General features: G+C 55.3%; 63 protein-coding genes (2 of these 63 only partly in view). 35 read left to right on the top strand and 28 right to left on the bottom strand.

The genetic code is table 11. The features are described 5' to 3' along the window. The 8 genes from KGP26_RS25310 to KGP26_RS25275 all read right to left on the bottom strand — a co-directional run. Positions 1-870: the 5' portion of an NAD(P)/FAD-dependent oxidoreductase gene (locus KGP26_RS25310; protein WP_223664726.1), read on the bottom strand. Its footprint begins 390 nt before the window's first position; the window shows 870 of its 1,260 coding nt (coding positions 1-870); the start codon lies at positions 868-870; its stop codon lies beyond the left edge, outside the window. Beyond that, positions 867-1,586, bottom strand: coding sequence for an SDR family NAD(P)-dependent oxidoreductase (locus KGP26_RS25305; RefSeq protein WP_179248543.1), 720 nt, complete (start codon positions 1,584-1,586; stop codon positions 867-869). Before KGP26_RS25305 ends, KGP26_RS25310 begins: the two co-directional genes overlap by 4 nt. After that, positions 1,583-2,017 carry a nuclear transport factor 2 family protein gene (locus tag KGP26_RS25300; protein ID WP_166733495.1) on the bottom strand — a complete coding sequence of 145 codons (435 nt, stop codon included), beginning with the start codon at positions 2,015-2,017 and terminating at the stop codon, positions 1,583-1,585. The genes KGP26_RS25305 and KGP26_RS25300 overlap by 4 nt, the downstream gene beginning before the upstream one ends. Before the next feature lie 168 nt (positions 2,018-2,185). Further along, complete coding sequence (gene uraH, locus KGP26_RS25295) at positions 2,186-2,596, bottom strand: hydroxyisourate hydrolase (RefSeq protein WP_223665692.1); 411 nt, start codon at positions 2,594-2,596, stop codon at positions 2,186-2,188. A gap of 97 nt (positions 2,597-2,693) precedes the next feature. Then, a complete protein-coding gene (locus KGP26_RS25290; RefSeq protein ID WP_021806984.1) occupies positions 2,694-3,422 on the bottom strand; it encodes a MerR family transcriptional regulator in 729 nt (242 codons plus the stop codon). Positions 3,423-3,524: 102 nt separating this feature from the next. Continuing rightward, positions 3,525-4,469, bottom strand: a complete 945-nt coding sequence (locus KGP26_RS25285; RefSeq protein ID WP_223664725.1) for a nucleoside hydrolase — start codon at positions 4,467-4,469, stop codon at positions 3,525-3,527. A 132-nt stretch (positions 4,470-4,601) separates the two neighbouring features. Next, positions 4,602-5,945: an APC family permease gene (locus tag KGP26_RS25280; protein WP_021806982.1), complete on the bottom strand. Its 1,344-nt coding sequence runs from the start codon at positions 5,943-5,945 to the stop codon at positions 4,602-4,604. A gap of 10 nt (positions 5,946-5,955) precedes the next feature. Further along, the gene (locus KGP26_RS25275) at positions 5,956-6,858 is read right to left on the bottom strand and encodes an acetamidase/formamidase family protein (RefSeq protein ID WP_223664724.1); all 903 of its coding nucleotides are present in this window, start codon (positions 6,856-6,858) and stop codon (positions 5,956-5,958) included. A 13-nt stretch (positions 6,859-6,871) separates the two neighbouring features. On the opposite strand from KGP26_RS25275, the gene KGP26_RS25270 reads away from it, so the two are divergent. Then, complete coding sequence (locus KGP26_RS25270) at positions 6,872-7,162, top strand: hypothetical protein (protein ID WP_152525735.1); 291 nt, start codon at positions 6,872-6,874, stop codon at positions 7,160-7,162. A gap of 104 nt (positions 7,163-7,266) precedes the next feature. On the opposite strand, the gene aaeR is transcribed toward KGP26_RS25270, so the two are convergent. Next, positions 7,267-8,178, bottom strand: coding sequence for an HTH-type transcriptional activator AaeR (aaeR, locus tag KGP26_RS25265; protein ID WP_024483740.1), 912 nt, complete (start codon positions 8,176-8,178; stop codon positions 7,267-7,269). A 327-nt stretch (positions 8,179-8,505) separates the two neighbouring features. Between aaeR and aaeX the strand changes: the two genes are divergently transcribed. From aaeX to KGP26_RS25240, 5 genes are all read left to right on the top strand, one after another. Next, positions 8,506-8,709, top strand: coding sequence for a p-hydroxybenzoic acid efflux pump operon protein AaeX (gene aaeX, locus KGP26_RS25260; protein WP_021180732.1), 204 nt, complete (start codon positions 8,506-8,508; stop codon positions 8,707-8,709). 7 nt (positions 8,710-8,716) lie between these two features. Beyond that, entirely contained in the window at positions 8,717-9,652 is a 936-nt protein-coding gene (gene aaeA, locus KGP26_RS25255) for a p-hydroxybenzoic acid efflux pump subunit AaeA (RefSeq protein WP_021806979.1), read from the top strand. After that, positions 9,652-11,628 carry a p-hydroxybenzoic acid efflux pump subunit AaeB gene (gene aaeB, locus KGP26_RS25250; protein WP_021806978.1) on the top strand — a complete coding sequence of 659 codons (1,977 nt, stop codon included), beginning with the start codon at positions 9,652-9,654 and terminating at the stop codon, positions 11,626-11,628. The genes aaeA and aaeB overlap by 1 nt, the downstream gene beginning before the upstream one ends. Positions 11,629-11,834: 206 nt before the next feature. Then, on the top strand, positions 11,835-12,284 hold the full coding sequence (locus KGP26_RS25245) for a ribonuclease (RefSeq protein WP_021806977.1): 450 nt from the start codon (positions 11,835-11,837) through the stop codon (positions 12,282-12,284). Between the two features lie 4 nt (positions 12,285-12,288). Beyond that, positions 12,289-12,588 carry a barstar family protein gene (locus KGP26_RS25240; protein ID WP_021806976.1) on the top strand — a complete coding sequence of 100 codons (300 nt, stop codon included), beginning with the start codon at positions 12,289-12,291 and terminating at the stop codon, positions 12,586-12,588. A gap of 33 nt (positions 12,589-12,621) precedes the next feature. On the opposite strand, the gene yjgA is transcribed toward KGP26_RS25240, so the two are convergent. Next, positions 12,622-13,170: a ribosome biogenesis factor YjgA gene (gene yjgA, locus KGP26_RS25235; RefSeq protein ID WP_021180727.1), complete on the bottom strand. Its 549-nt coding sequence runs from the start codon at positions 13,168-13,170 to the stop codon at positions 12,622-12,624. Between the two features lie 201 nt (positions 13,171-13,371). Here yjgA and pmbA point away from each other — a divergent pair, with 201 nt between their 5' ends. After that, entirely contained in the window at positions 13,372-14,712 is a 1,341-nt protein-coding gene (gene pmbA / locus KGP26_RS25230) for a metalloprotease PmbA (RefSeq protein ID WP_021806975.1), read from the top strand. A gap of 154 nt (positions 14,713-14,866) precedes the next feature. Then, positions 14,867-15,253, top strand: coding sequence for a cytochrome b562 (cybC, locus tag KGP26_RS25225; protein WP_021806974.1), 387 nt, complete (start codon positions 14,867-14,869; stop codon positions 15,251-15,253). Positions 15,254-15,319: 66 nt separating this feature from the next. Here cybC and rnk read toward each other — a convergent pair whose 3' ends face one another. Next, positions 15,320-15,730 carry a nucleoside diphosphate kinase regulator gene (gene rnk, locus KGP26_RS25220; RefSeq protein WP_021180723.1) on the bottom strand — a complete coding sequence of 137 codons (411 nt, stop codon included), beginning with the start codon at positions 15,728-15,730 and terminating at the stop codon, positions 15,320-15,322. Positions 15,731-16,196: 466 nt separating this feature from the next. Here rnk and KGP26_RS25215 point away from each other — a divergent pair, with 466 nt between their 5' ends. The 11 genes from KGP26_RS25215 (at position 16,197) to KGP26_RS25165 (ending at position 26,625) form a co-directional block, all read left to right on the top strand. Continuing rightward, the gene (locus KGP26_RS25215; protein WP_370572534.1) at positions 16,197-16,499 is read left to right on the top strand and encodes a glycine dehydrogenase; all 303 of its coding nucleotides are present in this window, start codon (positions 16,197-16,199) and stop codon (positions 16,497-16,499) included. Positions 16,500-16,536: 37 nt separating this feature from the next. Then, a complete protein-coding gene (locus KGP26_RS25210; protein ID WP_021180720.1) occupies positions 16,537-16,902 on the top strand; it encodes a glycine-rich SFCGS family protein in 366 nt (121 codons plus the stop codon). Beyond that, entirely contained in the window at positions 16,902-17,198 is a 297-nt protein-coding gene (locus KGP26_RS25205) for a DUF4312 family protein (RefSeq protein ID WP_021180719.1), read from the top strand. Before KGP26_RS25210 ends, KGP26_RS25205 begins: the two co-directional genes overlap by 1 nt. Before the next feature lie 86 nt (positions 17,199-17,284). After that, a complete protein-coding gene (locus KGP26_RS25200; protein WP_021180718.1) occupies positions 17,285-18,061 on the top strand; it encodes a DUF4311 domain-containing protein in 777 nt (258 codons plus the stop codon). Between the two features lie 11 nt (positions 18,062-18,072). After that, positions 18,073-18,723, top strand: coding sequence for a DUF4310 family protein (locus tag KGP26_RS25195; protein WP_037376237.1), 651 nt, complete (start codon positions 18,073-18,075; stop codon positions 18,721-18,723). A gap of 54 nt (positions 18,724-18,777) precedes the next feature. Continuing rightward, positions 18,778-19,917, top strand: a complete 1,140-nt coding sequence (locus KGP26_RS25190; protein WP_223664723.1) for an amidohydrolase/deacetylase family metallohydrolase — start codon at positions 18,778-18,780, stop codon at positions 19,915-19,917. Continuing rightward, the gene (locus KGP26_RS25185; protein ID WP_223664722.1) at positions 19,901-21,019 is read left to right on the top strand and encodes a DgaE family pyridoxal phosphate-dependent ammonia lyase; all 1,119 of its coding nucleotides are present in this window, start codon (positions 19,901-19,903) and stop codon (positions 21,017-21,019) included. Before KGP26_RS25190 ends, KGP26_RS25185 begins: the two co-directional genes overlap by 17 nt. Next, positions 21,016-21,756, top strand: a complete 741-nt coding sequence (locus tag KGP26_RS25180; RefSeq protein WP_071681494.1) for a KDGP aldolase family protein — start codon at positions 21,016-21,018, stop codon at positions 21,754-21,756. The genes KGP26_RS25185 and KGP26_RS25180 overlap by 4 nt, the downstream gene beginning before the upstream one ends. A gap of 637 nt (positions 21,757-22,393) precedes the next feature. Then, a complete protein-coding gene (locus KGP26_RS25175) occupies positions 22,394-23,329 on the top strand; it encodes an IS110 family transposase (protein ID WP_059199132.1) in 936 nt (311 codons plus the stop codon). A 99-nt stretch (positions 23,330-23,428) separates the two neighbouring features. Further along, the gene (locus KGP26_RS25170; protein ID WP_223664721.1) at positions 23,429-24,658 is read left to right on the top strand and encodes a lactonase family protein; all 1,230 of its coding nucleotides are present in this window, start codon (positions 23,429-23,431) and stop codon (positions 24,656-24,658) included. 50 nt (positions 24,659-24,708) lie between these two features. Continuing rightward, on the top strand, positions 24,709-26,625 hold the full coding sequence (locus tag KGP26_RS25165; RefSeq protein WP_021806967.1) for a transcription antiterminator: 1,917 nt from the start codon (positions 24,709-24,711) through the stop codon (positions 26,623-26,625). A 168-nt stretch (positions 26,626-26,793) separates the two neighbouring features. Here KGP26_RS25165 and KGP26_RS25160 read toward each other — a convergent pair whose 3' ends face one another. Beyond that, positions 26,794-27,921, bottom strand: a complete 1,128-nt coding sequence (locus KGP26_RS25160) for an iron-containing alcohol dehydrogenase (RefSeq protein ID WP_223664720.1) — start codon at positions 27,919-27,921, stop codon at positions 26,794-26,796. A 286-nt stretch (positions 27,922-28,207) separates the two neighbouring features. Between KGP26_RS25160 and KGP26_RS25155 the strand changes: the two genes are divergently transcribed. The 4 genes from KGP26_RS25155 to KGP26_RS25140 all read left to right on the top strand — a co-directional run bounded on the left by KGP26_RS25155 (position 28,208) and on the right by KGP26_RS25140 (position 32,286). Further along, complete coding sequence (locus tag KGP26_RS25155; RefSeq protein WP_021806965.1) at positions 28,208-28,975, top strand: response regulator transcription factor; 768 nt, start codon at positions 28,208-28,210, stop codon at positions 28,973-28,975. Between the two features lie 99 nt (positions 28,976-29,074). After that, positions 29,075-30,376 carry an FAD-binding oxidoreductase gene (locus KGP26_RS25150; protein ID WP_021806964.1) on the top strand — a complete coding sequence of 434 codons (1,302 nt, stop codon included), beginning with the start codon at positions 29,075-29,077 and terminating at the stop codon, positions 30,374-30,376. A gap of 30 nt (positions 30,377-30,406) precedes the next feature. Next, positions 30,407-30,772 (top strand): cupin domain-containing protein, encoded by a 366-nt coding sequence (locus KGP26_RS25145; protein ID WP_218520244.1) that lies wholly within the window; start codon positions 30,407-30,409, stop codon positions 30,770-30,772. Positions 30,773-30,792: 20 nt separating this feature from the next. Further along, positions 30,793-32,286 (top strand): aldehyde dehydrogenase family protein, encoded by a 1,494-nt coding sequence (locus KGP26_RS25140; RefSeq protein ID WP_223665691.1) that lies wholly within the window; start codon positions 30,793-30,795, stop codon positions 32,284-32,286. Between the two features lie 40 nt (positions 32,287-32,326). Here the strand turns inward: KGP26_RS25140 and npr are convergent, their stop codons facing one another. From npr to KGP26_RS25085, 11 genes are all read right to left on the bottom strand, one after another. Continuing rightward, a complete protein-coding gene (gene npr / locus KGP26_RS25135) occupies positions 32,327-32,599 on the bottom strand; it encodes a PTS phosphocarrier protein NPr (protein ID WP_021180705.1) in 273 nt (90 codons plus the stop codon). Beyond that, on the bottom strand, positions 32,596-33,453 hold the full coding sequence (gene rapZ / locus KGP26_RS25130; protein ID WP_021180704.1) for an RNase adapter RapZ: 858 nt from the start codon (positions 33,451-33,453) through the stop codon (positions 32,596-32,598). The genes npr and rapZ overlap by 4 nt, the downstream gene beginning before the upstream one ends. A gap of 129 nt (positions 33,454-33,582) precedes the next feature. Then, positions 33,583-34,044, bottom strand: coding sequence for a PTS IIA-like nitrogen regulatory protein PtsN (gene ptsN, locus KGP26_RS25125; RefSeq protein WP_024483720.1), 462 nt, complete (start codon positions 34,042-34,044; stop codon positions 33,583-33,585). Positions 34,045-34,262: 218 nt separating this feature from the next. Next, entirely contained in the window at positions 34,263-34,550 is a 288-nt protein-coding gene (gene hpf, locus KGP26_RS25120) for a ribosome hibernation promoting factor (protein WP_021180702.1), read from the bottom strand. A 23-nt stretch (positions 34,551-34,573) separates the two neighbouring features. After that, positions 34,574-36,010 carry an RNA polymerase factor sigma-54 gene (gene rpoN / locus KGP26_RS25115; protein ID WP_021180701.1) on the bottom strand — a complete coding sequence of 479 codons (1,437 nt, stop codon included), beginning with the start codon at positions 36,008-36,010 and terminating at the stop codon, positions 34,574-34,576. Between the two features lie 50 nt (positions 36,011-36,060). Next, on the bottom strand, positions 36,061-36,786 hold the full coding sequence (gene lptB, locus KGP26_RS25110) for an LPS export ABC transporter ATP-binding protein (RefSeq protein ID WP_021806959.1): 726 nt from the start codon (positions 36,784-36,786) through the stop codon (positions 36,061-36,063). Between the two features lie 6 nt (positions 36,787-36,792). Continuing rightward, the gene (gene lptA, locus KGP26_RS25105; protein WP_021180699.1) at positions 36,793-37,332 is read right to left on the bottom strand and encodes a lipopolysaccharide ABC transporter substrate-binding protein LptA; all 540 of its coding nucleotides are present in this window, start codon (positions 37,330-37,332) and stop codon (positions 36,793-36,795) included. Beyond that, a complete protein-coding gene (gene lptC, locus KGP26_RS25100) occupies positions 37,301-37,879 on the bottom strand; it encodes an LPS export ABC transporter periplasmic protein LptC (protein ID WP_021806958.1) in 579 nt (192 codons plus the stop codon). Before lptC ends, lptA begins: the two co-directional genes overlap by 32 nt. After that, positions 37,876-38,430 carry a 3-deoxy-manno-octulosonate-8-phosphatase KdsC gene (gene kdsC, locus KGP26_RS25095; protein ID WP_021180697.1) on the bottom strand — a complete coding sequence of 185 codons (555 nt, stop codon included), beginning with the start codon at positions 38,428-38,430 and terminating at the stop codon, positions 37,876-37,878. The genes lptC and kdsC overlap by 4 nt, the downstream gene beginning before the upstream one ends. Before the next feature lie 17 nt (positions 38,431-38,447). Next, positions 38,448-39,434, bottom strand: coding sequence for an arabinose-5-phosphate isomerase KdsD (kdsD, locus tag KGP26_RS25090; RefSeq protein WP_218520246.1), 987 nt, complete (start codon positions 39,432-39,434; stop codon positions 38,448-38,450). A 15-nt stretch (positions 39,435-39,449) separates the two neighbouring features. Further along, complete coding sequence (locus tag KGP26_RS25085) at positions 39,450-40,427, bottom strand: calcium/sodium antiporter (protein ID WP_021806956.1); 978 nt, start codon at positions 40,425-40,427, stop codon at positions 39,450-39,452. Positions 40,428-40,806: 379 nt separating this feature from the next. On the opposite strand from KGP26_RS25085, the gene mlaF reads away from it, so the two are divergent. From mlaF to murA, 7 genes are all read left to right on the top strand, one after another. Beyond that, complete coding sequence (gene mlaF, locus KGP26_RS25080; protein ID WP_021180694.1) at positions 40,807-41,622, top strand: phospholipid ABC transporter ATP-binding protein MlaF; 816 nt, start codon at positions 40,807-40,809, stop codon at positions 41,620-41,622. A 4-nt stretch (positions 41,623-41,626) separates the two neighbouring features. Further along, the gene (gene mlaE / locus KGP26_RS25075; protein ID WP_021806955.1) at positions 41,627-42,409 is read left to right on the top strand and encodes a lipid asymmetry maintenance ABC transporter permease subunit MlaE; all 783 of its coding nucleotides are present in this window, start codon (positions 41,627-41,629) and stop codon (positions 42,407-42,409) included. Positions 42,410-42,413: 4 nt separating this feature from the next. Next, the gene (gene mlaD / locus KGP26_RS25070) at positions 42,414-42,965 is read left to right on the top strand and encodes an outer membrane lipid asymmetry maintenance protein MlaD (protein ID WP_094983185.1); all 552 of its coding nucleotides are present in this window, start codon (positions 42,414-42,416) and stop codon (positions 42,963-42,965) included. Between the two features lie 14 nt (positions 42,966-42,979). Beyond that, positions 42,980-43,609 (top strand): phospholipid-binding protein MlaC, encoded by a 630-nt coding sequence (gene mlaC, locus KGP26_RS25065; RefSeq protein WP_021806953.1) that lies wholly within the window; start codon positions 42,980-42,982, stop codon positions 43,607-43,609. Further along, positions 43,609-43,911 carry a lipid asymmetry maintenance protein MlaB gene (gene mlaB / locus KGP26_RS25060; protein ID WP_094983184.1) on the top strand — a complete coding sequence of 101 codons (303 nt, stop codon included), beginning with the start codon at positions 43,609-43,611 and terminating at the stop codon, positions 43,909-43,911. Before mlaC ends, mlaB begins: the two co-directional genes overlap by 1 nt. A gap of 155 nt (positions 43,912-44,066) precedes the next feature. Beyond that, positions 44,067-44,321 carry a BolA family iron metabolism protein IbaG gene (ibaG, locus tag KGP26_RS25055; protein WP_021180689.1) on the top strand — a complete coding sequence of 85 codons (255 nt, stop codon included), beginning with the start codon at positions 44,067-44,069 and terminating at the stop codon, positions 44,319-44,321. 53 nt (positions 44,322-44,374) lie between these two features. Further along, entirely contained in the window at positions 44,375-45,634 is a 1,260-nt protein-coding gene (murA, locus tag KGP26_RS25050) for a UDP-N-acetylglucosamine 1-carboxyvinyltransferase (RefSeq protein ID WP_021180688.1), read from the top strand. Between the two features lie 57 nt (positions 45,635-45,691). Here the strand turns inward: murA and degS are convergent, their stop codons facing one another. The 3 genes from degS to zapG all read right to left on the bottom strand — a co-directional run bounded on the left by degS (position 45,692) and on the right by zapG (position 48,811). Further along, the gene (degS, locus tag KGP26_RS25045) at positions 45,692-46,750 is read right to left on the bottom strand and encodes an outer membrane-stress sensor serine endopeptidase DegS (protein ID WP_065684740.1); all 1,059 of its coding nucleotides are present in this window, start codon (positions 46,748-46,750) and stop codon (positions 45,692-45,694) included. An 89-nt stretch (positions 46,751-46,839) separates the two neighbouring features. Further along, positions 46,840-48,213, bottom strand: a complete 1,374-nt coding sequence (gene degQ / locus KGP26_RS25040) for a serine endoprotease DegQ (protein ID WP_059198979.1) — start codon at positions 48,211-48,213, stop codon at positions 46,840-46,842. Positions 48,214-48,412: 199 nt separating this feature from the next. Continuing rightward, entirely contained in the window at positions 48,413-48,811 is a 399-nt protein-coding gene (gene zapG / locus KGP26_RS25035; RefSeq protein ID WP_021180680.1) for a Z-ring associated protein ZapG, read from the bottom strand. A gap of 230 nt (positions 48,812-49,041) precedes the next feature. Between zapG and zapE the strand changes: the two genes are divergently transcribed. From zapE to sspB, 5 genes are all read left to right on the top strand, one after another. Next, positions 49,042-50,172, top strand: coding sequence for a cell division protein ZapE (zapE, locus tag KGP26_RS25030; RefSeq protein WP_021180679.1), 1,131 nt, complete (start codon positions 49,042-49,044; stop codon positions 50,170-50,172). 296 nt (positions 50,173-50,468) lie between these two features. Then, positions 50,469-50,897: a 50S ribosomal protein L13 gene (gene rplM / locus KGP26_RS25025; protein ID WP_021180678.1), complete on the top strand. Its 429-nt coding sequence runs from the start codon at positions 50,469-50,471 to the stop codon at positions 50,895-50,897. 15 nt (positions 50,898-50,912) lie between these two features. Beyond that, positions 50,913-51,305, top strand: coding sequence for a 30S ribosomal protein S9 (gene rpsI / locus KGP26_RS25020; RefSeq protein WP_021180677.1), 393 nt, complete (start codon positions 50,913-50,915; stop codon positions 51,303-51,305). A gap of 388 nt (positions 51,306-51,693) precedes the next feature. After that, positions 51,694-52,335, top strand: coding sequence for a stringent starvation protein SspA (sspA, locus tag KGP26_RS25015; protein WP_021180676.1), 642 nt, complete (start codon positions 51,694-51,696; stop codon positions 52,333-52,335). Between the two features lie 5 nt (positions 52,336-52,340). Next, positions 52,341-52,844 (top strand): ClpXP protease specificity-enhancing factor, encoded by a 504-nt coding sequence (sspB, locus tag KGP26_RS25010; protein ID WP_037376229.1) that lies wholly within the window; start codon positions 52,341-52,343, stop codon positions 52,842-52,844. A gap of 135 nt (positions 52,845-52,979) precedes the next feature. Here the strand turns inward: sspB and KGP26_RS25005 are convergent, their stop codons facing one another. Continuing rightward, positions 52,980-54,398 (bottom strand): glutamate synthase small subunit, encoded by a 1,419-nt coding sequence (locus KGP26_RS25005; RefSeq protein WP_021806948.1) that lies wholly within the window; start codon positions 54,396-54,398, stop codon positions 52,980-52,982. An 11-nt stretch (positions 54,399-54,409) separates the two neighbouring features. Further along, positions 54,410-55,501 carry the 3' end of a glutamate synthase large subunit gene (gene gltB / locus KGP26_RS25000; RefSeq protein WP_021806947.1) on the bottom strand. Its footprint extends 3,369 nt past the window's final position, so only the last 1,092 of its 4,461 coding nucleotides appear in the window; its start codon lies off the right edge, out of view; the stop codon is at positions 54,410-54,412.

Below are 55,501 nucleotides of genomic sequence, written 5' to 3'. Positions count from 1 at the left end.
CTCGTTATGCTGCCAGCCAATATCGCCCAGAACCTCGCTTTCTGCAGGAGTAGGATGAGCAAGCATCGCCAGCGCCTGTGAGGAATGGCAGGCGAAGATCACCTGGTCGAACGAGTGATTCGACTGCGCAAGCTGGATTTCAACGCCGCCGTTGTGGCGGATGACCTGCTGCACCGGAGCGTTGAGGTGCAGGGTCAGGCGGTCCCCCAACTGGGCCAAAATGGCGCGGACGTACTCGCGAGAACCGCCGGGCACCACATACCACTGCGGACGGTGGGTAACGTCCAGCAGGCCGTGATGCTCAAAGAAGCGCAAAAACAGCGGAAGCGGGAAGCGGCGCATCTCCTGCAGTGACGAGGACCAGATGGCGGCCCCCATCGGCAGGATATAATGACGCGCGAAAAACGCGCTGAAGCCGTGCTGTTCGAGAAAAGTCTCCAGCGTGGCGTTTTCGTTAACGTCGCCTGCCAACGCCTCTTTTGCCAGGCGGTTGAAGCGAACAATATCTCGCAGCAGCCCCCAGAACGCCGGATTAACCAGGTTACGACGCTGTGCAAACAGCGAGGTGAGGGTGTGGCCGTTATACTCAAGCCCGCTTTGCGAATTATGCACGGAGAAGCTCATCTGCGTTTTTTGCCCGCTGATGCCCAGCTCGCTGAGCAGGCCCATAAAGCGCGGATAGGTACGGTCATTGTAGACGATAAACCCGGTATCGATGGCATACGTCCCCTGCGGCGTGCTGACATCCACCGTGGCGGTATGACCACCCACAGTGGGTTCCGCTTCGAAAAGCGTGACCTGATGATGCCCGGCCAGCCGCCAGGCACAGGTGAGTCCTGCAATACCGCTGCCGATAATGGCGATGTTCATGAGCGAACCATCCTGCGCAACAGCCTGCGCTGAAGAAAATTGGGGAGCCCTGAAAGCAGCTTCATGACCAGGCTGAATCCGGTGGGAAAGGCGATGTGTTTTTTCCCTTTCGCCAGCCCGCGACGGATCGCCTTCACGGCATCGTCGACGCTCACCTGGCCGGGCATGGCAAAATCATTTTTACGGGTAAGCGGCGTGTCTACAAAGCCCGGTGAGACAACCGTGACGGCAATACCTTTGGGCTCCCAGTCAAGGCGCAGACTATTGGCAAACCAGGTGAGGGCGGCTTTTGACGCGCCATACGCCTCTGCTCGTGGGAACGGCAGCCAGTGCGCCATCGAGCTGACCAGCGCTACGCGACTTCCTGGAAGGAGCTGGGTCTGAAGTGCGGCCAGACAGTTCACTGGCCCCTGGAAGTTGGTACTCATCACACGTTCCACCAGAGCGGCATCCACCACACCCTGATCCAGGTATTCGCAGGTTCCCGCACAAAGAACGGTCAGGTCGGCAGTGCAATCTGCAAGCGCCAGACGGCAGGCCTCCCTGTCCGTCATATCGAACACGCGTAACGTGATATTCGGGCTGTACTGTTGCAGTGCTTCCAGCCTGGCCCTGTCTCGCCCGCAGGCAATGACTTGGCAGCCGTCATCGGCCCAGGACTTCGCGAGCCCGGCACCAATGCCGGAGCTTGCGCCGGTGATGAGGACGGTCATCATGAGCGGATTCTCCTTTTTACACTTCGCACCGCCCAGCCAAGAAGGGGAAGATGTTCGTAGATCATCTCCCCGGCATCGTAGTAATCGCGCTGGCGAATAATCAGGTTGTCCTGCACATCAACAATTGAGCATCCTGCGAGGACTAGTGTTTCTCCCCTTGAAATCCGTGGGTGAGACCAATGCATTGCCCAAGTTACGGCAAAACGATGGCCTTCGCAGAGGGGGGAGTCGATGGTAAAGCGGCAATGCTTTACGTTGGCCAATAGATGAGTGAAGTAACGCTGGATCGCCAAAAGACCCTGATGCTCACCAAACGGGTCGCTCAGACTGGCATCAGCATGATAGATCTCCGCCAACGCAGATGGCGGCTGGTTATCCAGCTTGCTGTAGTAATCAACAAACCGGTTGATGATGGATGGCATAGAGCTCATGAGTCTCACCTGAGAGTGAACAACCTAGCGTTATTGCATAGTTAAAACTTACACAATTATTGTAGTTTGTCCAACTTTGGCGAGGTGATAATTATTTTCTCATTCGCTTCAACGTATTAAGTTTGCCAGCTCATGCTGTTAACTGTGCAACATGAGCTGGCTTTATCTTCAACTTCCTCTGTAGGTAGAGTATCCATACTGGCTTAACAGCAGGGGGATGTGCAGTTTTTCATTGGTCTTGGTGACGGTGAACATCACCGGGATCTCCGGGAAGAACGACGTTTGCTGCTGTTGGTGGAAATAGTCACCGGTTTTGAAGGTCACTTTGTAAATTCCCGGCAGCATATCCTGGTCCTGTGGATATAGAGATTTGATACGCCCGTCTTCGTCCGTTTTACCGCTAGCCAGCGTGACCCAGCTGTTTTGCTGCTCTTTTTCAAGCGTGACGGTGACATTCGGCGAGGGGATCCCTGTCTGCTGGTTCAGAATATGGACGCTCAGCGTGCCAGCAGGGGCACTGAATGCGGCAGGAGCCGTTGCCAGAGAGGTTAGCAGAATAAGACCGGTAGCTTTTTTCATCATGATTTCCTGTAGGGGTTAAACAAACAGGAAAAAGGTAGCATCCTGGTGAAAAATAAATATTCAACCTTTTGTGATAATTAACGCAAGCACAACGTCAAAGAGTAATGACCTCAAGAGACATCACCTGTTGTTGCCACAGTTCAATCTGTTGTTTGCGGGTGGGGGTGAGTTTACCTGTCATGACCAGCAGCCATTTTCGTTCAGGAAATAGCTCTGGAGCCAGACTGGCAGGCGGAACGGGAAGGACATCAATGTGCTGTCCTTGACCAGTACGCTTGAGGGCTTCCAGCCAGATTTCACACGGGTCTGACAGGTACCAGCCGGTGATCAGATAGTTATCCCCTGCCGCTTTTTTGTCCCTTTCGAGGCAAAATGAGGTATAGGAAATGATAATGCCATCCAGGATCTCGCGCAGGGTCATCATCGCCGGAATATTGGCAGAGAATTTACCGCGCAGCGGGCGCAGCAATTCCGTGACCAACTCCGGGCGAGGATATTCGCGGCCAGAAACGTAAATCTGCTGGCGCAGCGATTCAATTTTTCCCTCTTTGAGCAACTGCAGCATTTTTTCTTGCAGAGTAAGCCAGTTGTTTGTCGGACCTTCTGCCGGGCGCGCGAGCAGGGGTTTTACCTGGCTGATGGTTACCCCTTTTTTTACCCAGTCGAGAATTTTGAGCGCCTGCTGGACATCATCATCGCTGTACTGGCGATGTCCACCATCGGTGCGCATCGGTTTAAGCAGGCCGTAACGACGCTGCCAGGCGCGCAATGTGGTTGCGTTTATTCCGCAAAGCCGGGCAAATTCGCCGATAGAGTAAGCCATGAGAGACATCCGATAACAAAGAACACTTTCAATATACTACGCATAATGCCGGCTTGAATGAAGTGTCGGGCGTTTGCACGACACTTTACTCCCAACCGTGCCTCAAACCTCAATCTCACCAATTCTTTCCAACGCATCCACAATCAGATCCCAAAAGGCGGTTTCATCAAGCTTCACTGCCACCTGAGTATGGCAATCCGCTGTGGCCGGGAAGCGGAAGTCCGCGACCGTCATCCCCAGCGTCAGGGTACCGGTCAGCTCAATATCGATGGGCACCTTACGCACCGTCATCACGTTGGGGTTGATCACATAGGCGACCGCGCAGGGATCGTGTACCGGTGGCGAAGTGAAACCCTGCGCCTGCTTATACATATGGCCGAAGAACTCGAGCAGTTCGACGACAAATTTCGCAGGGCCGGTGCCAATGGCGGCGATGCGCGCGCTAACTTCTGGCGTGGCCAGCGCCTGATGCGTCAGATCCAACCCAACCATGGTTAACGGCCAGGGTTCGTTGAACACGATATGCGCGGCTTCCGGATCGATTTTGATATTGAATTCAGCCACTGCGCTCCAGTTACCCACGTGGTAACCGCCCCCCATCAGCACCACTTCCTTCACGCGTGTGGCAATACGGGGTTCCTTGCGCACCGCCATGGCGATGTTGGTCAGGCCTGCGGTGGGCACCAGCGTTACGGTGCCTGGTGGGTGTGCCATGATGGTATCAATGATCAGGTCGACGGCATGGATATCGGCCAATTGCAGAGTGGGTTCCGGTAAAACTGGGCCATCGAGTCCCGATTCGCCGTGGATGTCGGGGGCGACTTCAATTTGCCGTACCAGCGGCCGCGAGCAGCCAGCGGCAAAGGGCACGCCGGTGATGTTGGCAATGCGCGCCACGGCCAGCGCATTGCGCGTGACCTTCTCCAGCGTCTGGTTGCCGACGACGGTGGTGACGGCCAGCAGTTCAATATCTGGGTTGCCCCATGCCAGCAGCATCGCGATCGCATCGTCATGCCCCGGGTCGCAGTCCAGTATGATTTTCTTCATGATTTTTCCTGATGCAGGGGAATTTTTTCGAGCATAACCTAGAGGTGGGCAGAGGGGTATGACCAGCGGGCCGTTTTGTTAACGTCATCAAAGGATTGAATAAATCTGCCCCGGAAGGGGCAGATTGCTGGCTTAGTCTTCCAGCTTCAGCACCGGCTCTCTCTTCAGCACTACGCGCAGCACAAAGTAATACACGATGCCGATCGCCAGCCAGCTAAGGCCGAGGATTTTGGCTTCGATATCCATCTCGTACAGTACAAAGGCGATGATCGACAGGCCGATCAGTGGGAACAGCAGGTGTTTTACCCAGGCCTTGGACTTCTGGCGGATGATGTAGTGGTTAATCACCGACAGGTGCAAGATCAAAAAGCCCATCAGCGCCCCGAAGTTGACCAACCGGCTCAGGTTGTCGATGCTGCCGTTGAAGTACAGCCCGGAACCGAGGGAGATCACCGCGACCAGCAGGGTGCTGACGTAAGGGGTTTTAAAGCGTGGATGTACCTTGGCCAGGATCTTCGGCAATTGGCGGTCTCGCCCCATGGCGAACAGAATGCGGGAGATGGCGGCCTGCGCGACTAACGCATTAGCAATCCCCCAGGAGAGCGCCGTCGCCCAGATGGTCGCCTGCTTTAACCAGGAACCGCCCGCCAGATTGGCGGTATCGTAGAACGCGGTATCCAGGTTAGTGAAGTTTTGGCCCGCAGCCAGATCGGCGGCAATCCAGGTTTGCAGAATAAACAGCGACCCTACCAACAGCAGTGCATACAACGAGGCTTTCCCCACGGCATCGGCCCCGCCTTTACTCTCTTCGGACAGCGTCGAAATACCGTCAAAGCCCAGGAATGACAGCACCGCGATAGATACCGCACCCATCACCAGCGGCAGGCTAAATTTCTCGGCGTTGTAGAGCGGGTTCAGCGTCAGGCCACCGGAACCTTCGCCGGAATACAGTGCCGTCAGGCCCATTACCACAAAGATGGTCAGGATCACGATCTCCGCCACCAGGATGTAGCGGTTGGCCTTGGCGGTGAACTGGATCCCCACCAGGTTGATCGCACTGTTGATCACGATAAAGGTCACGATCCACACCCAGGCGGGTACTTCTGGCAGGATCGGGCCGAGCGCCGCCGCGCTGACGATATACAGCAACGACGGCACCAGGATGTAATCGAGCAGGATCAGCCAACCGGCAAAGAAGCCGACGGTTTCATGGATGCCGCGCTGGGCATAGGCATAGACCGAGCCGGAAACCGGGAAAGCACGGGACATTGACCAGTAGCTCATGGCGGTGAAGAACATCGCCACCATGCCGATCAGATAGGCCAGCGCCACCATGCCCTGTGCGCCTTCCCACACGTAGCCAAACACGCCAAACGGCGCGATCGGCACCATAAAGATCATGCCGTAGATCACCAGATCTTTCAGGGTGAGGGTACGGTGCAGTTCCTGCTTATAACCAAATTGTTCTACAGACATGGCGCTATCCCTAATCCAACTGGAGGTTTAACTGCTCGGCAACGCTGCGTGGCAGCGCGAAACGGCAGGTTTGCAGCGGATCGACCACCTGACAGATTTGCAGATCGCCAGTGATGCTCAGCAGATTGATGGCGTCGGCCAGCGAGACCTGGCTATAGTCCGCCACGAAGTGTGCCATATTGCGGGTTGCCAATTCGGCCGCTTCGTCCAGCGTTTTGGCGGATGCCAAGGTATATAGCGTATCAATGGTGCTCATCATCGGGGTGGGCAGCGCGCGGTTTTTGACTACGCTCAGGTTCACCACCACTTCGCCGGGAATTTCCAGCCCGCATACCGAGACTTCACCATCGCCCATTGCGGCATGCAGATCGCCGAGCGCAAACAGCGCACCGGGAACGTTAACCGGCAGCCACAGCGTGCAGCCTTCGGTGATGATTTTGCAGTCCATGTTGCCGCCGTGGGCATCTGGAGTGCCGCAGGGGATCGGATCTTCGGCTGGGGCGACGCCAATTACGCCGATCATTGGTTTTAACGGCCAACGCACGCCGCCAGGCAGCAGGGCGAAGCCGTCTTCCAGCGGCACGGTGCGGATCTGTGGCTGTTGCAGCTCATCGCCAATGACGCCCAGGCCTGGAGCGGTGACCATGACTGCCTGATGGCTGGTTGGGGTAATACGTTTAATCTCTACCCGTAACACATCGCCGGGGTTCGCATCCTGCACGTAAACCGGCCCGGTAGCCGGGTTGATGCGGCTCCAGTCCAGTTCGGTGAAGGTGGCCTGTTCAGAGGCGATTTGATCTTCGAAGCAGTCACAGGTTTCAAAACAAACGTCGCTGCCGCTGGCAACGGTGGCCACAGGGGCGTTATCGCGCGACATGGCATATACCACGTGCGTACGTGAGATCTTTTCCATGGTGATTCCTATAATGAATAATGAAGCCTGGTTTTTATTATTTATGGCGATAATGATAATTGGGCGCACCTGCGCCAATTCATCAATAAATCACACCCGCAGGGGCGTAAGCAAGCACGCGAAAGCGGTAGCAGAATGGGCATTTTGGTTAGATTGGCAGGATATGCTTCAAACAATTATCGCGGTGGTTTATTACCCACAACTATGGCGGAAGTTTCCGCATAACCGATCGGTAAAGCCGAGTGAATACAGCAGAGTTCTCAGTAGAGAATGGGAATCAAATGAAGGGAAATACTTTCGATAATTAGCATTAATAAAATGAGTAACCGTTTTTATAGCAGTAAACGCTATATATCAGCTAGAGCAAACTTATTACCCTGGAGTGAACTCCAGGGATAAAGGGGAGCCTCAACGATAGCCCTGATACACTTCCGCCACGCGTTTAAAGTATTCCGTCAGGTAATTGATACACACCTGCACCTTGAGCGGCAGCTTGTCCTTCTCGGTGTACAGGGCGTAAACCGGACGGGGTTCTGAATGGTAGCGCTTGAACAGGATCTCAATCTCGCCGCGTTTGATCTCTTCGATGACCCACATCAGTGGCGCATAGGCAATCCCGGCCCCGGCCTTGAGCCAACGGATCATGGTTTGTGAATCGTTGGTCACGAAGCGCCCCTGCGGGGAAATACGCGTACTGATGCCTTCGGGAGCCATCAATTCAAACTCACTGTCGGGCCGTACGCTGTATTCCAACCAGGAAAAATTCACCATATCCGCCGGTTTTTGCGGTGTCCCGTGTTGAGTCAGGTAGCTTTTGGCGGCGCAGACCACCATCGGCATCGAACCCAGGCGTTTGGAAAACAGGCTGGAATCCTGCAGTTCGCCAGTGCGGATCACTACGTCCAGGCCGTCGGCAATCAGATCCGGGGCCGGAATGCCGGTGACCAGATTAACCGTCAAACCAGGATACTCTTGCAGCATATCGGCGGTCATGGTCGCCAGGACGTTTTGCGCCATAGTGGATGAACTGCCGATGCGCAGCGTGCCTATGGGCGTATTGTTCAGCGCATAAAGCTGCTCATGAACCTCGGCGGCTTCCTGCAACATGCGGCGGCAGCCCTGATAGTAGATTTTACCCGCTTCGGTCAGGCCGATACTGCGCGTGCTGCGGTTAAGCAGCTTCACCTGTAGATCATTTTCCAGTTTGGACACTGTCTGGCTGATGGATGAAACGCTCATGTCGAGCTGGCGTGCTGCCGCGGTAAATGACCCACATTCAACGACTTTGGCAAACACGGACATCCGTTTTAGTCTTTCCATTGTTCACTCTGGCTTAAAAGTGATTTAGATCACAGATTATAGATGAGTTGATAGTAAGCAGGCTAATATAACGCGTCGGGTGTAAAGATCTTCTGAACGCTTGAGCGTGGTCAGCTATGTCGCGGTTTACTGCCGTGGCCGCACGATCCCTCCGGTTATCCATACATTCCCTCTCGCGGAAGCCTGCTGTTAGCTTAACCCTTTTTCAGGTTTATGGCCTGGTCAACTACCAGATCATAACGTTTGGCGTCCGTGCGCTAGAATGTAAATGGAATGTGAAATCAGCAGGGAAAACCCCCGGTGTAGTAAACAATTAAGGATAAAGTGATGAGTTTGCTTCCGGTTATGGTCATTTTTGGACTGTCGTTCCCACCGGTATTTTTTGAGCTGTTAGCGTCTTTGGCCTTGTTCTTCGTCATACGCCGCCTGTTGCAGCCGACCGGGATTTACGATTTTGTCTGGCATCCGGCGTTGTTCAATACCGCGCTGTATTGCTGTTTGTTTTATCTGATTTCGTGTCTTTTCGTTTGAGGCTGCTGTGAAAACTCTGTCATTAAAAATACTCCGCATCGCCATCACCTTGCTGCTGGTTCTGTTGGCGGCCATTGCCGTGTTCAAGGCGTGGGCGTTTTACACCGAATCGCCTTGGACGCGTGATGCCAAATTCACCGCCGACGTGGTGGCGATTGCTCCAGATGTCAGCGGTTTGCTGACCGACGTGCCGATCACCGACAACCAGTTGGTGAAACAGGGCCAGATCCTGATGGTGATCGACCAGCCACGTTACCAACAGGCACTGGCCGAAGCCAACGCCGATGTGGCCTATTATCAGACGCTGGCGGCCGAGAAGAAGCGTGAAGCGGGCCGCCGTGTGCGCTTGGGGATCCAGGCGATGTCACAAGAAGAGATCGACCAATCCAATAACGTGCTGCAAACCGTGCAGCATCAGTTGGCCAAGGCGATCGCCGTGCGCGATCTGGCGCAGTTGGATCTGGAACGGACCACGGTGCGTGCGCCAGCAGACGGTTGGGTCACCAACCTGAACGTCCACGCAGGGGAATTTATCACCCGTGGTTCTACGGCGGTGGCGCTGGTGAAGAAAAACAGTTTCTATGTCATCGCCTATCTGGAAGAAACCAAGCTTGAAGGGTTGAGCAAAGGCGATCGTGCCGAGATCACCCCGCTGGGCAGCAACCGCATTATGCACGGCACCGTCGATAGCCTGGCCGCGGCGGTGAATAACAGCAGCAGTACCCCAAACAGCAAGGGGCTGGCGTCGATCGACAGCAATCTGGAGTGGGTGCGTCTGGCACAGCGCGTGCCGGTGAAAATCATCCTCGATGAGAAAGATCAGCAACACTCTTACCCGGCGGGTACCACCGCGACCGTGGTCATAACCGGCAAGAACGATCGTAGCATCGACAGCGGCTCGCCGTTTATCCGGCTGATGCATCGGTTGCGTGAGTTCGGCTAATGAACAGCCCAACCTTTCTGCGGCTGCGGTTTGCCTGCAAGCTCAGCTTTGCGATCGTCTTCGCCCTGTTTGTCGGTTTTCACCTCAATCTGGAAACCCCGCGCTGGTCGGTGCTGACAGCGGCCATTGTGGCTGCCGGCCCGGCCTTTGCCGCCGGGGGGGAACCTTTCTCTGGCGCGATCCGCTATCGTGGCTGGCTGCGTATTATCGGCACCTTTATCGGCTGCTTTGTCGGCTTGCTGATTATCGTTACCTGTGCGCGTGCACCGGTGGTGATGCTGATGCTTTGCTGCGTCTGGCTGGGGGTCTGTACCTGGATCTCCTCGCTGGTGAAGGTCGAAAACTCTTATGCCTGGGGGCTGGCGGGCTACACGGCGCTGATTATCATCGTCACCTCCGCAGCCACTACAAACACCACAACCTCACTGTTGGACGCGCCACAGTTCGCCGTAGAGCGCTGTAGCGAGATCGTGCTCGGTATTCTCAGTGCGGTACTGGCCGACCTGCTGTTTTCCCCGCGTTCGATCAAACAGGATATCGATCGTGCGGTGGATCAACTGCTGGTGGGGCAGTACAAGCTGATGCAAATGTGTATCAGCGATGCCGGCAAGGAAGATATCGACCGCGCCTGGAGCGATCTGGTTAAAAGCACCACCGCCATCAACGGGATGCGCAGCAACCTGATGTTGGAATCATCGCGTTGGCAGCGGGTTAACAGCCGCTTGCATGCGTTACATACGCTTTCGCTGACGTTGATCACCCAGGCCTGTGAAACCTACCTGATTTTGCTCAATCACCCGGATGCGGTGAAGGAAAATATCCGCGAGCTGCTGATGGTTCCAGCGGAAACCGCGCAGGAAGTGCATAAACGCCTGAAGCTGGTGCGCCAGGTGCTGGCAACCAACCGTAGCGATGAACATCTGCAAACGGTCACCGGCTGGGTGGGCGCAGCGACGCGCTATTTGCTGGTGGCAAAAGGCGTGCATACCAACAGCGGCATCAACGCGGTAGAAAACGAGATACTGGCCGGGGAAGTGGTGGTGAAGAGGCCGTCGGCGGAAGGCCACCATGCCATGATCAACGGGCTGCGAGCCTGGGCGGCGACCTCAATAGGCTGCCTGTTCTGGCTGTGGACCGGCTGGACGTCCGGCAGCGGCTGTATGGTGATGATCGCCGTCGTGACCGCATTGGCGATGCGTACGCCAAATCCAAAAATGATGGCGCTCGACTTCCTGCTGGGCGTGCTGGTGGCGTTGCCGCTCGGTGCGCTGTTTTATATGTTTATTCTGCCGGAAACCCAGCAAAGCATGTTCTTGTTGTGTCTGAGCCTGGGCATCATGTCCTTTGTCATAGGGATCGAAGTGCAGAAACGCCGTTTGGGATCGCTAGGCACCCTGGCGAGTACTATTAACATCATCGTGTTAAGCAATCCGATGAGTTTCCATGTCTCCTCGTTTATCGACAGCGCCATCGGCCAGATTATCGGCTGCTTTGTGGCGATGATCGTGCTGTTCCTGATCCGTGATACCTCACGTGAGCGCACCGGCCGCACGTTGATGAATCAGTTGGTCAGCAGCGCCGTTTCGGCGTTGACCACCAAGGCGGCGCGCCGTAAGGAAAACCATCTGCCTGCGCTCTATCAGCGCCTGAACCAGCTGCTGATGATGTTCCCGAACGACATTGCCAAATACCGGCTGGCGCTCAACCTGATTATTGCCCACCAGCGGATGCAGATGACCGAGATCCCGGAGCGGGAAGAGCTTTCGGTGTTCCACAAGCAGATCCGCAGCACCGCCGACCACGTGGTCACCGCCAAGAACGATGTGAAGCGGGCTTACTACTACGATCGGTTACTCAAAGAGATGAATGAATATCAACAAAAGCTGGTGGATAACCTCGCTCCGCTTAGCGTCACCGGGCCGGTAAAACGCCTGGCCGATATGCTGCATCGCTACCGTCACGCGCTGATTGATTGATATTTTCACTTTCCCGTCAAAGGCTATACTGCATGGTTTACGTCCCCCGACTACGGGGGCTAAAATGCATGCAGGAAGGCCTCACAAACCATAATAATTCCGTATCAATTGCGGTTTTTGCTCGAGCGTCAGGCCTTTTGGATGCGAAATGGTTACATCTTGGTCATCTTTGATTCATTAATTTTTGCTATATATGCAGGGACAGTATGAATAAACGTACGCTTATTGCGATGCTGATTGCTTTGCTGGTGGCGGGGTTTAGTGCGCTGCAGGGGGATGGCGATCGGGCTCTGACCAATGATTCGACCCCGGCGGCAGAGAGCATTGAACAACTGACGCAGCAGCAGCGAGTGGTCAGCTATGTGCAACAGCACCAGCGTCTGCCTGATTACTACATCACCAAAAAGCAGGCTCGTGAGCAGGGTTGGGATGCGCGTGACGGTAATCTGTGCAAGGTATTGCCGGGCAAGGCCATTGGCGGCGACCGTTTTTCCAACCGTGAAGGGCAATTACCGACCGCCAACAACCGGGTATGGCGCGAAGCGGATATCAACTACCAATGCGGCCGACGCGGTGCCGATCGGCTGTTGTATTCCAGTGACGGTCTGATTTATGTCACGCGCGACCATTATAAGAACTTCATGCGGATGGAGTGAGCCGATGGGGAAAATAGAGTTCGATTTTAACCAGATAGCGGACTTGCCAGCGTTCTATCGCCACTTTGCCGAGCGGTTTGCACTGGGTGAAGGATTTGGCGCCAACCTGGACGCGCTGTGGGACGTGGTGACCGGCGACATCAGCCTGCCGGTCGAGATTGAATTTCTCAATCTCAACGCCCGCAGCAAACGCCGCTTTGGTGCCATTATTCTGTTGTTTGAAGAAGCGGAGGAGGAGCTGGAGGGCAACCTGCGGTTCAATATCCGTGAAACGAGCAGCGCAGCGACGCATCAGCGGGGATGAACGGGGTCCATCCCGCAGCGATGCCGCTGACGATCACTGTTGTGCCTCTGCCAGCTCTCGCAAGTACTGGAAGATTTGGCGGAATGATTTTGGCGGCTTGTTAGCGGCCTGCTCTTTCTGCGCATTACGTATCAGGGCACGCAACTGTTGGCGATCGGCTTGTGGATACAGATCCAGCACGGACGGGATCGCGTCATCACCTTCAGCTACCAGACGATCGCGCAGCGCTTCCAGCTTGTGGAACAGCGAAACCTGTTGGTTATGGCGGTTCTTCAACTTGTCGAGCGCGGTCTGGATCGGTTCGACATCGCGAGCACGCAGCATTTTACCGATCAGTTGGATCTGGCGGCGGCGGCCTTCTTTCTTGATCTTTTGCGCCAGTTCGATGGCGGCACGCAGATCTTCATCCAGCGGGATGCGTTCCAAGGCGTTTTTACCCAGTTCAACCAGTTCGGTTCCCAGGTCTTTCAGCGCTTCGGCATCACGTTTAATTTCACTTTTACTGACCCAGATAATCTCGTCATCGTCCTCGTTTTCGTTCTCCGGGACTTCGTCGAGCCAGTCTTCAGGCTGTTTGTTCATGGTAGGCTCCGTTAAAAAGAGGCTAATCCTAACAGGTTGCCGGCTTTATGCGAAATTCCACGCGGTTCCTGTTAGACTCAAAAGTACATCGGGCTGTGGCCAGCGGGCGCAGCCTGAAATTATTTTGGCGCGTTATTGCGCGCAAAACCATGCCGACACGGCACTTTTCTCAACGATTTTCTGATTAACTATGGCCGATTGATGAAAGTAGTCACCCAAGTTGCAGAGCAGCGCAAAGCGCTGGAAAACGCCGTTTCACAGGCGCTGGAGCTGGCACGCGCCGGTTCCGATGCGGCAGAAGTTGCCGTGAGCAAAACCACCGGTATCAGCGTCAGCACCCGCTTCGGTGAGGTGGAGAACGTCGAATTCAACAGCGACGGCGCGTTAGGTATTACCGTCTATTATCAAAACCGCAAAGGCAGTGCCTCTTCCACCGATCTTAATCCAGATGCCATTGCCCGTACCGTTCAGGCGGCGCTGGATATTGCTCGTTACACTTCACCAGATCCCCATGCTGGCCCGGCGGAAAAAGATCTGCTGGCGTTTGACGCGCCGGATCTGGACCTGTTCCACCCCACCGAGCTGGATGCCGAACGTGGTATCGAGCTGGCAGCCCGTGCCGAACAGGCTTCGCTGGCGGCCGACAAGCGGATTACCAATACCGAAGGCGGCAGCTTCAACAGCCATTACGGTATCAAGGTCTTCGGCAACAGCCACGGCATGCTGCAAAGCTATTGCTCCAGTCGTCACTCGCTCTCCAGCTGTGTGATCGCCGAACATGATGGCGATATGGAGCGGGATTATGCCTACACCATTGGTCGGGCTATGGGCGATATGGCCAGCCCTGAGTGGGTTGGCCAGGAATGCGCCCGCCGCACGCTGGCGCGTCTTTCCCCACGCAAGCTGTCAACCATGAAAGCGCCGGTGCTGTTCGCCTCAGAAGTGGCTACCGGTCTGTTTGGCCACCTGGTTGGGGCTATCAGCGGCAGCAGCGTTTATCGCAAATCCACCTTCCTGCTGGATTCGTTGGGTAAACAGATCCTGCCGGAGTGGATGACCATTGAAGAACATCCGCACTTGTTGAAAGGGCTGGCCTCTACGCCGTTCGACAGTGAAGGCGTACGCACCCAGCGCCGCGACATCGTCAAAGACGGCGTGCTGGAAACCTGGCTGCTGACTAGCTACGCCGCGCGTAAATTGGGGCTGCATAGCACCGGTCATGCGGGCGGGATCCATAACTGGCGCATTGCCGGTCAGGGCGATGACTTTGCGGGCATGCTCAAACAGTTGGGCACCGGTCTGGTGGTCACTGAGCTGATGGGGCAGGGCGTCAGCGGGATTACCGGCGATTACTCACGCGGAGCTTCTGGCTTCTGGGTAGAAAATGGTGAGATCCAGTATCCGGTCAGCGAGATCACCATTGCCGGCAATCTGAAAGATATGCTGCGCAATATCGTCAGCATCGGCAGCGATATCGAACTGCGCAGCAATATCCAGTGCGGTTCCGTGCTGCTGCCGGAAATGAAGATCGCAGGGCAGTAACACGTAAAGCTAATCCATTAGTTAGGGGGAGGGGGCGTTTCAGCTCCTCCCCACTCCTCCGCTTCAACCTTCCTTACAAATATCAGCTATCGGTTTTACCGTTCCATGCCTATGTTTATAACGGGTTAACTAAAACAATAACGGGAAGGTGAGCATGAAGAAGACATTGAAAGTGTTGGCAGCACTGACGCTGCTGGGAGCCAGTTCATGGGTGATGGCAGCCGAACTGGCTGATGACATGGATACCCTGGCCGCCAATTACAAAATTGTATTGAAAACCGACTCCACCGATACCTTCAAGCAGAGCCTGCAGAATATGCGTGCTGCGGCTACGGATGCCCAGAAAGGCACACCGCCGAAGTTGGAAAACAAAGCGCCAGACAGCCCGGAGATGAAGGAGTTTCGTCAAGGGCTGGCGACGCTGATCGGGCAGATCGATCAGTCAATGGCGCTGGCGAATCAGGGCAAACTGGAGGACGCGCGTAAAGTGGCGGAGGGCTTCAAGCAAACCCGCGATGCCAATCACAAGAAATTCCGTTAAGCGTACTGCGGCAATCAACGTAGCGTTGACAAAAAGGGCGGCTGAATGGCCGCCCGGAAACCTGACTTAGCGGTGATACTCGCCCGCAGCCTCAGGTTGATACAGCAATTCCAACACTTCAATGCGGGCTTCTTCGCCGTTTGGCAATTGCCAATTGATCTGTTTACCCACGTGCATTCCCAGCAGTGCTGCACCCAGTGGTGCCATCACCGACAGCTGTTCAGCGCTGTCTTTGAGAGAGGCGGGGTAAACCAGCGTGCGCACATGTTCTTCTGAAGTATGCAGATCGCGAAAACGTACGCGGCTGTTCATGGTGACGACGTGTGCAGGGATCTGCGATGCCGGCACAATGTCAGCGCGATCCAGTTCAGCGTTCAGCGCGGCGGCGACGTCAGTATTGGCAAAGGCTGGCTGTGCCAGTAGCGCATCCAGGCGTTCCGCATCCAGCTCATTAATGGTAATGGTTGGTTTGGTCATTCCACTCTCCAGTCCAATCAAAGGGCGCCCTTTCTGCGCCATAAATTCGGAAAACAACACAAAAGCAACACCCCCGCACCTTTGGGCGCGGGGGTGTGAAAAATGTCGGTTTGTCCTACTGATAGTAGGCTGTTAGGGCCGGAAAAGAAAGAGATCTCGATCACGAAGTTTTTTGCGCCGCGCTGCCAACTGGCAACTCTGCGTTGCAAACTCTTTTTGCAATCTCATTTACTTAGCGTAAAAACCCCCGATTTTGCGAAATGGATCCCTTGGCGTCACTTAATTTCCAGTTCGAACTGGAAAAAAACGCGCTACACAAGCAATGCCCCAAGGGTTAGGGTAAAGACATCAAAGAAAGCGGGTAAAGGTAAAGCGCTTTACCGTTAACGGATAAATAGCTGGATCCAGAGGTGACTGCAAAGTGAATGACGGAACTGCTTCGGTAAGTAACAGGGAACAGACTGACATCAGTGAGGCCGCAGCGATTACCACTCAATTGTTGGCCGATATTACCGCCATGTTGGGTGAAGAGAATATTTACACCAATGCGGTGCAACAACAAATGTTGGAATCCCATATCCGCGCGATGGTGTTGCGCTCAATAACAGGTGAGCCCTTGCCGGAAGTTGATAAATCACTGTTTGATGAAATTTCTGCCGGATCGATGCAACTGGCAGAGCGAGTGGTAAATAAGTTTGCCACGTTACCGATTGAAGAGGCGTATCTGCTTTCGGTTCATTTTGAAGTGGCTAAAGATAACGACCAATAACGTTTAATTGATTAAAATTATTCAGGAGAAAAACCCCATGGGACAAATTACCGTAGTGATCGGCGATCGGCTGGGTAAAGGCCAGAAAGTGGGCCAAGGCGTTGAAAATGCAGGTGCCAAGGTGATTGTGATCCCTGGCATGGCTGCGGATATGAAGCTGGGTGACGTGATGAAAGCAGAGAATGCGCAACTGGGCATTTCCTTCTGCGGCAGCGGTGGCGCTGGAGCGATCACCGCACAAACCAAATATGGTTATAAATCCAGATATGGTATGCGTTCTATCGAAGAAGGCGTGACGGCAATTAACGAAGGCTGCAATGTATTAGGCTTTGGCTTTATGGATAAAGAAGAATTAGGCCAGCGGCTAGTGGAAGCTTATGTCAAAAAATACGGCAATCCGTAATGAAAGAAACTTATACTACCTCGGTTAACGTGGAGGGCAAAGGCGATAGTAAAGCTAAAGCCTTTGCCGGTGCATTAGCCAATGTACAGGGCGTGATTTTAAAATCCACCAATAATGTTCTGCTGCGTATCGAACCGCAGGATGTCAAAATAGTAAAGGCGGAAGAGAGAACCACCAAAGAAAAATTTCTTTTCTTCTTCCTGGCGCGTGAAAGAAAAAGCTATGCCGTTTCATTAGAAATAACCGTGAACGTGACGATCATCAATACCGAAAAGGTGGTCTTCACCCAGAAATAAAAACGTTATATCCGTCGTGTTTCAAGCTGTAGCCGCTATGGCTGCGTCTTGGGATCCACTGGGCATGACATAAGAAGGATATTCTGATGTTTTTAATCATCTTATTTAAGTCGATTATTATCGGCGGGCTGGTTGGCGTCGGTGTAGGGGCCGGTGCTGCACGTATGTTCCACGCACCGACGACGCAGGGTATGGGAGCGTTCCGTACCTTGGGTGAGCTGAACTCCTGCGAAGGCGATCCGGCTTCTCATTTCTCATTTGGTCTGGGCTTCTTCTTCAACGCCTGGGCGTCTTCAGTGGCGGCGGGTGCCTTCACGCAGGACGTTGACCATCGCATCATTCCTAACTGGGGCGCTGCAGCCCTGATGATCAAAAACCGCAACGTCGCGGAAACCATGCACGATCCAAAAAAGATGGCCATCGCTTGCGGCATTATCGGCATTTTGGTCGTGGCCTTCCTTAACACCACCGCTTCGGCAGTGCCAGCAGCCTTGCAGGTCACGGCCATCAAAGTGTTGGTTCCAGCGGCCAACCTGCTGGTGAACACCGTCATGCCGGTGATCTTCTGGCTGGCGGCGATCGAAGCGGGCAAACGTTCTGGCTTCTGGGGCACCATCTTCGGTGGTCTGGCACAGCTGATCATGGGTAACGCCGTACCGGGTCTGGTGCTGGGTATCCTGATTGGCAAGGGCGTTGAAGAAAGCGGCTGGAATAAAGTCACCAAGATCATGATGGTGGCGATTGTGCTGCTGTTCGTGCTGAGCGGCTTCTTCCGCGGCTTTGATATGAAAGTTCTCGAATCCTTCAGCCTGGGCGTGCCTGGCTGGCTGGATGCCATTCATAACACCCTGAGCGGAAAATAAGGAGCTGAATGATGGAAGCACAAGCAGACAAAGGCTTCTGGTATGCCGACTGGTCGTTCCCGATTTTTGTTGGCCTGCTCTCGTCCGGCGTGTTTGCCGGGACACACATGTATTACCTGTATGGCATAGGCGCGTTTAACGAAGTGGCCTTCGTTTCCATGCTGCGTGCCGGGATGGACACCGGAGTTTACGGTGCGGTGGCGGCGTTCGGTGCCAGCTTCCTGTTTGCCCGCATTATCGAAGGTTCCCTGGTAGGGATCCTGGATATCGGCGGGGCGATCCAGACCGGGGTTGGCCTGGGTGTTCCTGCACTGTTACTGGGCGCGGGGATTGTTTTCCCGGTAGCCAACTTTGCCGCCTCGCTGGTTACTGGCCTGGTCATTGGCCTGGCGATTGGTTACCTGATTATCCTGGCGCGTAAATTTACCATCAGCCAGAGCGACTCCACCTACGGGGCGGACGTGATGATGGGGGCAGGTAACTCTTCCGGGCGTTTCCTTGGGCCGTTGATCATCCTGTCTGCCATGGCCGCTTCGATCCCGATCGGCCTGGGTTCCCTGCTGGGTGCGCTGCTGTTCTACATCTGGGGCAAGCCGATCACCGGCGGCGCGATCCTGGGGGCCATGATCTTGGGGGCATTCTTCCCGGTAGCCATTTCTTAATCAAGTCCCAAGCCCTGGGTCAACCGCCCAGGGTTTGGCAAGGAGTAGCGAAGTATGTATGACCTAATCATCCGGCGCGCCAGGCTGGTGGACGACACCCTGGCCGATGTGGCTATTGAGGCGGGCAAGATTGCCGTCGTCGGGCAGTTGGCGGCTGATGCCCGTGCCCACAAACAACTGGATCTGGCGGGGAACTACCGCCTGAGCGCTGGCTGGATCGACTCTCACGTACACTGTTATCCCTCTTCACCGATTTATCATGACGACCCGGACCTGGTGGGCGTGAGCAGCGGCGTCACCTCGGTGGTGGATGCTGGCAGCACCGGCACTGACGATATCGATGAATTCTATGCCCTGACGCGCAGCGCCAAAACCAACGTCTTTGCCTTCCTCAATATCTCGCGTATCGGTCTGCTAAGGCAGAATGAACTGGCTGATATGGCGGATATCAATAAGCAGCAGGTCAAACAGGCCATCGACGGCAAGCCGGGGTTTGTCATTGGTATCAAGGCGCGCATGAGCAGCAGCGTCGTGGGCCAGAACGGCACCAAACCGTTGGTGTTGGCCAAAGAGATCCAGCAGGAAAACCAGCAACTGCCGCTGATGGTACACATCGGCAATAACCCGCCGGATCTGGACGAGATCGCCGATCTGCTGACCCAGGGCGACATCATCACTCACTGCTACAACGGTAAACCGAACCGCATTCTGACCCCGGCAGGTAAGCTGCGCGAGTCGATCCAACGTGCGTTAAAACGTGGCGTGCTGCTTGATGTGGGCCACGGTTCGGCCAGCTTCAGCTTTGAGGTTGCCCGTCAGGCCATCGCGCTGGGGATCTTCCCACACACCATCAGTTCCGATATCTACTGTCGCAACCGTCTGGCTGGCCCAGTGCACAGCCTGGCGACGGTGATGTCCAAATTCTTTACCGTTGGGCTTTCTCTGGCGCAGGTCATTGGCTGCGTAACGGAAAATGCCGCTGCGGCATTGCGCCTGACCACCAAGGGGCAGCTGAAACCCGGCTTTGATGCCGACCTGACCATTTTTGATCTCCGCCAGGGGCCGCAGGTGTTTGCCGACGCCGAAGGGGAGTCCGTGAATGGCGAACAACTGTTGGTGCCGCTGGCCGCCGTGGTGGCCGGGGAAATCCTATTAACCGAACAAGGGAAAGCCGCTCATGTCTTCAGTCTATGAAAAATATAACTTAAAGCAGGTGATCAATACTTCCGGCCGCATGACCATTCTCGGCGTTTCTACGCCACGCCAGGAGGTGATTGACGCCGTGGATTACGGCCTGAATCATTACTTTGAAATCAAGGATCTGGTCAACAAGACCGGCGCCTATATTGCTGGCCTGCTGAATGTGGAAGACGCGGTGATTGTTTCCTGCGCTTCTGCCGGTATTGCCCAGTCGGTGGCGGCGGTGATCGTCAAGGACAACGCCAACCTGTTGGTCAACCTGCATTCCGCTACGGTGAACGAGCCGCGTGAGATCGTGTTGCCGCGTGGCCATAACGTCAACTTTGGTGCGCCGGTGGATACCATGGTCGCCCTTGGCGGCGGTAAGGTGGTGGAAGCAGGTTATGCCAACGAATGTTCCCCTGAACAGATTGAAGCCTGCATCACCCCGCAGACCGCGGCCATCCTGTACGTCAAGTCTCACCACTGCGTGCAGAAAAGCATTCTCTCCGTCGAACAGGCTGCCGTGGTGGCACGTAAGCATAACCTGCCGCTGATCGTCGATGCTGCTGCCGAAGAAGATCTGATGTGTTACTACCAGATGGGGGCCGATCTGGTGATATACAGCGGTGCCAAGGCCATCGAAGGGCCAACCAGCGGGCTGGTGATTGGCAAGAAGCAATACGTAGAGTGGGTGAAGCAGCAGTCAGGCGGTATTGGCCGGGCGATGAAGGTGGGTAAAGAGGGCATCCTCGGCCTGACGCAGGCGATTGAAAGCTACCTGACGTCGGAGAAAACCACCGGAGCGCAAATGGTAGAGCGCATGACGCCGTTTATCAGCCAACTGAATACCCTGACTGGCATCAGTGCCAAAACCGTCTGGGACAGCGCAGGGCGCGATATTGCCCGCGTTGAAATCACCTTTGATGAAGCGGTGTTGGGGATGTCGACTGTGGAAATCGTCCAGCGGCTGAAAACCGGTGATATCGCCATCTATTTCCGTGGCTACAAGGCCAACGAAGGCAAGATTGAGGTGGATGTCCGCAGCGTGAACGAGCAGCAGCTGATGACCGTCTTTACCTGTATTAAAAATCTGTTTACGGAGAACCAGGCATGAAGCTGAAGCCTAATTATTATAAAGACCGCGTTTGCCTCAACGTACTGGCTGGCTCAAAAGCCAACGCGCAGGACATCTATAATGCGGCGCAGGGGCACGTGCTGGTGGGCGTTCTTTCCAAAAACTATCCAGACGTTGAGAGTGCCGTGGCGGATATGTCGCGTTATGCACGCCTGATCGAGAACGCGCTTTCCGTGGGCCTGGGAGCTGGCGATCCCAAGCAGTCGAATATGGTCAGCCTGATCTCCGAGCATGTCCAACCCCAGCATGTGAACCAGGTATTCACCGGCGTCGGTGCCAGCCGTGCATTGCTGAAGCAAAACCAAACCGTGGTGAACGGCCTGGTCTCCCCAACCGGTCGCGTGGGCTGGGTGAAGATTTCCACCGGGCCACTGAGTGCTCAGGCAGCGGATGGCATAGTGCCGGTAGAGACCGCGATTGCGTTGTTGAAAGACATGGGCGGCAGCTCGATTAAGTATTTCCCGATGGGCGGCCTGAAGCATCAGGACGAATATGAGTACGTGGCGAAAGCCTGTGCCGAGCATGACTTTATGCTGGAGCCGACCGGGGGTATCGATCTGGAAAACTTCGAACCGATCCTGGAGATTGCGTTGAAAGCCGGTGTGAAGCAGGTGATCCCGCATATCTACAGCTCCATTATTGATTCCACCAGTGGCGATACTCGCCCGCAAGATGTCAAAACGCTGCTGGAGATCACCAAGCGGCTGGTGGGGTAAATCCGCGGCCCCTCACCCCAACCCTCTCCCACAGGGAGAGGGAGCTGTCCGGAGCTGTTATCAGGTGCAGGAGTGAGTCTGTAGCTTGTTTAACTCTCTTGAGGGGGGGACGGTGTTGTAGTTAGGTGTGGCGGTTGGATACTGAGGTTAAGTTGTGGCACGTTCGGTCCCCTTTGGGAGAGGGAGCTGTCTGGAGCTGTTATCAGGTGCAGGAGTGAGTCTGTAGCTTGTTTAACTACCTTGAGGGGGGGGACGGTGTTGTAGTTAGGTGTGGCGGTTGGATACTGAGGTTAAGTTGTGGCACGTTCTGTCCCCTCATCTTTCGGGAGAGGGAGCTGGTACGGAGTTGTGGTCAGGTGTGGTGTAAAGCAGTGGCATGTTCGATTTGATGTGGCGGTTGGATACTGGAGTTAAGTTGTGGCACGTACGGTCCCCTTGTATGTTTAAGGTACTTTAATTACCCGCCCAAAGGCGGGTAGACTTTAACCGAGTTGTACCTGACGCTACAGCCCGATTCCCCTCTGGGACAACAAGCCCGTGGGAGAGCTTATGGCGTGGCGTCAGTTTTCCTGTTAACCCGAACAGCTGCCAGGGCGGCATCAGCCAGCCCGTATCTTACAAGGCCGGGAGACTTGAAATGACTGAACATGCAACCGTCGGTATCGACATTGCCAAAGACACTTTTGACGTATACATCGACCCAACTCGTCAGCTTCTGCATCTGGATAACACACCGGAAGGCCATCAGCAGTTGCTGAGTTCGCTCTCTGCCATCACCGTCAAGCTTGTCGTGATGGAGGCGACAGGCCGATATCACTCGTTGCTGGCCGCCACGCTTGAGTTGGCTGGGTTACCCGTGGCCGTGGTCAATCCACGCCAGGTAAAAAACTTCGCTCGTGCGCTAGGGACCCTGTACAAAACCGACCCGAATGATGCGCGTATCATCTGCGAGTTTGGCCGGAGAATGGAGCCCGAAGCCCGCCCCACACCGGATGAACAGACGCAGCGTCTGGCCGGGATGGTGACCCGCCGTCGCCAACTGGTCGATAACAGGACCATGGAGATAAACCGCTATAAAAGCTGCGATGACGTGGTGGTCTCAGCGGGCATCAAGCGGCATATCGACTGGCTGACCGCTGAAATCCGGGATGCAGATGACGATATCGACAGGCAAATAAAAGTGATGCCTCTGTGGCGGGAAAAGGCGACGTTGTTGGAGGAAGTCAAAGGTATCGGGCCGACAACGATGGCGGTGCTTCTTGCGATGTTGCCGGAGCTGGGGAGGCTGAATCGGCACAAAATAAGCGCGTTGGTTGGCGTGTGTCCCTATGCCCATGACAGTGGAAAAATGAAAGGGAAGCGAAGTATCTGGGGAGGGCGAAGCGCGGTGCGTTCAGCGCTATACATGGCGACCTTGTCAGCGGTGCGGTACAACCCGACAATCCGGGAGTTTTACGAGCGCCTGACAGGGCGTGGAAAACCGTTCAAGGTGGCGGTGACCGCCTGCGTGAGAAAGCTGCTAACCATCCTGAATGCGATGCTGCGGGATAATAAAAAATGGGTGACAAATTAATCATCACCCGTTGATTTTAAACACAGCTGCTCTCCCTTCGGGAGAGGGTTAGGGTGAGGGGCATCTTTTTGTCCCTATCTATCGGTCAAAAGGATAACTATGCGAAACTGGCAGGCTTCGAAATTACGAATCGCTCCGCTGTGGAGCGCGCTGTCCCTGGCGTTGTTGGCTATCGCCAGCCCGGCGTTACATGCTGAGGATGCAATGAAACCCACGTCGTCTCATTTTGCCTATATTGGTACCTATAACCCGAACGGTGAGGGAGTTTATCGCATGCAGGTGGATGCGAAAACTGGGGCGCTGAGTGCCAAGACATTGGTCAGCAGCCTGCCTAATCCGGCCCAACTGGTCACCGATGCCAAAGGACAGACGCTATACGTTGCCAGCGAGGTGGCAGATTTTAATGGCACCCAGCACGGGGGCATTGTCGCCTATCGCATCAACCCTCAGGACGGCAGCCTAACGCCGCTTAATCAGGTGGATTCACAAGGTGCGGGGCCGGTTTACCTTTCTCTGACGCCGGATGGCCGTCATCTGCTGGTGGCTAACTATGTCAGCGGCAGCGTTGCGGCGTTCCCGATCGACAGCGAAGGCAAGTTGGGAGCCGCCAGTTCTGTGCAACAAGATGTTGGCCCTGCGGGTGAGGCCAAACCCGCCGCCGCGGTGGAAGGCAGCTTTGCCATCAGCGATCACAATGGCCCGCATGCGCATATGATCGCCAGCGATCCGAGCGGCAAGTTCGTGTTCTCTACCGATCTGGGGCTGGATCGTATCTACCAGTGGCGTTTCGATGCCGCCAGCGGCAAGCTGACGCCAAACGATCCGCCGTGGATCGCCGCCTCTTCCGCCGGAGCTGGCCCGCGCCACTTCATATTTCATCCAAATGGTAAAATTGTCCTACTAATCAACGAGGAAGCATCTACACTAACCAGCTACCGCTTTGATAGCCAAAATGGGACGCTGAAACAGTTACGTGCAGTTTCAACCCTGCCTGCCGATTATAAGGGGACCAGCTTTGCCGCTGGCATGGCCTTGGCTGCGGATGGTAAAAATCTGTATGTCGCCAATCGTCTGCACAACAGCATTGCGCAGTTCAGCGTAAGCGGCGAGGGCGAACTGAAACCGGTGGCAGAGACCTGGACGCGAGGCGACTATCCGCGCACTATCACTTTGGATCCGAGTGGCCGTTATCTGTATGCCATGAATCAGCGTAGCGATAACGTAACCCGCTTTAGCGTAGACCAGCTCAGCGGCAAGCTCAGTTTTGTTGAAGGCTACACCCCGGTGGGCAGCCCTTCACAAATGGTGTTCTTGCCAGCGGCGAAGTAACCAGTTGCCCGCCAGACCCCTCAGGCGGGCACGTTCATAACGGAAAGAGAATGGTGAGATTTCCCTACCCACGTTTGGCATCGCTGTTCGATGCTTTGCAGTCTGAAACCTTGCCGCAGGACGAGCTGGCAAAGCGTTTTGCCGTGTCTACCCGCACGGTACGCGCTGATATCACCGCGCTGAACGATATCCTGGAGAGTTATGGTGCGCAGTTTGTCCATAGCCGCGGGGCCGGATATCGCCTGCAGGTTGATGATGAGGCCCGGTTTAGCGCACTCCAGCATCGGGAACGTAAACAGCACGCTACGCCGCGCAGTGCGCAGGAGCGGGTGCATTATCTGTTGATTCGCTTTTTGACCTCAGCCTTCTCGATGAAGCTGGAAGATCTGGCCGATGAATGGTTTGTCAGCCGAGGTACGCTGCAAAACGACATGGCTGAGGTGAGAGAGCGCCTTGCGCATTACCAGTTAACCATCGAAACCAAGCCGCGCTATGGTATGAAGCTGTTTGGTGCGGAAATGGCGATCCGCTCCTGCCTGACCGATCTGCTGTTTCAACTGCATCTGGCGGATGCGGAAAATCCATTGCTGAACAATGACATCCTTCATCAGCCGCAGGTATTGACCTTTGCCGGGTTGCTGCACCCACTGCTGTCGCAATATGCCATTCGTCTGACCGATGAGGGCGAGCAATATCTGATCTTCTACTGTGCCGTGGCGCTGCGGCGCATCACGGACGGCTATCCGTTGCAGGATTTTGACGTGGAAGATGGTGATGATGCGGTGCGCAAAGCGTCAACCTGGCTGGCGGGTGAACTGAGCAAGGCCACGGGTAAAGAGATTGCGGCGGCGGAAGAGGCCTATTTGCGGGTCAACATTGCTGCCAGAAGAGTACAGGAAGTGCAGCCGACCAAAATCAACGCCGATGACGAAGAGGCGCTGGTGGATTACATCCTGTCCTACATTAACTCGCACTATAACTACAACCTGCAGAACGACAAGCAGCTGCGGGCCGATCTGCTCACCCATATCAAAACCATGATCACCCGGGTGAAATACCAGATCAATATCCCGAACCCGCTGTTGGCCAATATCAAGCAGCATTATCCGATGGCCTATGATGTGACGCTGGCGGCGGTCTCGAGCTGGGGTAAACACACGCCTTATACCCTGAGCGAGAACGAAATCGGCTACCTGGTGCTGCATATTGGCGTCGGCCTGGAGCGGCACTACAACATTGGTTATGAGCGCCATCCCCAGGTGATGCTGGTGTGCGATACCGGTAACTCTACGGTGCGGATGATCCAGGCGCAGATTGCACGCAAGTATCCGCAATTGGTGGTAACACGCATCGTTTCGCTGCGTGATTACGAAATTCTCGCCAGTATCGACGAAGATTTTATCATTTCCAATGCGCGCATCAGCGAGAAGAACAAGCCGGTCGTCGTGATGTCGCCGTTCCCAACGGAGTATCAGCTAGAACAGTTGGGCAAGCTGGTGCTGGTCGATCGCACCAAGCCGTATATGTTGGAAAAATTCTTTGATGCCAACCACTTTATGATCGTCAACGAGCCGCTAACGCAGGAGCAGCTGTTTAGCAAAGTTTGCGCTCAGTTGGAGCAGGAAGGCTATGTGGGCAGTGATTTTTACCCTTCGGTCGTTGAGCGGGAGGCCATCGTTTCTACCTTGCTGGGGGAGGGGATTGCTCTGCCGCACTCTTTGGGGCTGTTGGCGAAAAAGACAGTGGTGGTCACGCTGCTGGCACCGCAGGGTATCCCGTGGGGAGAAGGTGAGGTGGCACACGTCATTTTCTTGCTGGCGATCAGCAAAAACGATTACGAGGAAGCGATGGCGATCTACGATCTGTTCGTCACCTTTGTGCGCGAACGTTCGATGACCCGCCTGCTGGGCAGTGACAATTTCGACAGCTTCAAAGCGGTGGCGTTGGACTGCCTGAGCCGCATTTAACGGCTTCCCCCTCTGAATGCAGAGGGGGAGCACCGTATTAATCGTCTTTCTTCTTGCCGAATATCTTCATCAGCGCGCCGACGATCAGCCCCAGGGCGATACCGCCTAAAATCCAGTCAACCAAACTCATTGTTGTGCTCCCGCGATCCTATAGTGCTGATTATATTATCATTCAATCAAGAACGCCCCATCGATCATTAATCTCCGTTGCTCGCTAGTGTAGCTGAGCCAGGAATTCTTGCTGTTGGACTTCTCCAGTACGATGGCCAGTTCCGCCTGGCTAAGGGATAGCTCGTCCTGCCAGAACGGGGCGATGGCGTGGCGCGTGATAAAGTCGATCAAAAAGCGCGCCGGGCTGTCCTGCTCTTCAGGGAATAGCCGCAGGGCCAGTTCGGTCATTAATGCACGTTGTTGCGGCTGCTCGCTTTCCCCCAGCAATTCAAGGAACGGCAGCAGCAGGCGGCCGCACACTTGGCCGTGGTGGTAATCACGCAATGCCCCAATCTCGCCCGCGATGCCGTGGATCACACCCAGGCCCGCCATACTCAGCGTCAGGCCACCCAGGTAGGAAGCCTGCATAATCGCTTCGCAGGCCTCATCGCTCTGTTTCAGCACTGGCCAGGCGCACAGGAAATGATGGATGCCGCTCAACGACATCTCGCGCGACAGGCTGCTGGCCGTCTTGGAAAGGTAGGCTTCAAACAGATGAGTAAAGGCATCGATAGCGCAATAGGCCAGTACATGATCTGGCGCTCCTTTCAGCAGGTCAGGATCGAGGATCGCCACCTGTGGCACAAAGTTATTATGCCGCAAAGAGGCTTTCACCTTGGTGACCTGAGTATCGGTGATCACTGCGTTTTGGGTTACTTCGCTACCGGTGCCTGCGGTGGTGGGGATGGCAATCAACGGCAGCGTTGCGCCACTGATTTTGCTGTCACCCACTTTTTCCATGTAACGCAGGGTTGGCAGCGGGTGTTGGATCAGGGCAGCGAACGCCTTGGCGGCATCCAGCACGCTACCTCCGCCGATGGCTACCACTCTTTGCACCTGGCCTCGCCAGCGTGCTACCCATTGGTCGATTTCTTGCGGGGAGCCCTCATGGGCGACAATTTCTTTGCCTACCAGCAACGGCGTCAGCACCGGGGCCAGTTCAGCATAGAGGGTACCGTTAAGGAACGATCGGCAGGTGAACAGCAGCGTGGTTTGCGGCTCTGCCTGGAGCAGTGGGATCAGGTGCTGGATGCTGCCCTTGCCAAACCAGGCCTGCCGGTTGGCGATCATCAGACTAGTGGTCATGCTCTCTCCTTGGCGCATTTGGGCATTGAAACCACAGCATAGTTCAGCCTACCTGGGCAAACCAACGCTTTTCCTCCGTATAACACGAAATTGTTAAGATATTAACCAACTCGGATTGTGTGGGTAATCGTTGTTAGGACCTAACTTGTGATTTGATTAACATGTAAACAGCAATACCCTTGCATTCTGGCCAATTGAATGCTTTTTATAGCCTATTGGCCCAATGTCGGTCACTGATTCGTTGGGAAAGGTTGATTGTTAATTTATTAATGATTGTGGGGGCGAAATGAGTATTCAGGTCGAAAGATTATCGGCGGTGATCGACGCAGTCGCTACCCGCCAATTCTATGCCAGCCTGCTGGGTTATCTAGAGGGCTTTTTCGCCTTTGATAATGCCATCGTCTATGCCTTCGAATATGGTCAGGCACCGCGCTGCCTGATGAAAACCGAGAAAGAAAACAGCGATGCGGTAAACCAGATTTACCAGCAGGGTGCTTACCTTGAAGATCCCTTTTACCAGGCGCTGAACGGCGGCGGCCATGGCGATGTGTTTACGCTGCGGCAACTGGCTCCCTGTGGTTTTTACCAGACGGATTACTACCGTAACTTTTACCGTAAAACCGGCTGGCACGACGAGGCTGGCGTGTTGCTGCAACTGACGCCGGAACGCGGACTAGGCATATTTTTTGGCTCGGCCCGGCAAACGGTCGGCGTGCGTTATCCCCAACTGGCTGACCTGCGTGGCGCGTTGACGCTGGTAAAAAGCGTGGCACGGCTGCATGGGGAAGTGGTGGTCGCGGCTAATGTGCCCACTCCCTCTGCCCCGCTGCTAGATAGCGCAGCCCAGGCGCGCTATGCGTTAAGCCCGCGTGAACGTGAGATCGTCGATCTGATCCTGAGCGGCAACGGATCGCAGCAGATCGCCGAACGGCTGTTTATCAGCCTGGGTACGGTAAAAAATCATCGCAAGAATATTTACGGCAAGCTGAATATTGGCTCTCAGGCTGAGTTGTTCAGCCTGTTCTTGAGTGCACCCCTGCGCCGTACGGCATAATGTTAAAAAAGTGTTGCGAATATCCCTAAAGGGACATAGCCGCCCGTCCATGCTCTGCTGATAATCCAGGCTAAGGCAATGGGTAAAGGGAGTGCAGCAATGAATAATCAAATCGAATCGTTAACCTACTACGCGGCGACCAAGAAATACGATCTGCGCTTCCCCACGCTGGAAGAGGATCTGGATGTTGACGTGGTGATCATCGGCGGTGGCTTCTCCGGCATTAACACGGCGCTGGAACTGGCGGAAAAAGGCATCACCAATATCGCTATTCTGGAGGGCCGCCATCTGGGCTACGGCGGAACGGGTCGCAACGGTGGTCAGGTGATGGCCGGGATCGGCCACGATCTGGAGAAGATCAAACGCCACGTTGGTCCGGCAGGGTTAGAAACCATCTTCAAGATCAGCAATCTCGGTGCCGGGATTATCCGCGAGCGGATTAAGAAGTACGCCATCGACGCCGATTTCTGCTTTGGTTATGGCTACCTCGGCAGCAACGCCAGGCAGGAAAAGACCCTGCGTTCCTGGCTCAAAGAATTCAAAGCGGTCTCACCGGATGAAGAGATCGAGCTCTATACCGGCTCCGAAGTGAAGCAGGTGGTGGGGTCTGATGCTTATACCTGTGCGCTGAAACACATGGGGGGTGGCCACGTTCATTCTCTCAACCTGCTATTGGGAGAGGCGCAGGCGCTGAGTGGTTACGGGGTGAAAATCTTCGAAAACAGCAACGTACTGAATGTGGAATACGGCCCGCGTATTACCGTGCGCACCGCCATGGGATCGGTACGCGCCAACAAGATGCTGTGGGCCTGCAACGGCTTCCTCAACGGCATGGATCCCTTTATCTACAAAAAGACCATCAATACCTACGCCTTCCAGTTGGCGACAGAACCGCTGTCTGATGAGCTGATCCGCCAGATCAGTCCGATCCGCGGGGCTTACAGCGATATCCGGCCGGTGATCGACTATTACCGCGTCACTAACGAGAACCGCCTGTTGTTCGGCAGCGCTACCCGGCTGGTCGAATATATTCCTTCAGACCTGAAGGCCTGGAACCGCAACCTGATGCTGAAAGTTTTCCCGTATCTGAAGGACGTGAAGATCGACCTGGCCTGGGGCGGGCCGCTGTGTTGCAGCGCCAACCTGTTCCCGCAGATCGGTACTTTGCCGCAGCACGATAACGTGTTTTACGTGCAGGGCTATTCCGGCTTTGGGGTGACACCGAGCCATATCGTTTGCAAGGTGTTGGCGGAAGGAATGAGTGAGGGATCCGATCGCTATGACCTGATGAGTTCGATCCCGCACGTGGATATTTTTGGCAAAGACAAGCTGCGCCGTGTGATGACCACCGCGGGCAAGGTTTGGCACCAGACTTCCGGCTACTGGAAGGGGCGTCGTTAATTCTGACCACTAATCTAACAGGAAAAAATCATGAAACCATTACTGCTTAAGCAAGCGCTACCAGAACTGCAACAAATTGGCAGCGTCAGCAACCTGGGGGCCACGGTGGTCGCCGGTGAACCCAACGTCGGCGTGGCGATGATTTTTGGCGCGCCAACGGACAACCTCAACTGCGGTATCTTCAGCTGTACCCGTGGCACCTTCGTGATGGAATACCCGTTTGCGGAACATGCCACGGTATGGGAAGGCACGGCAACGCTGACCAATGAGAACACCGGCGAGTCGGTAAAGTATCAGGCCGGAGATTCCTGGTTTGTTGAGAAGGGCACCCCGGTGCGCTGGGAAATCACCTCCGATCGTTTTGTGAAGCACTATCTGGCGATTGTCGAAGGCTAACCCGCAAGGAGGGCGATATGATGACGGATATCACACTGTTGCCACAGGTCACGGCCTTTCTGGACCGCCAGCAGGGCCATTACATTCACGGCCAAGCTGTGGCTGGAGCAGGCGTAGAAAGGTTTGCGGTGGTTAACCCGGCAACCGGGCTGGCCATCGCGCAGGTGAATGAAGGCGGCCAGGCTGAAGTTGACGCGGCGATGCAGGCGGCCTTTGACGCTTTCCACGGTAGCTGGGCACAGGTTTCCCCTTTGGAGCGGGGCAACTGCCTGACGCGCCTGGCCGATCTGCTGCAAACCCATCGTGAGGAACTGGCGCAGCTGGAAAGCCTGTGTTCCGGCAAAACCATTCAGCTGTCTCGCGGGCTGGAAATCGATATGGCCTCGCAGTTCCTGCGCTACTTTGCCGGTTGGTCGAGCAAAATCAGCGGGGAAACGTTGAACGTTTCATTGCCTTCCTTCCAGGGGGAGCAATACAGCGCATTCACCCGGCGTGAGCCGTTGGGCGTGGTGGTCGGCATCATTCCGTGGAACTTCTCGATCATGATCGCCATCTGGAAGCTGGCTGCGGCGCTCACCTGTGGCTGTACGGTAGTGCTCAAGCCGAGTGAGTATACGCCGCTAACCATGCTGCGGGTGGCGGAATTGGCAACGGAGGCGGGCATCCCGGTTGGTGCACTCAACGTGATCAACGGTTCAGGCGCACGCCTTGGCCCTATGCTTATCGCCCATCCGCGCTGTGCCAAAGTGACCTTCACCGGCTCGGTGCCTACCGGGATCGCGGTGGGGAAAGCGGCGATGGAGCAAGGGATTGTGCGTACCACGCTGGAACTGGGGGGTAAGAATGCCGCCGCGTTTCTGGCGGACGTCTCGGTCGACAAGATGGTCGACGGTATTATCGAGGCGGGCTACCTGAACCAAGGTCAAATCTGTGCCGCAGCAGAGCGTTTCTACCTGCCTGCCAGCCATATCGATGAGGTACTGGCAAAGCTGACGCAGCGCTTGGCGGCCATGAAGGTGGGCTCGCCGCTGGATGAGAGTACCGAAGTGGGGCCATTGGCCAACGAGGCGCATTACCGCAAGGTACTGGCGCTGTTTGACAAGGCACGGGCTGATGGCAGCCAGATCGTCTGCGGCGGTCAGGCGTTGGCAGGTCCAGGCTTCTTTGTTGCGCCGACGGCGATCCGCGCTAATGGGCCGCATGATGCGTTAATGCGTGAGGAGACCTTTGGCCCGGTGGGCACTTTCCTGGCCTATGAGGATGAAGAGCAGATGATCGCCATGATCAACGATTCGCCTTATGGCCTGGCCGCCAGCCTGTGGACCAACGATCTCAGCAAGGCGATGCGCATGATCCCGCGGATTGAAGTGGGCACCTTGTGGATCAATATGCACACATTCCTCGATCCGGCGTTGCCATTCGGTGGGGTGAAATCGTCGGGGATGGGCAGAGAGTTCGGCAGCGCGTTTATCGAGCATTATACCGAGTTGAAATCGGTGATGGTCAGATACTGATTGCCGTTGTTTTTTTAGGGGCGGAGGATCTCCGCTCCCGTTAATCTTCGTCGAAGCCTGAATTAAACAGCTCAATCACCGCTGCCAGTGCCTGTTCTTCCTGCGGCCCGGTGGCTTCAATTTCGATCTGGCGGCCCTGGGCGGAATCCAGCATCAGCAGCGCGATCACGCTGCTGGCTTCCGCTTCGGTGCCGCTGTCATTACGCAGCAGCACTTCGGCGTCAAAACTCTGCACCAGCTCAAACAGCTTCATAGCCGGGCGGGCGTGCATGCCCAGCTTGTTCTTGATCTCAACCGTCTGCTTGACCGTCATTGTTGTTTACGCTTTTCCAGTGTGCGGTGACGGGATTGCACGTTCTTGCCGCGTGAACGGAAATAATCCGCCAACTGTTCAGCCACGTACACCGAACGGTGCTTACCGCCGGTACAGCCAATGGCGACGGTCAGATAGCTGCGATTGTTGGTCTCCAGCATCGGCAGCCACTGTTCCAGATAGCTACGAGTCTGGTAGATGAAGTTGTGCACTTCGGTATGGCGATCGAGGAACGAGGCCACGGGCTTATCCAGGCCGGTCATCGGGCGCAGTTTAGGGTCCCAGTGCGGGTTTGGCAGGAAGCGTACGTCAAACACGTAATCGGCATCGATAGGAATGCCGTGCTTGAAGCCGAAGGATTCGAACACCATCGTCAGCTCGCGTTCGCGTTTGCCCAACAGACGGGTACGCAGCATTTCCGCCAACTCGTGCACCGACATTTCCGAGGTATCGATAATCAGATCGGCACGGGAACGCAGTGGCTCAAGCAGATCGCTTTCTTCATCGATCGCGCTTTCCAGCGACAGGTTCTTGGCAGAGAGAGGATGCAGGCGACGGGTGTCGCTGTAGCGGCGGATCAGGGTGTTGCGATCGGCATCAAGGAACAGCAGCTGCGGCGTGAAGCTCTCCGGCAGCTGGGTCATTGCATATTCAAACACTTCCGGCGATTCCGGCATGTTACGGACGTCGATGCTTACCGCAGCGGAGCTATTACGTTCGGCCAGCGTCTGGGCCAGCTGTGGCAACAACACCACGGGCAGGTTATCAACGCAGTAAAAACCCATGTCTTCCAACGCCCGCAAGGCGACGGATTTCCCCGAACCGGAACGGCCGCTGACAATCATCAGCACCATGTGGTAACTCCCCTGGCATCTCAATGGCGCTCATCGCCACCGTTAGGATCTATTATCCGGGCCACGGCCCGGATATATCGTAAGTAAAACAGTAGCGTTTTCATGGCGGAAAGTCACGCCAGCCGCTGGTTACTCGGTGATGATCTGATACAGCTCTTCGTCGCTCAGCGCTGCGCGCAGGCGGCGGCACACGGTTTTGTCGGCCAGTCGTTTGGCAACCAGCGACAGCGTATGCAAGTGAGTTTTACATTGATCGGCCGGTACCAGCAAGGCGAACAGCAGATCGACCGGTTGATTATCAATGGCATCAAAGGCGATAGGTTGCTCAAGGCGGATAAACACGCCAACGGCCCGCAAAGTGTCCTCTTCCAGTTTGCCGTGTGGGATCGCGATACCGTTGCCGATACCGGTACTGCCCATACGTTCCCGGGTGAGTACTGCGTCAAACACCACCTGCGAAGGTAGGTTGAGCTGCTTGGCCGCCAGCTCGCTGATAATTTCCAAAGCCCGTTTCTTGCTGGTGCAGTGTACCGAGCTTCTGGTGCACTCGATGTTTAACACCGAGCTTAATTGCATTATTTCGTTGTTCATCTCATCTTCACTTAAAACCGCGTCCTGTCGCTTTATTGCAAGCCTGCTTTACCATTGGAAAGCAGGCTTGCGCTGATAACCTTCATGAAACGGTTTTTCGCCTGTTTAACCCTGATGGCTTATCGGCGCATACCTATACAGGTGCTGCGCCGAGGGTTGCCGTGTAGCCAATGCGACTACGATGTGGGCCATTACGCATCGCATAACGGCCCAGAATGTCAGTGTTGCTTTAGTTTGTCTTTATGTTTGTTCAATTGACGCGCCAGTTTGTCGATCAGGCAGTCAATTGCGGCATACATATCTTCTTTTTCCGAGGTGGCGTGCAACTCGCCCCCATTCACATGCACCGTTGCTTCCGCAATCTGCTGCACTTTTTCCACACTGAGTACGACATATACCTGGTTAATGCGGTCAAAATACTGCTCGAGTTTGGCAAACTTGGTGTTGACGAACTCACGCATTGGTTCGGTGACTTCGACGTGGTGTCCGGTAATGTTGAGCTGCATAATGTCTTCCTTCTCTATAGAGGTCAAACCAACTGTTTACGCTGGTTGGACGGCGGGATGGACAAAGACTCTCGGTACTTGGCAACGGTGCGCCGCGCCACCATGATCCCCTGATCGGAAAGCATGGTGGTCAGCTTGCTGTCGCTAAGCGGTTTGGCAGGGTTTTCCGCCGCGATCAATTTCTTCACTAACGCCCGGATCGCCGTAGAGGAGGCTTCGCCACCGCTGTCGGTATTCACATGGCTGGAGAAGAAATACTTCAATTCGAAAATACCACGCGGGCTATGCAGGAATTTCTGCGTCGTCACGCGTGAGATTGTCGATTCATGCATTTCCACGGCCTGGGCGATATCCGCCAGCACCATGGGCTTCATAAATTCTGCACCCTGTTCAAAGAACGCCTCCTGCTGTTCGACAATACAGCGGGTCACCTTGAGCAGCGTGTCGTTCCGGCTTTCCAGGCTCTTGATCAGCCACTTCGCTTCCTGCAAATTGCTGCGGATATACTGGCCGTCGGCATCGTTGCGCACCGTGTTGCCCAGTGCCGCATATTGCTGGTTGATTTTCAGCCGTGGGATGCTGTCTGCATTAAGCTCTACCACCCACTTGTCCTGTACCTTGCGCACCAGCACGTCCGGGATCACATACTCGGATTCACCGGTATTGATCGACTGCCCAGGGCGCGGATCGAGCGAGTGGATCAACACCATCGCTTCTTTCAGTGTATCTTCTTTTAAGCGAGTTGTTCGCATCAGGCTGCGAAAGTCGTGGTTGGCCAGCAAATCCAGATGCTCGCTGACGATCAGACGTGCTTCAGCCAGATAGGGCGTGTCTTTGGCATACTGGGAAAGCTGGATCAGCAGGCAGTCACGCAGATCGCGCGCCGCGACGCCGACCGGATCAAAACGCTGTACGCGCTTCAATACCGCTTCGACCTCGTCCATCGTCACGTTATCGTCACCCATACTCTCCAGAATGTCTTCCAGCGGTACGGTGAGATAGCCGGTGTCATCGACGGCGTCGACGATCGAGGTGGCGATGGCGGCATCGGTGTCAGAGAACGGTGTCAGATCCACTTGCCACATCAGGTAGTCCTGCAGCGTTTGCGTGGTTTCGCCCTGATAGACCGGCAGTTCGTCATCGCCATAGTCGGTACCGGTGCCGGACGGGGTGCCCGCGGTATAGATCTCATCCCAGGTGGCATCCAAAGGCAGCTCTTCGGGCATGTCCTTCTGTTCCAGCGCTTCGCGGGTGTCTAGCCCTTCGGTCTCGACGCTTTCTTTGGTGTCGATCTCTTCGTGCTGGTCTTCGGTCTGTTCAAGCAGCGGGTTGCTCTCTAGCGCCAGTTGGATCTCCTGCTGGAGCTCAAGCGTGGACAGCTGCAACAGGCGGATCGCCTGCTGAAGTTGGGGGGTCATGGCCAGTTGCTGGCTGAGCCTGAGTTGCAAACCTTGCTTCATAATCTTCTGCTACTTCCGTTAACGGCGGCCTGTTGGCCTGCCGCTGGAACCTACAGGCGGAACTCTTCGCCCAGATAAACGCGTTTCACCTGCTCATCGGCCAGGATGGCGTCCGGCGTGCCGTGGGCAATCAGCTTGCCCTGGCTGACGATATAGGCACGTTCGCACACGTCCAGCGTCTCGCGCACGTTATGATCGGTGATCAGCACGCCAAGGCCGCTGTCGCGCAGGTGCTCGATGATTTTCTTGATATCGATAACGGAAATCGGGTCAACCCCGGCGAAAGGTTCATCCAGCAGGATAAATTTCGGGTTGGCGGCCAACGCACGGGCAATCTCCACGCGGCGGCGTTCACCACCGGAAAGCGATTGGCCCAGGTTGTCACGCAGGTGGGAGATATGAAACTCTTCCAGCAGCTCGATAGCCCGATCGTTGCGTTGCTCACTGGTGAGATCGTTGCGGATCTCCAGCACCGCCATCAGGTTGTCGTAAACACTCAGGCGGCGGAAGATAGAGGCTTCCTGCGGCAGGTAACCGATACCGCGGCGTGCGCGGGCGTGCAGCGGCAGGATACTGATATCTTCGTCATCGATCACGATGCGCCCGGCGTCGCGCTGAACGATGCCGACCACCATGTAGAAAGTGGTGGTCTTACCGGCACCGTTTGGCCCCAGCAGGCCGACGATCTCGCCAGATTTCACTTTCAGGCTCACGTCTTCAACGACTTTGCGGCCTTTGTAGGCTTTCGCCAGGTTTTCTGCGATGAGTGTTGCCATAAGTAATTAGTTACTCTTCTTTTGACCGTTTTTGTCTTGCAACTGTGATGGCACCAGAACCGTGGTCACGCGTTTGCCTTTATCGCTGAACGCCTGCATCTGCTGCTGTGGCACCAGATAGGTAATACGGTCGCCCTTCACGTTGCTATCGAGCTGTTCCAGATAGGCGTTGCCGGTGAGGGTGATCAGCTGCGGCGCGACGTCGTAACGAACTTTCTGCGCATGGCCTTTCACCGGCTTGCCGTTGTCCTGCATCTGGTAGAAGGTTACCGGATTGCCGAACGCTTCAATATAGGTTTTGTTCTGATCGCCACCCGGGCGCGTGACCACGACCTTATCGGCCTTGATCTCGATGGTGCCCTGCTTGATCACCACGTTGTCGGTAAAGGTGCTGACGTTGCTCTGCATATCCAGCGACTGTTTCAGCGAGTCGATACTTACCGGTTGGTCAGAGTCGGATTTCAACGCCAATGCGGGGGAGCTGGCGGTCAAAACGAGGCTGACGATCAACAGATTACGGAGTTGGCTTTTGGTTCTGAATTTCATAGTTGGTCTTGACCTTATCAATCAGCTCAGCGGTTTTGTTCCGCAGATTACCACGCATTTTCATGCCGTTAGAGGTGAAATTCGTGCCGAACAGGGTGACTTCATCATCGGAAGAAACGTCCTGGGTGACCAGATTAATCTGGGCATTATCGGTTTTAATTTTTTCCAGCTGTGAGGTGGTTGTCAAACTGTTCACCTCTACGTGGCCGTACAGATACAGCATGCGGTTTTTGGTCAGCTTGGCGCGATCGGCGCGTATTGACCAGGTGGCCACGGCATGCTCATCAAACAGCGTCATCACCGGCTGGGTGAACCAGCTTAACTCATCAGCGGTGTAATATTTAACCTCTTCTGCCACCAGCTTATAGCTTAGCTGCCCGGCCGGATTGTATACCACGGTCACGGTATGCTGGCTCTGATAGGTCGGGTCTTGGTTGTTGACCGGTACCGAATTGTCGTCATCGCTGAAATCGGCCATGTTCCAGCCAATCAGCGCCAGCGCGATCACGGTCAGCAAGAGGGTGATCCAAAGTTTGGTTTTACTCATATTGACAGCCCTTTGGCGTCCTCCAGCTTGTTTTGCGCCAGCAGGATCAGGTCGCACAGCTCGCGCACCGCACCACGACCACCGTTGATACGGGTGACATAATGGGCGCGAGGTAACAATAATGGATGCGCATCGGCCACCGCGACGGCCAGACCGACTTCGGCCATGACCGGCCAGTCGATCAGATCGTCGCCGATGTAGGCGATTTCATCTGGCATCAGGGACAGTTTATCCAACAGTTCACGGAAGGCCAAAAGCTTATCGGACTGCCCTTGATACAGATGGGTGATATCCAACGTTTTTGCCCGGTCTTCCAGCAGTTTGGCCGAACGCCCGGTGATGATGGCCACCTCGATACCCGAGGTTTTCAGGCAGCGGATGCCGTAGCCGTCACGGACGTTGAAGGCTTTCAGCTCTTCACCGTTATTGCCCATGTAGATCAGGCCATCTGACAGCACGCCGTCGACATCACAAATCAACAGGCGGATTTTCCCGGCGCGGACCATGACTTCTTCAGCTACCGGCCCGTAACAGGTTTCAACCAGACTCATGCAGTTCGTTCCTTTCATTAAACGACGCCAGCGCGCAGCATGTCATGCATATGTACCACACCCAGCAATTGGTCGCCATCGGCAACCAGCACGGCGGTGATATGGCGTTGCTGCATCAGATTGAGCGCATCGACCGCCAGCAGGTTCGGGCGCACCCGGATACCGCCTAGCGTCATGACGTCGGTGATGTTGGCATTATTCAGATCGATGCCCATATCGAACACCCGGCGTAAGTCACCGTCGGTAAAAATACCGGCGATCTTCATCAGATCGTCGCAGATCACCGTCATGCCCAGGTTTTTACGGGTGATCTCCAGCAGCGCGTCGCGCAGCGAGGCATCGGGGCTGACGTGCGGAATTTCATCGCCGCTGTGCATGATATCACTAACGCGCAGCAGCAGGCGGCGGCCCAAAGCTCCACCTGGGTGGGACAGGGCGAAATCTTCCGGGGTGAAGCCCCGGGCCTTCAGCAGCGCTACGGCTAATGCATCGCCCATGACCAAGGTGGCGGTGGTGCTGGTGGTGGGGGCCAAACCCAGAGGGCAAGCCTCCTGCGGTACCTTGATGCACAGATGTACGTTTGCCGCCTTGCCCATCGAGCTTTCCGGATTGTTGGTCATGCAAATCAGTGGGATCTGCTGGCGTTTCAACACCGGGATCAGCGCCAGAATTTCGTTCGACTCACCGGAGTTGGAAATCGCCAGCACGATGTCCTGTGTCGACACCATGCCCAGATCGCCGTGGCTAGCCTCCGCGGGATGCACGAAGAACGCTGGGGTTCCGGTACTGGCCAGCGTGGCGGCAATTTTGCAGCCGATATGGCCGGATTTTCCCATGCCCATGACCACGACTTTACCGCAGCATCCGGCGATCGCTTCACATGCCCGGGTAAAATCGGCATTGATGTACTGATCGAGCTGGGCCAGGCCATCACGCTCAATCTGAAGCACTTCTTTGCCGGCCTGCTGAAAGTCAAAGCCCGGTTGCAACTGGTTAGATGACATACTCATTCTCAACGGTTAGCCGAACGTACTGAAAGGGTTAAAGAACAGCACTGCAAGATACGCAATAAAGCCACATAATAACAGAGCTCCTGCCAGATGACCGATACGATGTTTGCGGCCAATACACAGGGCAGCAAGCAGGATACCGGCCGCCAGCATGACCCAGTAATCGCGCTGGAAGGCTGCGGGATCGATACTGCCCGGCGATAGCAGGGCAGGGACGCCCAGCACGATCACCGTGTTAAAAATCGTCGAGCCGATGATATTCCCTACCGCCATATCATCTTCGCCTTTTAGTGCTCCGGCGATCGAGGTGGCCAGTTCGGGCAGGCTGGTGCCGATGGCGATGATCGTCAGGCCAACCACCAGTTCACTCAGGCCAAAGTAGTGGGCAATCACCGAAGCGTTATCGATGATCATCCTTGATGACAGCGGCAGAATAATGAAGGCCAGCACCAGCCAGAGAATGGCCACGGTGTTGCTGCTGTCCTGCGGCAGTTCGGCGAGTTGCTCCACCGTCAGGCTGTCGTTGCCTTCACGTTGCGCCAGCCTGGCGATTTTCAGCATCAGCAGAATAAAACCGGTGGCGGCCAACAGCAGCAGTACGCCATCAAAGCGGCTCAGGGTGTTATCCATCAGCACATAGCCGCACAACAGGATAACCCCCAGCATCAGCGGCAGTTCACGCCGTAACACTTCGGAGCGAACCGACAGCGGATGGATCAGGGCCGCCACCCCCAGGATCAGTAAAATATTGGTGATGTTGGAGCCAATCACGTTGCCCACCGCCAGGTTGGTCTGCCCATTAAGGGCGGCGGTGACCGATACGATCAATTCTGGCAGTGACGTGCCGATACCGACTATCGTCATGCCGATAATCAACGGGGGAACCCCCAGCGAACGGCTAATCACCGCCGCACCATAAACTAATCTATCCGCCCCATACACCAGTAAAAATAAACCAACGATCAACAGCACTATCGCGAGAAACATTCAGGGTCCTATATTGGGGTATCATCCCGGTTCGTTGGTTAAAGACCATCATCGGCCAGCTTGCTTACCCTACGTTGTGCAAAACAACGAATTTCCCGGTAAAAGATCGAACCATAAGACTGCGACTAATCCTGATGAACTGGCTTTGAAGGGGCGCCGCATGCTGCGCCCTCAGAAACATTCTCAGTTTGTCATCAGTCAGACTTTATTTTTTTGCGTTATTTCCTAATTTTGACCGTCTGGAGCCTAAAAGTAAAACCTATGGCATCATTGGTAGCGCATTGTGGGCAAGTTTCGGTAAAAATAGGACGTATTGCCCCTATTGCTTTACCATCACGGATGATTTGGCAAAAAAATAGCCTGTACAGGATCAATAAACATGCACCAGAAGGCAGATAATCTGGTCGAAGTGCGCGGCATGAGCTTCTCTCGCGGCGATCGGCTGATATTCGAAGACATCAACCTGACGGTTCCCCGTGGCAAAGTGACGGCCATCATGGGGCCGTCCGGCATTGGTAAAACCACGCTGTTACGCCTGATTGGTGGCCAGTTGACCCCAGACTGCGGTGAGATCTGGTTTGATGGGGACAACATCCCGGCGCTGTCGCGCCATCAGTTGTATGAGTCACGCAAGAAGATGAGCATGCTGTTTCAGTCGGGAGCGCTGTTCACCGATCTGACGGTATTTGAGAACGTGGCCTACCCGCTGCGTGAACACAGCCGCCTGCCGGAGCCGATCCTGCGCAGCACGGTGCTGATGAAGCTGGAAGCCGTAGGGCTACGCGGCGCGGCAGATCTGATGCCGAACGAACTTTCTGGCGGTATGGCACGGCGAGCGGCCTTGGCGCGTGCTATCGCGTTAGATCCGACATTGATCATGTTCGACGAACCTTTCGTTGGCCAGGATCCGATCACCATGGGCGTGCTGGTCAAGCTGATCGATGAGCTGAATAACGCGCTCGGGATCACCTGCATCGTGGTATCCCATGATGTGCCAGAAGTCTTGAGTATCGCGGATTACGCCTATATTGTGGCGGATCACCATGTGATTGCCGAAGGCTCGGCAACGCAATTACAGAACAATCCTGATGCGCGAGTGCGTCAGTTTCTGGATGGTATTGCCGATGGGCCGGTACCGTTCCGTTACCCGGCCGGTGATTATCAGACAGAGCTTTTAGGGGAAGGGAGTAAATAACCTCATGTTTTTAAAGGCGTTAGCGTCGTTAGGACGCCGTGGCATCAACACCAGCGCAGCCTTTGGACGCGCCGGGCTGATGCTGTTCCACGCGCTGATCGGGCGCCCGGAGCCGCGTAAACAATGGCCGCTACTGCTCAAACAGCTACACAGCGTGGGCGTTCAGTCGCTGCTGATCATCATGGTTTCCGGCTTGTTTATCGGCATGGTGTTGGGGTTGCAAGGTTACATCGTCCTTACCACCTACAGTGCCGAGGCCAGCCTGGGCATGATGGTGGCGTTGTCATTGCTGCGTGAGCTGGGGCCGGTAGTGACCGCTCTGCTGTTCGCTGGCCGCGCCGGTTCGGCTCTGACGGCCGAAATCGGTCTGATGAAGGCCACTGAGCAGCTTTCCAGCCTGGAAATGATGGCTATCGATCCGCTGCGGCGTATTGTTGCCCCACGTTTCTGGGCCGGTCTTATCAGCATGCCGCTGCTGACGATTATTTTCGTGGCAATCGGCATCTGGGGCGGCGCGATTGTTGGCGTGGACTGGAAGGGGATCGACAGTGGTTTCTTCTGGTCGGCGATGCAAGGGGCCGTTGAATGGCGTCAGGATTTACTTAACTGCCTGATCAAGAGCGTGGTGTTTGCCATTACCGTTAGCTGGATTGCGATCTTCAATGGTTACGATGCCGTACCGACCTCTGAAGGGATTAGTCAGGCAACGACAAGGACCGTGGTACATTCGTCACTGGCTGTGTTGGGATTGGATTTCGTGCTGACTGCACTGATGTTTGGGAATTGATGTGATGCAAACGAAGAAGAGTGAAATCTGGGTTGGGGCGTTTATGCTGATTGCGCTGTGCGCCATCATCTTCCTCTGCCTCCAGGTGGCCAATATTAAATCGATCGGTAATGAACCGACTTACCGTATCTACGCCACCTTCGATAATATCGGTGGTTTGAAAGCGCGTTCACCGGTGAAGATTGGTGGGGTGATGATTGGTCGGGTTGCAGCTATCTCGCTCGACCCGAAGACCTACACGCCACGCGTGGCGTTGGATATCCAGCAACAATACAACCAGATCCCGGACACCAGTTCGCTGGCGATCCGCACCTCCGGCCTGCTGGGTGAACAGTATCTGGCGCTGAATGTCGGTTTTGAAGATCCCGAGATGGGCACGACTATCCTTAAGGATGGTGGGACCATTCAGGACACCAAATCAGCCATGGTGCTGGAAGACTTGATCGGCCAGTTCCTCTATAAGAGCGGTGGTCAGGATAGCCCGAACTCACCAGACGCTGCAGCAGCACCTACATCAGTTCCGGATGCCGCTACGCATTCCGCTACAAGTCATTAATCGAGGAAACCTGCATGTTTAAACGTTTTTTAATGGTTGCCCTGCTGGTGGTTGCACCGCTGGCTAATGCGGTCGATCAGACTAACCCATACAGCCTGATGCAAGACGCTGCGCAGAAAACCTTCACCCGCCTGAAAAGCGAGCAGCCAAAAATCAAGCAGGATCCCAACTACCTGCGCACCATCGTGCATGAAGAGCTGATGCCGTTCGTGCAGGTGAAATACGCGGGTGCGTTGGTGCTGGGCCGTTACTACAAAGACGCCACGCCAGCCCAGCGCGAAGCTTACTTTGCCGCCTTCCAGGCTTATCTGGAGCAGGCATATGGTCAGGCATTGGCCATGTACCAGGGCCAGACCTATCAGATCGAACCGGAACAACCGCTAGGCAATGCCGATATCATCGCGATCCGCGTGACCATCATCGATAAAGGGGGGCGCCCGCCGGTGCGTCTGGATTTCCAATGGCGTAAGAACAGCAAAACCGGTCACTGGCAGGCGTATGACATGATTGCCGAAGGCGTCAGCATGATCACCACCAAGCAGAATGAGTGGGCATCGACTCTGCGCCTCAAAGGCGTAGACGGTTTGACCCAGCAGCTGCAAGCGGCCGCCAAACAGCCAATCACTCTGGATCAGAAAAACTGATGGTCGCAGCGCTGAGTTGGACATCACAACAGCAAACGCTGGTGCTGAGCGGCGAGCTGGATCGTGAGACGTTATTGCCGCTGTGGCAGCAACGTGAGACGCTGTTGGCAGACAAAACCGTGATTGATGTGGCTCAACTGCAGCGCGTGGACTCTTCCGGCCTGGCCCTGCTGCTGCATTTACGTGAGCAACGGCGCCAGCAGGGAATTGAGATAAAAATTTCCGGTATCACAGAACGGTTGCAAACGCTGATCACGCTCTACAATTTGTCAGCAATAATGCCTGTCGAAACCGCTAGTTAGCCACATTTTCGGCGGGTTGACCGGAAAAAATCAGTTAAAGGCCCCTGTTACTCGGGGGCTTTTTCTTTGGTTTAAGAAAGCGGCGGATTCCACTAAGATAGACGCCAAGAAGTCGCCACTGGTGACTATGATCCTTCGATGCAGAATTGGATACTATGGAAAATAGCGAAATTAAAGACGTGCTGATGAAGGCGCTGGCACTGGAAGAAGCGCATGTGACCGGCGATGGCAGCCATTTTCAGGTGATCGCCGTGGGTGAACTGTTCGCCACCATGAGCCGCGTCAAGAAACAGCAAGCCGTCTATGCGCCGCTGATGGAATACATCGCGGACAACCGCATTCATGCTTTGTCGATCAAGGCATATACCCCAGAAGAGTGGCAGCGGGATCGCAAACTCAACGGATTTTAAGGCTGTTTGCCCAGCGGGCAGGCAGCTCAGAACAGATAACAGAGAGTAGTTAAATGGATAAATTTCGTGTGCATGGCCGGACCCGTCTTAGCGGTGAAGTGACCATTTCCGGGGCGAAAAACGCCGCCCTGCCGATCCTGTTTGCCGCCTTGCTGGCGGAAGAGCCTGTCGAACTGCAAAACGTCCCGAAGCTGAAGGACATTGACACCACCATCAAACTGCTCAGCCAGTTAGGTACCAAGATCGAGCGTAATGGCTCGGTCTATGTTGATGCCAGCGGCGTGAACGAGTTTTGTGCTCCCTACGATCTGGTGAAAACCATGCGTGCCTCCATTTGGGCATTGGGGCCGCTGGTAGCGCGCTTTGGCCGTGGCCAGGTATCGCTGCCAGGTGGCTGTGCCATCGGCGCACGTCCGGTTGACCTGCACATTACCGGCCTGGAGCAGCTGGGTGCGGAAATCAAACTGGAAGAGGGCTACGTCAAGGCCTCTGTGGAAGGGCGCCTGAAGGGCGCACATATCGTGATGGATAAGGTCAGCGTAGGCGCAACCGTCACCATCATGAGTGCTGCAACCCTGGCGACCGGTACCACTATCATCGAGAACGCGGCACGTGAGCCGGAAATCGTCGATACCGCCAACTTCCTCAACACGCTGGGTGCCAAAATCAGCGGCGCGGGCACGGACCGGATCACCATCGAAGGCGTTGAGCGCCTGGGTGGCGGGGTTTACCGTGTGCTGCCAGACCGTATCGAAACCGGTACCTTCCTGGTTGCCGCTGCCGTTTCCGGTGGCAAGGTGCTGTGCCGCAATACCCGTCCAGATACGCTGGATGCGGTGTTGGCCAAACTGCGTGAAGCAGGGGCCGATATCGAAGTGGGTGAAGACTGGATCAGCCTGGACATGCATGGCAAACGCCCGAAAGCGGTAACCCTGCGCACGGCTCCACACCCTGGTTTCCCAACCGATATGCAGGCGCAGTTCAGCCTGTTGAACCTGGTAGCGGAAGGGACCGGTGTGATCACCGAGACGATCTTCGAAAACCGCTTTATGCACGTGCCTGAGCTGATCCGTATGGGCGCACACGCGGAAATCGAGAGCAACACCGTGATTTGCCACGGCGTAGAGCAACTTTCTGGTGCACAGGTGATGGCGACCGATCTGCGAGCCTCTGCCAGCCTGGTATTGGCAGGTTGTATTGCCGAAGGCGTAACGGTGGTGGATCGTATTTATCACATCGACCGTGGCTACGAGCGCATTGAAGACAAACTGCGTGCGCTGGGTGCCAATATTGAACGTGTGAAAGGCGAGTAATCGAGAATTTTAGCCTGTTTGTGCGAATAAAGCCCGGCTCGCCGGGCTTTTTGCTGACTAATTATTATCCTCTGGGAACTCACCCACCGCCATATGCAGCGTAATGCGTTGCCCATCGCGTAGCACCACCACCGGGATCTCCGTCCCAGGGCGGATCTCCGCCACCTGATCCATCGTCTCTAATACCGACACCGCCGGTTTGTTATCGACGTTAATGATGATGTCATTAATACGGAACCCCGCATTGGCGGCCGGACCGTTAGGGGTAATTTCGGTCACGATGATCCCCTGCAGGCGATCGATGCCGGTCGCCGAGGTGCGCACCGGGATAATCTCTTTGCCCTGAATACCAAAGTAGCCGCGGATCACCCGGCCATCACGGATCAGCTTATCCATGATCTTGGTTGCCAGTTCTACCGGGATGGCAAAGCCTAGCCCCTCTGGCGTTTCGCCATCGGTGATCTTGTCGTAGGTCAGCGTGTTGATGCCCATCAGCTCACCCAGGGAGTTAACCAGCGCACCGCCGGAGTTACCTCGGTTGATTGAAGCATCGGTTTGCAGGAAGGTTTGCCGCCCGGTGGTACTCAGGCTGATACGCCCGGTAGCGCTGATAATGCCCTGGGTAACGGTTTGCCCAAGGTTGTACGGGTTACCGATCGCCAGCGCCACATCACCGATGCGCGCGGGGCGTGCGGTATTGATTGGGATCACTGGCAAGTTGCCCGGATCGATTTTCAGCACGGCCAGGTCGGTCAGGCTATCGGAGCCGACCAATAACGCCTCATAGCGACGGCCATCTTGCAGTACGGCGGTGATCTGCTGGGCGTCTTTGATCACGTGGCGGTTGGTAATGATATAGCCGCGATCGTTCATGATCACACCGGAACCCAGGGAGAGCACGTTGGTCGCGCCGCTGATGTTGCGGTTGTAGATGTTGACGACGGCAGGGGCAGCCCGGCGCACGCCGGTGTTATAGCTGGCCGGCGTTTGATCGCTGGTGTTCTCAGATTTGCTGGCGAATATGTTATTGGCGGAACGCAATACGGGCAGGGCGGCCAGCAGTATACCGGCAACGACCAAACCAATAACAATAGAACGCAAGAGCTTAGCAAACATAGAGTTTTAGTTAGTGTTGGGGAAGATGAACGGAGGATAGCACGAGTTAACCGGGCGCAGTATGCTGGCGCGCCCGGTTTCGCAACAAATTAACGCAGCAACAGATAAATGTTTTCGTCGCCACGTACGATGTTCAACGCCATCACCGCCGGTTTAGCTTCAAGCAGTTTACGCAGTGCATTGATGTTTTCAACGCGCTGACGGTTGACGCCGATGATCACATCCCCTTTCTGCAGGCCAAACTGTGCCGCCGGAGTACCTTTATCCACCTTGTCGATCTTCACGCCTTTATCACCGTTTGGCAGCGCACCGTTGGTGAGGGAGGCACCTTGCAGCGCAGGCGACAGCGTTTCGGCATTGGTTGATACGCTTTCGCTGTTATCCAGGGTGACGGCAACGTCCATAGGTTTGCCTTCACGCAGCAGGCCTATTTTAACGGTAGTGCCCGGTGCGGTGGTGCCCACTTTGGCACGCAGCTCGGCAAAGCTACTGATCGGCTTGCCATCCAGGGAGACCAGAATATCGCCGGCTTTGATCCCGGCTTTGGCTGCGGCAGATTTTGGCATGACTTCACTGACAAAGGCTCCGCGTTGGGCATCCGTATTGAATGCCTTCGCCATATCGGCGGTCATTTCACTGCCTTTTATGCCCAGCAGGCCGCGCTTCACTTCACCAAACTCAATCAGCTGCTTGCTCAGGCTCTGTGCCATGTTACTTGGAATGGCGAAGCCGATACCGATGTTGCCGCCGCCCGGTGCCAGGATCGCGGTGTTGATACCGATCAGCTCACCATTCAGGTTCACCAGCGCGCCGCCGGAGTTGCCACGGTTGATGGAGGCATCGGTCTGGATGAAGTTTTCCAACCCTTCCAGGCTCAGGCCGCTACGGCCCAGTGCGGAGATAATGCCGGAGGTTGCCGTCTGCCCAAGGCCGAACGGGTTACCGACGGCTACGGCGAAGTCACCGACACGCAGTTTGTCGGAGTCGGCGATTTTTACCGCCGTCAGGTTTTTGACATCGCTGACCTGCAGCAGGGCAATGTCAGACTGTTCGTCGCGGCCAATCAGCTTGGCGTCATATTCGCGGCCATCATTGAGCTGCACGCTGATCTTGTCGGCGTTGTTGATGACGTGGTTGTTGGTGAGGATGTAACCCTTCGCCGCGTCGATAATCACACCGGAACCCAGCCCTTCAAACGGGCGAGTGCTTTCTTTCGGTGAAGGCATGTTCGGGCCAAAGAAGAATTTAAACTGCTCTGGCAGCTGTGGCTGGCGTTGTACCTGGGTACCTTCTACACGCACGCTAACCACGGCGGGCAGCACTTTTTCCAGCATGGGTGCCAGGCTTGGCAGCGACTCACCAGCAACGGCGGCTGGCATGGCTGCGTTGGCTGCCGGGACGGAGGCAAATGCCAGGCTAATGCTCATTGCTAATGCACTAAGAATTAAAGATCTTTTCATCATTGGTTATAGCTCTCTCAAAATCTGCCGGTGAAATTTTTTACGATACTGCCATAGCAATACCATTTGTGTAGTCTAGGACAATGAATTTACGCGAAAAGTTCACTTAATCGTCAAGAGTAAGCATGGTCAGGGCGGGGAATTAGGGACGAACAAAGTGAACAACCCGTGGGATCGCCCCACGGGTCAGTATAACGGGGAATCAGTTACCGCGTGGAGCGCCGCGCAGCAGGCCGGAGGCCCCTTCGGAGTAATCACGTGGCATTTCCACTGGCGCCTGATCGTTATCCGCTTCCGCTTCGGTCAGACGATAGCGGAACGGGTTGTCCTGCATCGGCAGATCCGGCAGCAGGTTGTTGGAGCTTTTCGCCATATGCTGATACAGCTGACGATAGTCGCGCGCCATGTTATCCAGCAGTTCAGCACTGCGGGCAAAATGGCCAACCAGCTCCTGACGGTACTCTTCAAGCTCGGTTTTGCTTTTATCCAGTTCGTTTTGCAGCACCTGTTGCTGACGTAATTTACTGTTACCAAAACGCATCGCTACCGCACCGATCACGATACCGACCACCAAACCAATCAGCGCATACTCCCAGGTCATGATGACTCCTATTTTGACTTCGTTGTTCCGCAGGGATTTTTCACTTAATAATATCCACTATAACCGTTAACCTTGTCCGAGTGGAATCCTGATAAGCCAATACCTGCAGTTTGCAGGGGTTTTCTTGGGGTATAACGCCGATAAATGTGGCGATCAGGGTGCGAAGCGGCTGCCATCCGCCGCGAAAATTGGATAAATAAATTCTCAGCGTTGTTAGGGATTGCGAATACATGCAGGCACAGTCACCGTTATCACGCTACCAGCAGGCGCTGGATGCGGGGGAATATCAGGCCGATGCGGTTCAGCGCCAGGCCGTCACGCAGTTGGATCAGATCTATCAGGCGTTGCAGCAGCTCCCGGCTCCTGCCGCCGCTAACGCTGGCAAGCGTCGTAACCTGCTTAGCCGTTGGTTAGGTAAGAGTGAGGAAACCACCACGCAGCGGCCGGTGCAGGGGCTGTATATGTGGGGCGGCGTTGGCCGGGGTAAAACCTGGCTGATGGACCTGTTTTTCCACAGCCTGCCCGGCGATCGCAAACTGCGGCTGCACTTTCACCGCTTTATGCTGCGGGTGCACGAAGAGCTGACGGAGCTGCAAGGGCAGGAAAACCCGCTGGAGATCGTCGCAGACGGCTTCAAGGCGCAAACGGATGTGCTGTGTTTTGACGAGTTCTTTGTCTCCGACATTACCGACGCCATGCTGCTGGCAACGCTGTTGCAGGCGCTGTTCGCTCGCGGTATTACGCTGGTGGCTACTTCTAACATTATTCCGGACAATCTGTATCGTAACGGGCTGCAACGCGCACGCTTCCTACCGGCGATCGATTTGATCAACGAGTATTGCGACGTGATGAACGTGGATGCGGGCATCGATTATCGCTTGCGTACCCTGACGCAGGCCCATCTGTATCTGACCCCGCTCAACCAGCAAACGCAGGACACGATGGACCACATCTTCCTCAAGCTGGCGGGCCACGCCGGGGAAGAAGCTCCGGTGCTGCAAATCAATCACCGGCCAATGCCCACCTTGCGCGCGGTGGAAGGGGTATTGGCGATCGATTTTCATACCCTGTGTGAAGAGCCGCGTAGCCAACTGGATTACATCGCGTTATCACGCCTCTATCACAGCGTGATGCTGTATAATGTGCGCATTATGGGGCCGCTGAAGGAAAATACCGCCCGCCGCTTCCTGGCGCTGGTGGACGAATTCTACGAGCGCCATGTCAAACTGGTGATCGCCGCCGAAGCCTCGATGTTCGAGATCTACCAGGGTGAACAGCTGAAGTTCGAGTTTCAGCGTTGCCTGTCCCGCCTGCAGGAGATGCAGAGCGAGGAGTATCTGAAGCTGCCTCATCTGCCGTAAACGGCGTTCGGGCCTGGCTTTCAGGCCCAGTTTCGCCCCCGATTATCGTCGCCAAATCGGTCCCCTGCGCTAAATCCGTTTTCCCGGTAAAAACAGGTCGACCTTTGTGAGCGACTTCTCTATAATCTTGCGACCCCACGTTACAACAAAGTTTTTTTCCCAAAACTTTGTATAGTGCCGGCAATGGCTATTCGAAGGGGTAGGTTTGCTGGACTTGTATGGTCGTGTGAGCCTCAACTGTTTTCGAGCGTTGGGTGAACACCTACGTGTAACTAAATTATTGGGTAAGCTTTCTAATGAAAACTTTTACAGCTAAACCAGAAACCGTAAAACGTGACTGGTATGTTGTTGATGCAGACGGTAAAACTTTAGGCCGTCTCGCTACTGAACTGGCTCGTCGTCTGCGCGGCAAGCATAAAGCGGAATACACCCCGCACGTTGATACCGGTGACTACATCATCGTTCTGAACGCAGAAAAAGTTGCTGTAACCGGCAACAAGCGTACAGACAAGGTGTATTACCACCACACCGGCCACATCGGTGGTATCAAGCAAGCGACCTTTGAAGAGATGATTGCCCGCCGTCCTGAGCGCGTGATTGAAATCGCGGTTAAAGGCATGCTGCCAAAGGGTCCGTTGGGTCGTGCAATGTTCCGTAAACTGAAAGTTTACGCGGGCACCGAGCACACTCACGCGGCACAGCAACCGCAAGTTCTTGACATCTAATCGGGATTATAGGCAATGGCTGAAAATCAATACTACGGCACTGGTCGCCGCAAAAGCTCCGCCGCTCGCGTTTTTATCAAGCCGGGCAGTGGTAACATCGTTATTAACCAGCGTAGCCTGGAACAGTACTTCGGTCGCGAAACTGCCCGCATGGTAGTTCGTCAACCGCTGGAACTGACCGACATGGTTGGCAAATTCGATTTGTACATCACCGTTAAAGGTGGTGGCATCTCTGGTCAAGCTGGCGCTATCCGTCACGGTATCACCCGTGCACTGATGGAGTACGACGAGACTCTGCGTGGTGAATTGCGTAAAGCTGGCTTCGTCACTCGTGACGCGCGTAAAGTTGAGCGTAAGAAAGTCGGTCTGCGTAAAGCACGTCGCCGTCCGCAGTTCTCCAAGCGTTAATTTTTTCTGCTTCGGCAGGACGATTTACGCGAAAAACCCGCCTCTTCGGCGGGTTTTTTTATGCCTGCAATCAGATTAAACTTTATTAAAATCAGTGAGCTAGGTGATAAATCAACGCATAGCCACCACAAAACAGTCAAAATCTGGTAAACTATCACCCACTTTTGCGCCTGTTCGCCGTGCAGTGCTGTCAGTCTACCTCCGAGGCCGTTTTCCAGACCTAAGGTTTATCTGTGAGCTGCGGGCTTGCGGTCACGATTATTCAGGATAGCAGCCTGAGATACCCAATCAATTTCACGTCGTAGCCAGGCGGCAACAACGCAATGGCTCGTGGAGTGATGGATATTTTGGCTATTCGCCGTATTTTCTAGATAACTTGGAGGTTTTCATGGCTGTCGCTGCCAACAAACGTTCGGTAATGACGCTGTTCTCTGGCCCGACCGACATCTTTAGCCATCAAGTACGTATCGTACTGGCGGAAAAGGGCGTCAGCGTCGAGATCGAGCAGGTAGAACCCGATAATCTGCCGCAGGATCTGATCGACCTCAACCCATACCAAACGGTACCGACGTTGGTCGATCGCGAGCTGACGCTGTATGAATCCCGTATCATCATGGAATACCTTGATGAGCGTTTCCCTCACCCGCCATTGATGCCGGTGTATCCGGTGGCACGCGGTGAAAGCCGTCTGATGATGCTGCGTATCGAGAGAAACTGGTACACGCTGATGTACAAAATCGAGCAGAGCAGCGGCCAGGAAGCTGAATCAGCACGCCGCCAACTGCGCGAAGAGCTGCTGGCGATTGCGCCAATCTTTGGTCAGACCCCGTATTTCATGAGCGAAGAGTTCAGCCTGGTAGACTGCTACCTGGCCCCGCTGCTGTGGCGTTTGCCGCAATTGGGTATCGAACTGAGCGGTGCCGGCTCCAAAGAGCTGAAAGGTTACATGACCCGCGTCTTCGAGCGTGATGCATTCCTGGCCTCTCTGACCGAAGCCGAGCGCGAAATGCGCCTGCAGACTCGGGGCTAAGCATCATGGATATGTCTCAGATGACCCCGCGCCGTCCTTATCTTTTGCGGGCATTCTATGACTGGCTGTTGGATAACCAACTGACTCCGCATCTGGTCGTGGACGTGATGCGCCCAGACGTGCAGGTTCCGATGGAATTTGCACGCGATGGTCAGATTGTGCTGAACATTGCTCCGCGTGCCGTAGGCAACCTGCAATTGGGCGACGACGAAGTGACCTTCAACGCGCGCTTTGGTGGCGTTCCTCGTCAGGTGCTGGTGCCAATGGCGGCCGTGCTGGCGATTTATGCGCGGGAGAACGGGGCTGGTACCCTGTTTGAACCGGAAGCCAAGTATGAAGATGAAGGGGCTTTCGAAGGGCTGGAAGAGGTGTCTAGCCCTACGGGTAGCCTGATGTCAGTGGTTGATAGCGATCGTCAGGATAGCTTGGAAGACGATAACGGCCCTGATGATGAACCGCCTCAGCCGCCACGCGGTGGTGGACGTCCGGCGTTGCGTGTCGTGAAGTAAGCTACGGCAGGCAGGGAAAAAGGTGCAACTCAGGTTGCGCCTTTTTTATTGCCTGTCGATCGGCAAGTTGGGAATCTGGAAGGTAAAAGCAAAGGGCCGGCAAGCCGACCCTTTGGGAGAACGTAGAGGTTTAAATCACACTTCCAGATAACACATGATGCCTTCGGCAGCTTTGCGCCCTTCGGCAATCGCGGTAACCACCAGATCGGAACCGCGAACCGCATCGCCACCAGCGAAGATTTTCGGATTGCTGGTCTGGAAGGCGTTATCGACCGATTCCGGCGCGACGATGCGGCCCTGCTTGTCCAACTGCACATCGTGCGCGGCCAACCAGTCCATCTGGTGTGGGCGGAAGCCAAAGGCCATCACCACCGCATCGGCGTCGATCACGTGCTCGGATCCTGGTACCTGTTCGGCAACCTGGCGGCCATTGGCATCCGGGGCACCCAACTGAGTGCGCACCATCTTGACGCCAGCAACGCGCCCCGCGCTGTTAAGCTCAATGCTCAACGGCTGTAGGTTGAACTGGAACTCGACCCCTTCCTCACGCGCATTCTTCACTTCGCGTTTGGAACCCGGCATGTTCGCTTCATCCCGGCGATAGGCACAGATGACCTGAGTCGCGCCCTGACGAATGGAGGTGCGTACGCAGTCCATGGCGGTGTCACCACCGCCCAGCACGACCACACGCTTGCCTTCCATGCTGACATACGGCTCGTGTTGTTCTGGTTGGTAGCCCATCAGCTGCTTGGTGTTGGCGATCAGGAACGGCAGCGCATCGTACACGCCAGGTGCATCTTCGTTCTCCAATCCACCACGCATTGATTGGTAGGTACCTACGCCGAGGAACACCGCATCGTATTCGCTCAATAGCGCATCCATGGTGATGTCTTTGCCGACCTCGGTATTGAGTTGGAACTCGATACCCATCTCGCTGAAGATGCCACGGCGTTTTACCATCACCTCTTTTTCCAGCTTAAAGGCCGGGATGCCGAAGGTCAGCAAACCTCCGATCTCTGGATGACGATCGTAAACCACCGCTTTGACGCCGTTACGGGTCAATACGTCCGCACAGGCCAGGCCCGCTGGGCCAGCGCCAATAACGGCTACCCGCTTACCGGTTGGGTGCACGTGGGACATATCCGGCTTCCAGCCCATCTCGATGGCTTTATCGCTGATGTAACGCTCGATATTGCCGATGGTCACCGCGCCAAACTCGTCGTTAAGGGTACAGGAACCTTCGCACAGGCGATCTTGCGGACAAACGCGGCCACACACTTCCGGCAGGCTGTTGGTCTGGTGTGCCAGATCCGCCGCCTCCATGATGCGACCTTCATTCGCCAGCTTCAGCCAGTTCGGAATATAGTTGTGAACCGGGCATTTCCATTCGCAATAGGGGTTGCCGCAGGACAGACAACGGTCGGCTTGCGATTTCGCCTGGGTTTCCGAAAAGGGTTCATAGATCTCTACAAACTCAATTTTGCGGATCTTCAGCGGTTTTTTTGGCGGATCAACGCGCTGCAGGTCGATAAATTGATAAACGTTCTGACTCATTCAATGACCCCTTACTGCGCCTGAACCCGCAGCTCGGCTGCGGAACGACTACGGTGACCCAACAATGCTTTGACATCACTGGACTTCGGTTTGACCAGCGCAAACTTCGGCGCCCAAACCGGCCAGTTAGCCAAGATCTCTTCTGCCCGTGATGAACCGGTCAACTGCACGTGTTCGGTGATCAAACCGCGCAGGTGCTCTTCATGGATCGCCAGTTGATCGACGTCCAGCACTTCCACCAGTTCCGGGTTGACGCGTTTGCGGAACTCGCCATCTTCATCCAGTACATAGGCGAAGCCGCCGGTCATACCCGCACCAAAGTTGATGCCGGTCTTGCCCAAGACGCAGACGATGCCACCGGTCATGTATTCACAGCCGTTATCGCCAATGCCTTCAACCACGGTAATTGCCCCGGAGTTACGCACGGCGAAACGCTCCCCGGCACGGCCTGCAGCGAATAGCTTGCCACCGGTTGCGCCGTACAAGCAGGTGTTGCCGATGATGCTGGCTTCGTGGCTGCGGAAGGCAGAGCCCACCGGAGGACGCACGGCGATACGGCCACCGGCCATCCCTTTACCGACATAGTCGTTAGCATCGCCGGTCAGGGTCAGCTCAACGCCGCCGGCATTCCACACGCCGAAGCTCTGGCCTGCGGTACCGGAGAAATGCGCCTTGATCGGATCGGCGGCCATCCCTTGGTCGCCATGCAGGGTGGCAATGGCTCCTGACAAGGTCGCGCCGACGGAACGATCGGTGTTACGAATATCGAAATAGAAGGTCTTGCTGTGCTTGGCCTCAATATGCGGTTGCGCCTGTGCCATCAGCTCCTTGTTCAGCACGCCCTGATCGAACGGTGGGTTGCTGCTTTCGGTGCAGTGCAGGGCTTTGCCCGCGTGTGGCGTGGCGGTTTTCAGCAATGGCGACAGATCCAGCTTGTTCTGCTTGGCGGAGATCCCGTCGAGCTCGGTCAGGAACTCGGTGCGGCCAATCAGATCGACCAGTTGGCTGACGCCGAGCGTAGCCATGATCTCGCGGGTTTCCCGAGCGATAAACTGGAAGTAGTTGGTCACGCGCTCTGGCAGGCCGTGATAGTGATCGCGGCG

This window comes from Serratia sp. JSRIV002, from assembly GCF_019968725.1.
In the GTDB taxonomy this organism is placed as follows: Bacteria; Pseudomonadota; Gammaproteobacteria; order Enterobacterales; family Enterobacteriaceae; genus Chania; species Chania fonticola_B.
The sequence above is the reverse complement of the archived record's forward strand: the minus strand, read 5'-3'. Positions and strand labels throughout refer to the sequence as shown.

Bases quoted from the DNA above. Each gene is read 5' to 3' on its own strand.
- KGP26_RS25305 (WP_179248543.1), bottom strand. From the start codon at position 1,586: ATGATGACCGTCCTCATCACCGGCGCAAGCTCCGGCATTGGTGCCGGG.
- KGP26_RS25300 (WP_166733495.1), bottom strand. From the start codon at position 2,017: ATGAGCTCTATGCCATCCATCATCAACCGGTTTGTTGATTACTACAGC.
- uraH (WP_223665692.1), bottom strand. From the start codon at position 2,596: ATGAAAAAAGCTACCGGTCTTATTCTGCTAACCTCTCTGGCAACGGCT.
- KGP26_RS25290 (WP_021806984.1), bottom strand. From the start codon at position 3,422: ATGGCTTACTCTATCGGCGAATTTGCCCGGCTTTGCGGAATAAACGCA.
- KGP26_RS25285 (WP_223664725.1), bottom strand. From the start codon at position 4,469: ATGAAGAAAATCATACTGGACTGCGACCCGGGGCATGACGATGCGATC.
- KGP26_RS25280 (WP_021806982.1), bottom strand. From the start codon at position 5,945: ATGTCTGTAGAACAATTTGGTTATAAGCAGGAACTGCACCGTACCCTC.
- KGP26_RS25275 (WP_223664724.1), bottom strand. From the start codon at position 6,858: ATGGAAAAGATCTCACGTACGCACGTGGTATATGCCATGTCGCGCGAT.
- KGP26_RS25270 (WP_152525735.1), top strand. From the start codon at position 6,872: ATGAATAATGAAGCCTGGTTTTTATTATTTATGGCGATAATGATAATT.
- aaeR (WP_024483740.1), bottom strand. From the start codon at position 8,178: ATGGAAAGACTAAAACGGATGTCCGTGTTTGCCAAAGTCGTTGAATGT.
- aaeX (WP_021180732.1), top strand. From the start codon at position 8,506: ATGAGTTTGCTTCCGGTTATGGTCATTTTTGGACTGTCGTTCCCACCG.
- aaeB (WP_021806978.1), top strand. From the start codon at position 9,652: ATGAACAGCCCAACCTTTCTGCGGCTGCGGTTTGCCTGCAAGCTCAGC.
- KGP26_RS25245 (WP_021806977.1), top strand. From the start codon at position 11,835: ATGAATAAACGTACGCTTATTGCGATGCTGATTGCTTTGCTGGTGGCG.
- KGP26_RS25240 (WP_021806976.1), top strand. From the start codon at position 12,289: ATGGGGAAAATAGAGTTCGATTTTAACCAGATAGCGGACTTGCCAGCG.
- yjgA (WP_021180727.1), bottom strand. From the start codon at position 13,170: ATGAACAAACAGCCTGAAGACTGGCTCGACGAAGTCCCGGAGAACGAA.
- pmbA (WP_021806975.1), top strand. From the start codon at position 13,372: ATGAAAGTAGTCACCCAAGTTGCAGAGCAGCGCAAAGCGCTGGAAAAC.
- cybC (WP_021806974.1), top strand. From the start codon at position 14,867: ATGAAGAAGACATTGAAAGTGTTGGCAGCACTGACGCTGCTGGGAGCC.
- rnk (WP_021180723.1), bottom strand. From the start codon at position 15,730: ATGACCAAACCAACCATTACCATTAATGAGCTGGATGCGGAACGCCTG.
- KGP26_RS25210 (WP_021180720.1), top strand. From the start codon at position 16,537: ATGGGACAAATTACCGTAGTGATCGGCGATCGGCTGGGTAAAGGCCAG.
- KGP26_RS25205 (WP_021180719.1), top strand. From the start codon at position 16,902: ATGAAAGAAACTTATACTACCTCGGTTAACGTGGAGGGCAAAGGCGAT.
- KGP26_RS25200 (WP_021180718.1), top strand. From the start codon at position 17,285: ATGTTTTTAATCATCTTATTTAAGTCGATTATTATCGGCGGGCTGGTT.
- KGP26_RS25195 (WP_037376237.1), top strand. From the start codon at position 18,073: ATGGAAGCACAAGCAGACAAAGGCTTCTGGTATGCCGACTGGTCGTTC.
- KGP26_RS25190 (WP_223664723.1), top strand. From the start codon at position 18,778: ATGTATGACCTAATCATCCGGCGCGCCAGGCTGGTGGACGACACCCTG.
- KGP26_RS25185 (WP_223664722.1), top strand. From the start codon at position 19,901: ATGTCTTCAGTCTATGAAAAATATAACTTAAAGCAGGTGATCAATACT.
- KGP26_RS25180 (WP_071681494.1), top strand. From the start codon at position 21,016: ATGAAGCTGAAGCCTAATTATTATAAAGACCGCGTTTGCCTCAACGTA.
- KGP26_RS25175 (WP_059199132.1), top strand. From the start codon at position 22,394: ATGACTGAACATGCAACCGTCGGTATCGACATTGCCAAAGACACTTTT.
- KGP26_RS25170 (WP_223664721.1), top strand. From the start codon at position 23,429: ATGCGAAACTGGCAGGCTTCGAAATTACGAATCGCTCCGCTGTGGAGC.
- KGP26_RS25165 (WP_021806967.1), top strand. From the start codon at position 24,709: ATGGTGAGATTTCCCTACCCACGTTTGGCATCGCTGTTCGATGCTTTG.
- KGP26_RS25160 (WP_223664720.1), bottom strand. From the start codon at position 27,921: ATGACCACTAGTCTGATGATCGCCAACCGGCAGGCCTGGTTTGGCAAG.
- KGP26_RS25155 (WP_021806965.1), top strand. From the start codon at position 28,208: ATGAGTATTCAGGTCGAAAGATTATCGGCGGTGATCGACGCAGTCGCT.
- KGP26_RS25150 (WP_021806964.1), top strand. From the start codon at position 29,075: ATGAATAATCAAATCGAATCGTTAACCTACTACGCGGCGACCAAGAAA.
- KGP26_RS25145 (WP_218520244.1), top strand. From the start codon at position 30,407: ATGAAACCATTACTGCTTAAGCAAGCGCTACCAGAACTGCAACAAATT.
- KGP26_RS25140 (WP_223665691.1), top strand. From the start codon at position 30,793: ATGACGGATATCACACTGTTGCCACAGGTCACGGCCTTTCTGGACCGC.
- npr (WP_021180705.1), bottom strand. From the start codon at position 32,599: ATGACGGTCAAGCAGACGGTTGAGATCAAGAACAAGCTGGGCATGCAC.
- rapZ (WP_021180704.1), bottom strand. From the start codon at position 33,453: ATGGTGCTGATGATTGTCAGCGGCCGTTCCGGTTCGGGGAAATCCGTC.
- ptsN (WP_024483720.1), bottom strand. From the start codon at position 34,044: ATGAACAACGAAATAATGCAATTAAGCTCGGTGTTAAACATCGAGTGC.
- hpf (WP_021180702.1), bottom strand. From the start codon at position 34,550: ATGCAGCTCAACATTACCGGACACCACGTCGAAGTCACCGAACCAATG.
- rpoN (WP_021180701.1), bottom strand. From the start codon at position 36,010: ATGAAGCAAGGTTTGCAACTCAGGCTCAGCCAGCAACTGGCCATGACC.
- lptB (WP_021806959.1), bottom strand. From the start codon at position 36,786: ATGGCAACACTCATCGCAGAAAACCTGGCGAAAGCCTACAAAGGCCGC.
- lptA (WP_021180699.1), bottom strand. From the start codon at position 37,332: ATGAAATTCAGAACCAAAAGCCAACTCCGTAATCTGTTGATCGTCAGC.
- lptC (WP_021806958.1), bottom strand. From the start codon at position 37,879: ATGAGTAAAACCAAACTTTGGATCACCCTCTTGCTGACCGTGATCGCG.
- kdsC (WP_021180697.1), bottom strand. From the start codon at position 38,430: ATGAGTCTGGTTGAAACCTGTTACGGGCCGGTAGCTGAAGAAGTCATG.
- kdsD (WP_218520246.1), bottom strand. From the start codon at position 39,434: ATGTCATCTAACCAGTTGCAACCGGGCTTTGACTTTCAGCAGGCCGGC.
- KGP26_RS25085 (WP_021806956.1), bottom strand. From the start codon at position 40,427: ATGTTTCTCGCGATAGTGCTGTTGATCGTTGGTTTATTTTTACTGGTG.
- mlaF (WP_021180694.1), top strand. From the start codon at position 40,807: ATGCACCAGAAGGCAGATAATCTGGTCGAAGTGCGCGGCATGAGCTTC.
- mlaE (WP_021806955.1), top strand. From the start codon at position 41,627: ATGTTTTTAAAGGCGTTAGCGTCGTTAGGACGCCGTGGCATCAACACC.
- mlaD (WP_094983185.1), top strand. From the start codon at position 42,414: ATGCAAACGAAGAAGAGTGAAATCTGGGTTGGGGCGTTTATGCTGATT.
- mlaC (WP_021806953.1), top strand. From the start codon at position 42,980: ATGTTTAAACGTTTTTTAATGGTTGCCCTGCTGGTGGTTGCACCGCTG.
- mlaB (WP_094983184.1), top strand. From the start codon at position 43,609: ATGGTCGCAGCGCTGAGTTGGACATCACAACAGCAAACGCTGGTGCTG.
- ibaG (WP_021180689.1), top strand. From the start codon at position 44,067: ATGGAAAATAGCGAAATTAAAGACGTGCTGATGAAGGCGCTGGCACTG.
- murA (WP_021180688.1), top strand. From the start codon at position 44,375: ATGGATAAATTTCGTGTGCATGGCCGGACCCGTCTTAGCGGTGAAGTG.
- degS (WP_065684740.1), bottom strand. From the start codon at position 46,750: ATGTTTGCTAAGCTCTTGCGTTCTATTGTTATTGGTTTGGTCGTTGCC.
- degQ (WP_059198979.1), bottom strand. From the start codon at position 48,213: ATGATGAAAAGATCTTTAATTCTTAGTGCATTAGCAATGAGCATTAGC.
- zapG (WP_021180680.1), bottom strand. From the start codon at position 48,811: ATGACCTGGGAGTATGCGCTGATTGGTTTGGTGGTCGGTATCGTGATC.
- zapE (WP_021180679.1), top strand. From the start codon at position 49,042: ATGCAGGCACAGTCACCGTTATCACGCTACCAGCAGGCGCTGGATGCG.
- rplM (WP_021180678.1), top strand. From the start codon at position 50,469: ATGAAAACTTTTACAGCTAAACCAGAAACCGTAAAACGTGACTGGTAT.
- rpsI (WP_021180677.1), top strand. From the start codon at position 50,913: ATGGCTGAAAATCAATACTACGGCACTGGTCGCCGCAAAAGCTCCGCC.
- sspA (WP_021180676.1), top strand. From the start codon at position 51,694: ATGGCTGTCGCTGCCAACAAACGTTCGGTAATGACGCTGTTCTCTGGC.
- sspB (WP_037376229.1), top strand. From the start codon at position 52,341: ATGGATATGTCTCAGATGACCCCGCGCCGTCCTTATCTTTTGCGGGCA.
- KGP26_RS25005 (WP_021806948.1), bottom strand. From the start codon at position 54,398: ATGAGTCAGAACGTTTATCAATTTATCGACCTGCAGCGCGTTGATCCG.